Source organism: Emticicia sp. C21 (assembly GCF_003418935.1).
In the GTDB taxonomy this organism is placed as follows: Bacteria; Bacteroidota; Bacteroidia; order Cytophagales; family Spirosomataceae; genus Emticicia.
The window spans coordinates 230686-288356 of the sequence record NZ_QVMT01000003.1; the positions used below are offsets into that span (position 1 = coordinate 230686).

48 protein-coding genes (2 of these 48 only partly in view) are annotated in these 57671 nt (G+C 39.0%); 20 read left to right on the forward strand and 28 right to left on the reverse strand.

Translation table 11 applies throughout. The features are described 5' to 3' along the window. On the reverse strand, positions 1 to 258 hold the beginning of the coding sequence (locus D0T08_RS08615) for an RNA polymerase sigma factor (protein WP_116982215.1). 348 nt of this gene lie to the left of the window's left edge; the window shows 258 of its 606 coding nt (coding positions 1-258); it begins with the start codon at positions 256 to 258; its stop codon lies beyond the left edge, outside the window. Positions 259 to 873: 615 nt separating this feature from the next. Between D0T08_RS08615 and D0T08_RS08625 the strand changes: the two genes are divergently transcribed. The 3 genes from D0T08_RS08625 (at position 874) to D0T08_RS08635 (ending at position 6192) form a co-directional block, all read left to right on the forward strand. Next, complete coding sequence (locus D0T08_RS08625) at positions 874 to 2019, forward strand: hypothetical protein (RefSeq protein WP_116982217.1); 1146 nt, start codon at positions 874 to 876, stop codon at positions 2017 to 2019. 43 nt (positions 2020 to 2062) lie between these two features. Continuing rightward, a complete protein-coding gene (locus tag D0T08_RS08630; RefSeq protein WP_116982218.1) occupies positions 2063 to 4843 on the forward strand; it encodes a CHAT domain-containing tetratricopeptide repeat protein in 2781 nt (926 codons plus the stop codon). A gap of 113 nt (positions 4844 to 4956) precedes the next feature. Continuing rightward, positions 4957 to 6192 (forward strand): pitrilysin family protein, encoded by a 1236-nt coding sequence (locus tag D0T08_RS08635; RefSeq protein WP_116982219.1) that lies wholly within the window; start codon positions 4957 to 4959, stop codon positions 6190 to 6192. A 267-nt stretch (positions 6193 to 6459) separates the two neighbouring features. On the opposite strand, the gene D0T08_RS08640 is transcribed toward D0T08_RS08635, so the two are convergent. Next, complete coding sequence (locus D0T08_RS08640; RefSeq protein ID WP_116982220.1) at positions 6460 to 6786, reverse strand: iron-sulfur cluster assembly accessory protein; 327 nt, start codon at positions 6784 to 6786, stop codon at positions 6460 to 6462. 306 nt (positions 6787 to 7092) lie between these two features. Continuing rightward, on the reverse strand, positions 7093 to 8625 hold the full coding sequence (locus D0T08_RS08645; RefSeq protein ID WP_116982221.1) for a glycosyltransferase family 39 protein: 1533 nt from the start codon (positions 8623 to 8625) through the stop codon (positions 7093 to 7095). 223 nt (positions 8626 to 8848) lie between these two features. On the opposite strand from D0T08_RS08645, the gene D0T08_RS08650 reads away from it, so the two are divergent. From D0T08_RS08650 to D0T08_RS08660, 3 genes are all read left to right on the forward strand, one after another. Next, positions 8849 to 9454, forward strand: a complete 606-nt coding sequence (locus tag D0T08_RS08650; protein ID WP_116982222.1) for a carboxymuconolactone decarboxylase family protein — start codon at positions 8849 to 8851, stop codon at positions 9452 to 9454. Between the two features lie 158 nt (positions 9455 to 9612). Further along, the gene (locus D0T08_RS08655) at positions 9613 to 10068 is read left to right on the forward strand and encodes a pyridoxamine 5'-phosphate oxidase family protein (protein WP_229238927.1); all 456 of its coding nucleotides are present in this window, start codon (positions 9613 to 9615) and stop codon (positions 10066 to 10068) included. 1 nt (position 10069) lies between these two features. Continuing rightward, a complete protein-coding gene (locus tag D0T08_RS08660) occupies positions 10070 to 10945 on the forward strand; it encodes an AraC family transcriptional regulator (protein ID WP_116982223.1) in 876 nt (291 codons plus the stop codon). 252 nt (positions 10946 to 11197) lie between these two features. On the opposite strand, the gene D0T08_RS08665 is transcribed toward D0T08_RS08660, so the two are convergent. From D0T08_RS08665 to tilS, 7 genes are all read right to left on the reverse strand, one after another. Continuing rightward, complete coding sequence (locus tag D0T08_RS08665; protein ID WP_116982224.1) at positions 11198 to 12268, reverse strand: M42 family metallopeptidase; 1071 nt, start codon at positions 12266 to 12268, stop codon at positions 11198 to 11200. A gap of 197 nt (positions 12269 to 12465) precedes the next feature. Then, positions 12466 to 13266, reverse strand: coding sequence for an alpha/beta hydrolase (locus D0T08_RS08670; protein WP_158561221.1), 801 nt, complete (start codon positions 13264 to 13266; stop codon positions 12466 to 12468). Positions 13267 to 13393: 127 nt separating this feature from the next. Beyond that, positions 13394 to 14539, reverse strand: coding sequence for a hypothetical protein (locus tag D0T08_RS08675; protein ID WP_147322734.1), 1146 nt, complete (start codon positions 14537 to 14539; stop codon positions 13394 to 13396). A 24-nt stretch (positions 14540 to 14563) separates the two neighbouring features. Then, positions 14564 to 15124, reverse strand: coding sequence for a hypothetical protein (locus D0T08_RS08680; protein ID WP_116982227.1), 561 nt, complete (start codon positions 15122 to 15124; stop codon positions 14564 to 14566). Further along, on the reverse strand, positions 15114 to 15659 hold the full coding sequence (locus D0T08_RS08685; RefSeq protein WP_116982228.1) for an RNA polymerase sigma factor: 546 nt from the start codon (positions 15657 to 15659) through the stop codon (positions 15114 to 15116). Before D0T08_RS08685 ends, D0T08_RS08680 begins: the two co-directional genes overlap by 11 nt. A 362-nt stretch (positions 15660 to 16021) precedes the next feature. Then, positions 16022 to 18331 (reverse strand): carboxypeptidase regulatory-like domain-containing protein, encoded by a 2310-nt coding sequence (locus D0T08_RS08690; protein WP_116982229.1) that lies wholly within the window; start codon positions 18329 to 18331, stop codon positions 16022 to 16024. 253 nt (positions 18332 to 18584) lie between these two features. After that, positions 18585 to 19925, reverse strand: a complete 1341-nt coding sequence (tilS, locus tag D0T08_RS08695; protein WP_116982230.1) for a tRNA lysidine(34) synthetase TilS — start codon at positions 19923 to 19925, stop codon at positions 18585 to 18587. 49 nt (positions 19926 to 19974) lie between these two features. Here tilS and D0T08_RS08700 point away from each other — a divergent pair, with 49 nt between their 5' ends. The 3 genes from D0T08_RS08700 to D0T08_RS08710 all read left to right on the forward strand — a co-directional run bounded on the left by D0T08_RS08700 (position 19975) and on the right by D0T08_RS08710 (position 23531). Beyond that, positions 19975 to 21618, forward strand: coding sequence for an OstA-like protein (locus D0T08_RS08700; protein ID WP_116982231.1), 1644 nt, complete (start codon positions 19975 to 19977; stop codon positions 21616 to 21618). Between the two features lie 205 nt (positions 21619 to 21823). After that, on the forward strand, positions 21824 to 22426 hold the full coding sequence (locus D0T08_RS08705) for a T9SS type A sorting domain-containing protein (protein WP_116982232.1): 603 nt from the start codon (positions 21824 to 21826) through the stop codon (positions 22424 to 22426). A 127-nt stretch (positions 22427 to 22553) separates the two neighbouring features. Beyond that, the gene (locus D0T08_RS08710) at positions 22554 to 23531 is read left to right on the forward strand and encodes a glycosyltransferase family 2 protein (RefSeq protein ID WP_116982233.1); all 978 of its coding nucleotides are present in this window, start codon (positions 22554 to 22556) and stop codon (positions 23529 to 23531) included. 178 nt (positions 23532 to 23709) lie between these two features. On the opposite strand, the gene D0T08_RS08715 is transcribed toward D0T08_RS08710, so the two are convergent. The 6 genes from D0T08_RS08715 to D0T08_RS08740 all read right to left on the reverse strand — a co-directional run bounded on the left by D0T08_RS08715 (position 23710) and on the right by D0T08_RS08740 (position 28511). Next, the gene (locus D0T08_RS08715; protein ID WP_116982234.1) at positions 23710 to 25041 is read right to left on the reverse strand and encodes an MFS transporter; all 1332 of its coding nucleotides are present in this window, start codon (positions 25039 to 25041) and stop codon (positions 23710 to 23712) included. A 77-nt stretch (positions 25042 to 25118) separates the two neighbouring features. Further along, positions 25119 to 25715 carry a DUF4126 domain-containing protein gene (locus D0T08_RS08720; RefSeq protein WP_116982235.1) on the reverse strand — a complete coding sequence of 199 codons (597 nt, stop codon included), beginning with the start codon at positions 25713 to 25715 and terminating at the stop codon, positions 25119 to 25121. 121 nt (positions 25716 to 25836) lie between these two features. Then, positions 25837 to 27084 carry an MFS transporter gene (locus D0T08_RS08725; RefSeq protein ID WP_116982236.1) on the reverse strand — a complete coding sequence of 416 codons (1248 nt, stop codon included), beginning with the start codon at positions 27082 to 27084 and terminating at the stop codon, positions 25837 to 25839. A gap of 3 nt (positions 27085 to 27087) precedes the next feature. After that, the gene (locus tag D0T08_RS08730; RefSeq protein WP_116982237.1) at positions 27088 to 27303 is read right to left on the reverse strand and encodes a hypothetical protein; all 216 of its coding nucleotides are present in this window, start codon (positions 27301 to 27303) and stop codon (positions 27088 to 27090) included. Between the two features lie 59 nt (positions 27304 to 27362). Beyond that, positions 27363 to 27953, reverse strand: a complete 591-nt coding sequence (locus D0T08_RS08735) for a TetR/AcrR family transcriptional regulator (RefSeq protein WP_116982238.1) — start codon at positions 27951 to 27953, stop codon at positions 27363 to 27365. 51 nt (positions 27954 to 28004) lie between these two features. Then, positions 28005 to 28511: a YdeI/OmpD-associated family protein gene (locus tag D0T08_RS08740; protein WP_116982239.1), complete on the reverse strand. Its 507-nt coding sequence runs from the start codon at positions 28509 to 28511 to the stop codon at positions 28005 to 28007. Between the two features lie 65 nt (positions 28512 to 28576). Here D0T08_RS08740 and D0T08_RS08745 point away from each other — a divergent pair, with 65 nt between their 5' ends. Then, positions 28577 to 30337, forward strand: a complete 1761-nt coding sequence (locus D0T08_RS08745) for an ABC transporter ATP-binding protein (protein ID WP_116982240.1) — start codon at positions 28577 to 28579, stop codon at positions 30335 to 30337. A 170-nt stretch (positions 30338 to 30507) separates the two neighbouring features. Here the strand turns inward: D0T08_RS08745 and D0T08_RS08750 are convergent, their stop codons facing one another. Beyond that, positions 30508 to 30699: a cold-shock protein gene (locus D0T08_RS08750; RefSeq protein ID WP_116982241.1), complete on the reverse strand. Its 192-nt coding sequence runs from the start codon at positions 30697 to 30699 to the stop codon at positions 30508 to 30510. A gap of 229 nt (positions 30700 to 30928) precedes the next feature. On the opposite strand from D0T08_RS08750, the gene D0T08_RS08755 reads away from it, so the two are divergent. Beyond that, complete coding sequence (locus D0T08_RS08755; RefSeq protein WP_158561222.1) at positions 30929 to 33700, forward strand: TonB-dependent receptor domain-containing protein; 2772 nt, start codon at positions 30929 to 30931, stop codon at positions 33698 to 33700. A gap of 200 nt (positions 33701 to 33900) precedes the next feature. On the opposite strand, the gene D0T08_RS08760 is transcribed toward D0T08_RS08755, so the two are convergent. From D0T08_RS08760 to D0T08_RS08775, 4 genes are all read right to left on the reverse strand, one after another. Next, positions 33901 to 34134, reverse strand: coding sequence for a VF530 family DNA-binding protein (locus D0T08_RS08760; RefSeq protein WP_116982243.1), 234 nt, complete (start codon positions 34132 to 34134; stop codon positions 33901 to 33903). Next, entirely contained in the window at positions 34131 to 35381 is a 1251-nt protein-coding gene (locus tag D0T08_RS08765; RefSeq protein WP_116982244.1) for a DEAD/DEAH box helicase, read from the reverse strand. Before D0T08_RS08765 ends, D0T08_RS08760 begins: the two co-directional genes overlap by 4 nt. Continuing rightward, positions 35378 to 35722, reverse strand: coding sequence for an RNA-binding protein (locus D0T08_RS08770; protein ID WP_116982245.1), 345 nt, complete (start codon positions 35720 to 35722; stop codon positions 35378 to 35380). Before D0T08_RS08770 ends, D0T08_RS08765 begins: the two co-directional genes overlap by 4 nt. 226 nt (positions 35723 to 35948) lie before the next feature. Further along, positions 35949 to 36698 carry a GLPGLI family protein gene (locus tag D0T08_RS08775; protein ID WP_116982246.1) on the reverse strand — a complete coding sequence of 250 codons (750 nt, stop codon included), beginning with the start codon at positions 36696 to 36698 and terminating at the stop codon, positions 35949 to 35951. Between the two features lie 290 nt (positions 36699 to 36988). Between D0T08_RS08775 and D0T08_RS08780 the strand changes: the two genes are divergently transcribed. Both D0T08_RS08780 and D0T08_RS08785 read left to right on the forward strand, forming a co-directional pair. Further along, entirely contained in the window at positions 36989 to 38533 is a 1545-nt protein-coding gene (locus D0T08_RS08780; RefSeq protein ID WP_116982247.1) for a cell wall metabolism sensor histidine kinase WalK, read from the forward strand. Positions 38534 to 38576: 43 nt separating this feature from the next. After that, positions 38577 to 39263: a response regulator transcription factor gene (locus D0T08_RS08785; protein ID WP_116982248.1), complete on the forward strand. Its 687-nt coding sequence runs from the start codon at positions 38577 to 38579 to the stop codon at positions 39261 to 39263. A gap of 56 nt (positions 39264 to 39319) precedes the next feature. Here the strand turns inward: D0T08_RS08785 and D0T08_RS08790 are convergent, their stop codons facing one another. From D0T08_RS08790 to D0T08_RS08800, 4 genes are all read right to left on the reverse strand, one after another. Next, complete coding sequence (locus D0T08_RS08790; RefSeq protein WP_116982249.1) at positions 39320 to 40015, reverse strand: response regulator transcription factor; 696 nt, start codon at positions 40013 to 40015, stop codon at positions 39320 to 39322. Beyond that, positions 39970 to 41691: a sodium:solute symporter gene (locus tag D0T08_RS08795; protein ID WP_116982250.1), complete on the reverse strand. Its 1722-nt coding sequence runs from the start codon at positions 41689 to 41691 to the stop codon at positions 39970 to 39972. Before D0T08_RS08795 ends, D0T08_RS08790 begins: the two co-directional genes overlap by 46 nt. Then, complete coding sequence (locus D0T08_RS27775; protein WP_199538140.1) at positions 41688 to 41837, reverse strand: hypothetical protein; 150 nt, start codon at positions 41835 to 41837, stop codon at positions 41688 to 41690. Before D0T08_RS27775 ends, D0T08_RS08795 begins: the two co-directional genes overlap by 4 nt. Positions 41838 to 42100: 263 nt before the next feature. Further along, positions 42101 to 44278 (reverse strand): tetratricopeptide repeat protein, encoded by a 2178-nt coding sequence (locus tag D0T08_RS08800; protein ID WP_158561223.1) that lies wholly within the window; start codon positions 44276 to 44278, stop codon positions 42101 to 42103. 388 nt (positions 44279 to 44666) lie between these two features. On the opposite strand from D0T08_RS08800, the gene D0T08_RS08805 reads away from it, so the two are divergent. Both D0T08_RS08805 and D0T08_RS08810 read left to right on the forward strand, forming a co-directional pair. Next, complete coding sequence (locus tag D0T08_RS08805; RefSeq protein ID WP_229238928.1) at positions 44667 to 46673, forward strand: PAS domain-containing sensor histidine kinase; 2007 nt, start codon at positions 44667 to 44669, stop codon at positions 46671 to 46673. A gap of 2 nt (positions 46674 to 46675) precedes the next feature. After that, a complete protein-coding gene (locus tag D0T08_RS08810) occupies positions 46676 to 47149 on the forward strand; it encodes a response regulator (protein WP_116982253.1) in 474 nt (157 codons plus the stop codon). A gap of 233 nt (positions 47150 to 47382) precedes the next feature. Here D0T08_RS08810 and D0T08_RS08815 read toward each other — a convergent pair whose 3' ends face one another. Next, on the reverse strand, positions 47383 to 48030 hold the full coding sequence (locus D0T08_RS08815) for a DUF975 family protein (RefSeq protein ID WP_116982254.1): 648 nt from the start codon (positions 48028 to 48030) through the stop codon (positions 47383 to 47385). 150 nt (positions 48031 to 48180) lie between these two features. On the opposite strand from D0T08_RS08815, the gene D0T08_RS08820 reads away from it, so the two are divergent. Further along, entirely contained in the window at positions 48181 to 49098 is a 918-nt protein-coding gene (locus D0T08_RS08820) for a helix-turn-helix transcriptional regulator (RefSeq protein ID WP_116982255.1), read from the forward strand. A gap of 22 nt (positions 49099 to 49120) precedes the next feature. Here the strand turns inward: D0T08_RS08820 and D0T08_RS08825 are convergent, their stop codons facing one another. Beyond that, positions 49121 to 49879: a patatin-like phospholipase family protein gene (locus tag D0T08_RS08825; protein ID WP_116982256.1), complete on the reverse strand. Its 759-nt coding sequence runs from the start codon at positions 49877 to 49879 to the stop codon at positions 49121 to 49123. A 58-nt stretch (positions 49880 to 49937) separates the two neighbouring features. Further along, a complete protein-coding gene (locus tag D0T08_RS08830; protein WP_116982257.1) occupies positions 49938 to 50771 on the reverse strand; it encodes an MBL fold metallo-hydrolase in 834 nt (277 codons plus the stop codon). A gap of 79 nt (positions 50772 to 50850) precedes the next feature. Between D0T08_RS08830 and D0T08_RS08835 the strand changes: the two genes are divergently transcribed. From D0T08_RS08835 to D0T08_RS08850, 4 genes are all read left to right on the forward strand, one after another. Beyond that, the gene (locus D0T08_RS08835; RefSeq protein ID WP_116982258.1) at positions 50851 to 52227 is read left to right on the forward strand and encodes a cell wall metabolism sensor histidine kinase WalK; all 1377 of its coding nucleotides are present in this window, start codon (positions 50851 to 50853) and stop codon (positions 52225 to 52227) included. Positions 52228 to 52504: 277 nt separating this feature from the next. Further along, on the forward strand, positions 52505 to 56056 hold the full coding sequence (locus tag D0T08_RS08840; RefSeq protein ID WP_116982259.1) for a gliding motility-associated C-terminal domain-containing protein: 3552 nt from the start codon (positions 52505 to 52507) through the stop codon (positions 56054 to 56056). 217 nt (positions 56057 to 56273) lie between these two features. Beyond that, positions 56274 to 56729: a DUF4920 domain-containing protein gene (locus D0T08_RS08845; protein ID WP_116982260.1), complete on the forward strand. Its 456-nt coding sequence runs from the start codon at positions 56274 to 56276 to the stop codon at positions 56727 to 56729. An 85-nt stretch (positions 56730 to 56814) separates the two neighbouring features. Next, positions 56815 to 57671, forward strand: partial view of an amidohydrolase family protein gene (locus D0T08_RS08850; protein WP_116982261.1) — the 5' portion only. 424 nt of this gene lie beyond the right edge of the window; the window shows 857 of its 1281 coding nt (coding positions 1-857); it begins with the start codon at positions 56815 to 56817; its stop codon lies beyond the right edge, outside the window.

Here is a 57671-nt window from a genome sequence, read left to right on the forward strand (position 1 = left end):
AGTTTCTAAAGTAGCATCTTTGAGAGTAAAGGTACCCTTTTTTACGTTCACAACAAAAGCCTCAATGGCTTCCCAAATAATATCCTCCGGTTGTTTTGCATAATCCCTCCCCGTGCTTCTATGGATAATGAACCTTTCCAAAGAAACATGAAATTTCTTATACAACGCTATTAACGCCTCATGTTCTTTACGTCCACCTGCCAGAATCCCCTCTACAATCGCTTCATCTGACGGGTGTTTAGATAAACCAAGGATCATATTCTAGTTATTAATATCAATAGCCCCCTGTTATGTAACCTTATACAGGATTTTTTTTTAGAAGGACTCTTTTCAGTAAGGAAATCACTCAGAGGTAATTGAAAACTATTGTTTTTAATGGATTGGGTGTGAATAGCTTATTAAGCAAAAACTATGCAAAACAACCCACTATTATCGGTAACAAAAAAAAAATAAAAAAAATAAAAAATCGAGGTTACAAAGTTACGTCGGCTGATATTAATGTTCAAAGTTTGTTGCTAACTAAATCTACACAAAGCCTATTTTTATTTCACTGAAAAGGGCGTTGATGTCCGGATGAAAAAAAAATATAAGCTTTGTGGTTACAAATTACTACTTAGAAGATATTAATACACACAATTTAACTCTATAGCCATAAAACAAAACCCCTCACCCAAAATTTTACTAGGGTTAGGGTTAATTAGCTCAAGATTCCCCCTCATTTTTGAATAAAAAATAGGGGGATATTGACTTTGTTCAAAGTTATATGTAAAAAAATTGGCAACAAAGTTTTTCTTACAACAAAAATTGGAGATATTTGTTAGCTTACGTAAATTTTTGCCAAAGTCTATACTATATTTAATCAATGAAGTTGTAATGAAAAATATTTACTCTACTTTATTCTTACTATTTACACTTATAACCGGCGCTTTTGCGCAATCAACGACAATTACTGCTGGCCAAACTGCAAACGTTCAATTACCTGTACTTAAAAACGAAGATATCACTGCAATCCAGTCTCCGAAAGCAGGTATGATGGTGTTTGACCAGACGTTTAGTGTTGTCAGAGTTTATAACGGCTCTACCTGGACTTGTATCGGCTGTAGCGAGCAAGTATATTCTAGTGTGCAACTGGCAAGTGTCGAATCTTTCACACTTGGCAACACAAAAGTTGGTACCAACACCGTTTATACTGCTAATGGTTTAGGAACATTCAAGATTAGTGATAACGGAATTGGTAATGTGAAACCAGTTTTAAGTAACGGGAACGGTAATGCACAACCCAACGGATTTCTGATGGATAATCAGGATGTTATCGTATTCGAAAGCACGCTTCCGTGGCAATTGCAGATTCTTCCGCAATTTGATTTGTTAAATATTATTAATAAATGTCAGTGGGTTAATCCTTATACGTATACACAGCCCGTTGATGTAATTACGAGTGCAGATTCTGTTAATCTTATTTATACGGTAAGAGAAGCAGGGAGTTTTGAGCGTAGAGAAAGTAATATTTTTGGTATGAAAGCTTATCGTTTCAGAAACAAAGTATTCACAGAAAAATACGCACCCTTTAAAAGCTTTTTTGATAAGTTGATTACAGCTAATACATCGGTCGATTTGTATGCGGCCATGAATGTTAGTCCACAGGCTTATAATATTATCAGTACGTCTCCTTGGTTTGCTGTGAATGATGGTATTCTTACATTTCCCAGATCAGCTACGAAGCCACAGAGTAATTACGGGCTTATCTATTTCATAGCTAAGTCTAATAATCTGCCTAGCTTCCGCATGCGAATATTCACACATCGTCCAAGTAGAACAAGCATTGACCAGTATTTTGATGCTAATGGCAACATTCGCAACCGCTCTAGCTATCTGGAGAATTACTATTATAATACCATGAATACTGATATGCCTGCCGCGTTGAATTTCTCAACAACGTCCCCTAAGTTAAGATTAGCGGGTGATCCTCCATCTAAAAAAGAAGTACCACCACCAACTGCAGGTACTGAAGATTTATAGGGAAGGATTGAAAGGTATTTAGTCATAAAGCTAATGTTTTAATATGAGAAAAAGTCTTCTTATATCTCTTTTTGCTATACTTGTTTTGAACGCAATGGCGCAGTCGAATGACATCACATTGCAGATAAATGCCATGAGAGATGAAGCTTACCGGAAGCTGAGTAACCATCAGATTACCACTGAACAAGCATTAAAAAGTTATAAGAATTTTCAGAAAAAACTTCTTGAAAAGAAGGATTATGATAATTACTATAATCTGTTCATGTTAGCAGCTGTAGATTTGTATATTCCGAACGACGATTATGAAAACGCAGCAAAAGTAATTTCAGAGGGCCTTGATGCGTTAAAATATGTGAGTGGCGAGAAAAAAGACTTAATGTTCTTTGAGTTAAATGCAGAGATTTCGGAATATTACCGACGGATACCAAGTAAACTGAATCTGGCAGAAAAACACTTCAAAAAAGGCTACGATTTTTTCTTACAACATAAAGACCTTCAGAAAAAACTACCTGCTTTTGTTATTACTTTTCTAAGCAACTATGGCCGCTTGATAGATGACCTGGGCGATACCGAGCAAAGCTTCTATTATTTTCAGCAAGCCAGACAAATAGCCAAACAAGAGAAAATTACACTGAACCAATATGCGGTTTTGAGTAATATGGCCAAGTATTACCGTGAAAAGAAACAATACGAAAATGCGTTAAGTTTTCTGAAAGAGGCGTTGCCATTATCTGCCGACGATGATAAAATAGCTATTGTTCATTTGTCGATAGGTCGTTGTTATAATCAGATGAAACAACCTGCCGATGCTTTGAAAGCATTTGCAGAGGCAGAAAAATTCTATAGAAAGGCAGAAGAGTCTCAACCAAGACTCTGGATAAATATTCAGACCAACAGAGCCGAATCATATTTGCAGCTGGGAGATTTGGCTAAAGCCGAAGGTACTTATAAGAATGCACTGAAAGATTTTGCAAGTAGTTTCCATCATTTGCAGGGTATCCAGGTCGCTAAGATAGAGAATGGTTTAAGTGAGATTTACGAGAAAAAGGGTAATTTTAAAGAAGCACTGATACATAGCCAAAAAGCGATGATAGCAGCTGATACTTCCTATACTCAACTCAGCGTAAAATCTAATCCTACTTTTGAGGCCGTAAATGCTCCACAGGAATTATTCATTGCCCTGAACCAAAAAGCCGACTTACTCTCAAGTTCTGACCCTGCTTTATCGGCTGATACCTATATTACGGCTATTAAGTTTGCTACACATCTGCGCAAGACTTTTGATATGCCAGAGTCGAAACTGTTTTATAGCGAAAAGGTATATCCTGTCTACGAAAAAGCCTTATCGAAGATATTTGAACAATGGAAAGCCAAACAGTCGCAAGAGTGGGCAGAGAAATTTTTCTATACTTTAGAGGCCAGCAAATCGGCTACTTTGTGGGATGCTGTGAAAGAACAAAAGATACGTCCGAAAGTGTTAGATGAAGATTTGTTAATTCAGGAAGCGTCTTTACGCCAGAAGATTGTTAAGCTTCAAATCAGACTATTAGAAGCAGGCAACGAAAAAACGCTTTCTGATTTATCTGATGCTAAAATACAGTTAGGCCATCTGACCAAAAAAATCGAGCAGGAGTCAAAGAATTATTATAAACTAAAATATGATAATTACCTGATTTCACTGAAAGAAACACAACAAAAAATTGATAAAAGTTCGGCCTTTATTAGCTATTTTCTGGGTGAGAATGTATTGTATTACCTAGTGGTAGACAAAGAGTCGTATAATATTGTTAAGAAAGAGGATGCTTCTGCCATACACAATCTGGCGCTTAGCCTTTACGCCAAAATTAATACTCCTCCAAATATTGATGCTTACAAAGGACATGATCTGGCCAAGAAAACCTACGATGTTTTATTAGCACCAGTTGAGGGAATGTTGAAAAAATCTAAGAAACTGATTATTGCTCGTCATGATATTTTAGGCTTTTTGCCATTCGAGATATTAGAGAAAAAAGGCAAATCAGACTATCTTTTGTTTGATTATACGATTTCTTATGCCAATTCGGCCTCCTTACAGTTTGATTACAACATTACCAAGCCACAGAGCGATATTATTGCCTATGCGCCATTCAGCAATGGTAAGCAATCGGGTATATTCAGAGATAAGGGTTTTAAGACCTTGCCTGCCTCTATCAATGAAATGGGAGAAATTAACGGTCAGATTTTTCAGGATAATAAAGCTACCAAACTGAATTTTCAGGAAACCTACCGGAACAAAGGAATCATTCATTTTGCCACACACGCACAGGTAAACGATGCCGAACCTTTGAAGTCGTTTATCGCCTTATATCCTGAGGGAAAAGATTTTAAATTATATACGCCAGAACTCTATAACCTTTCGTTAGAAAATACCCAACTGGTAGTACTAAGTGCCTGTGAAACAGGTAAAGGACAAATCAGAAAAGGAGAGGGGATTATCAGTCTGGCAAGGGCCTTTCAGTTTGCGGGTTGCCCGTCAGTAATCACAACTTTATGGAATGCCCACGACGAAAGTATTGCCAAATTATCAGAGAAATTCTACTACTATCTGAAAAAAGGCCACCCTACCGATGAAGCCATCCGCTTATCAAAAATAGATTTGATTCAAACCGAATCAGATCATCCGTTCTATTGGTCGAACTTTGTATTGATTGGTAAATCTTCGGTAATTCCGATTGCCTCCAATAATTTTATTTATCTGTGGTTAGGACTATTTGCAGCAGTTATGGTCGGCATGTATCTGTTCAGAGCCAGAATCGCTGCTTTTTTTTCTAATCTTTCAAGATAAAATTACTTCTTACATTTTGGAACCCCATCGAAACCTTACATTTGTGATTGGTGTTATACCAGAATATGCTTAATCGTGCGTTAAGGATAGACTAAAGAACAAATCACAACCTGATGATTAGCTACGAGCATTTTACTTTGAAAAACGGCCTGGGGGTATATGTGCATGAAGACCATACTACCCCGATGGCAGCCGTGAATATATTATATAATGTAGGGTCAAGAGACGAAGACGAGAAGAAAACGGGTTTTGCCCATCTTTTTGAGCACCTGATGTTTGGTGGTTCAAAAAATATTCCGAGCTACGATGAACCTCTTCAAAAAGTTGGCGGAGAAAACAATGCCTTTACCTCGCCGGATATTACCAATTATTATATTACGCTTCCGTCTAAAAATATCGAGACGGCTTTCTGGCTGGAATCAGACCGGATGATGAGTCTTTCATTTGATGATAAGGTCTTGGAAGTGCAACGCAAAGTAGTGATTGAAGAGTTTAAACAACGCTATCTGAATCAGCCTTATGGTGATGTGTGGTTGAAACTTCGCCCATTAGTATATGAGAAACACCCGTATCGTTGGGCGACTATCGGTAAGGAAATCAGCCATATTGAAGAAGCTACAATGGATGATGTGAAAGGGTTTTTCTTCAAATATTATCTGCCTAATAATGCCATATTGGTAGTAGCAGGTGATGTTACGGTGGCACAGGTAAAATATTTGTGCGAGAAATGGTTTGAGCCGATTCCGGCGGGTGAGAAGTATATCAGAAATCTGCCGCAAGAGACTTTACAGACCGAAGCTAAATTTCTGGAAACTTCGGCAAAAGTACCTTTAAATGGTATTTACAAGGCTTACCATATGCCGGGCCGCTTTGACCCAGAATTTTATAATGCCGATTTGCTAAGTGATCTGTTAGGTAGAGGGAAATCGTCAAGATTGTATACCAAACTCGTGAAAGAAAAGCAGTTGTTCAATAATATTTCGGCTTATATCACTGCTTCACTTGACCCCGGGTTATTGATGGTTCAGGGCAATCTGAACGAGGGTGTGGCTTTAGAGGAGGCTGATGCGGCTATTGGAGAAATACTCAGCGAATTGATTGATAATAAAGTAGAAGAGTCAGAGTTACAAAAGGTAAAGAACCAGAGTGAATCCACTTTGGCCTTTGCAGAGGTTGAACTATTGAACAGAGCCATGAATCTGGCCTTTGCAGCTAATGCAGGCAATGCAGACTGGTGTAATCAGGATGCAGAGAAAATAGCTGCTGTAACACCTGAATCATTACAGGTAATGGCGAAACATATATTAAGAAAAGAGAATAGCTCAACAATGTATTATCGGGCAAACTAGGGTCTGCGTGGCACGCCTATACTCGGACTCAAAAGGGCGTGTCACGCTTATTTCCTGGGAGGTCTCGGATAATTAGAGAGTGTAAAAACAAATTAGTTTGAAAGACTATATTGCCTGATTGATAATTCACAAAGCGCCTAAGCGTGCCACCCGCGGCGGCGGCCGGGCCTTTCTCGGACGAGTATAGCCGTGCCACGCTGGTCAATGAAAACAAAATAGCCACGCTTTATTATAAAAGCGTGGCTATTCATATGTATTCTAAGAGTATCAGACTGCGAAACTTTCTCCACAACCACAAGTACGGGTTGCATTAGGATTTTTAAACTGGAATCCTTTTCCGTTCAAGCCATCTGAGAAGTCTAATTCAGTACCAATCAGATATAAAAGGCTTTTCTTGTCTACAAAAACTTTGATTCCGTTGTCTTCAAAAATATGGTCGTTTGGACGCGTCTCAAAATCAAATTTCAAATCATACATCAAGCCCGAACAACCACCGCCTTCAACTGCTACGCGCACGCCATGCTCACCTGTTAAGCCATCCTTTTCTCTTAATTCAATGATTTTATTCTTTGCTATTTCTGTTACTGTTACCATGACCTTAATTATAATTATTTGTATGCTGATATGAAAACGTCGTTCCAAGCCGAAAAGTTTCGCAAATAGTCAATTATGTAAATGGGTTGAATAGTTTTGCAGTTTTTTGAAGTAATTGAGCGGCCCGCCGCTGCGGTGAATTAGTGATTTAGTGAATGAGTGATTAGATTCAATTTTTTTTTCAACCATCGCTTTTAATTGTGCTTAGTGTATTTGTTTAGCTATATTTAGTATAAGGTATTTTACCGTTAATCACTCATTCACTAAATCACTAATTCACCGCAGCGGCGGGCCGCTCAATTCTTTCTAAAACGGACTTTCCAATCCTACCACTCTCTCAAACCAGAACTCACTAAAATTGCTTCTCGGATTCCGGCAAAGATATACTTGTGTGCCATATTCCCGAGCCAAAGGGTCAGATATTTCTCCGACTAATTGTATATCAGTAAAGAGTTTTTTAATGTCTTCTCCTAGTTCATCATTGACATATATGAAAGTATCGGTTGTAGCTGGTATTTTTCTTGGTGCCCAGTAATAGTAATTATCTGAGAAACTGACTGGTTCGGGTAAACCGTACTTTTTGCCTAAGATATTGATAGCTGAGGCTTGTCCGTAATTTTCGCAGTAGAGTAATACATTGTTTTTATCTGATACTTGCTGGTAGGCAGTATCAGTGATTTTAGCTAATTCTTCCCAGCCTATCATATCGGCATAGTCTTGTGGGAGAGAATGAATCTTGCCGTCTTCGTGTCTTAACATACCATCCATGCCATATTTTTCAGAGAAATCTTTGAAATGAATAGCTAATTTTTCGGGCTTATAGATGGGTACACCTATGGGAAGTAAGAAGAGGGATAAGCCCATTAATACATCGACTAAAACAAATCTGAAAAACCATTGTTCCACAAAATCTTCCCACCAAACGGACCCTGCTGCTAAAGCTAACGGAAAAATGCCTGCGGTATAATAACCTTTACCTTTGGCTACAAAGAGAATACCTATCACAAGTAATATGGTTATCCCTAAGACCCGATACTTACTCATTTTTTGACTAAATAATAGCGCTAGTAATCCGGCGGTAGTGAGTAGCATAAAAATGCCGGGCATCAATAATTGTTCTTTCAGAAAATTAATTCTGTTTAAGTGTGTCAACTGATGTTTATTAAGCGCGCCTAAATGCCTGACACTTGAAAGACCGTGATTGAGTTGCCAGATGATGTTCGGTAAAGCGATTATTATACAAAGCAAAATAGCAAACCAGAATGATTTTTGGGTAAGGACTTTTCTCTCTGAACTTAACAGAAATGCAATAAACAAAGAGCCTAATTGCAATACCACCAGATGCTTATTGAGTATGGCAAACCCTGCCGCGATACCCAGATAAAGCAGGTAATTATTCTGACGGGTATTCAGATAGCGGATGGCAAAATAGAATATAAGCGTCCAGAAGAAAATATCAAAGCATACGGGTTGATACAAATAAAACGGACGTACAAAGATAGGCGCTATGAAGATGCCCAAGGCTGTGAGCAATTGCGCAAACCAGTTGCCGCCCAGTTCTTCGGTAATTTTAGCTGTCAGCCAAATCATGATTCCTCCTAAAATTGCTGGTAAAATTTTGATGGCAAAAGCTGAAAAGCCGATGGTTTTCATCAATAGAAACGCCAGTATTCCAATCATGGGTGGGACTGAGGCATAACCACTGTCCGGATGAGTACCCAGTGAAAAATAAAGGAGCTCGTCGCGGTGAGGTTCGAGCATGTTATAAAAGTATAAATGAAAAGCTATTTTAAGCAGGGCCAGGAAGAGTATCAGCCATTTAAGGTGCTTAGCTTGCATAGGAGGTTTTTTGGTCTTAGCTGTGAAAATACAATATTATACATTGGGAAGGAAATGTCTACTCGATTTTATGATAAATGGTTTTTCCAGGCCTTAAATGAAGGCTTTTGAGCCATCGGGGAAAATCGTCCATCTCATTGCGGGAATCATCCATTTTAAGGCAATGAAGGCTGCTATACCTTTGTATCATCAAAACAGCATTACAATTTAAATCACAAAAGAGATGAAAACTTTCGTAGTTCCAACCAGAGAAGAAGTAACACCTGCCAATCAGGAAATTTTTGATAACCTTAAAAAATCATTGGGTTTTGTTCCTAATTTATACGCGACGATGGCTTATTCGAATAATGGTCTTGCCAGATTCTTAGCCTACTCAAATGCCAGAACCTCACTAAATAATAAAGAAAAAGAAGCCGTTAACTTAATAGTGAGTCAGTTAAATGGCTGTATTTACTGTCTGAGCGCCCATACCGCGATAGGTAAAATGAATGGATTTACAGACGAGCAGATATTAGATTTCAGAAGAGGAAAAAGTGAAAATCCGAAATTGAATGCATTAGTGCAATTGGCGGGAGATATTATCAAAAACAAAGGAAGAGCGTCGGAAGAAGTGATAAATGCTTTTTACGCACAAGGATATACTAACGAAAACCTGATAGATGTAATCTTGTTAATATCTGATAAAACAGCTATGAACTATATTCATAATCTGACACAGGTTCCGGTAGATTTTCCTGTTGCCCCAGCTTTATCAGAAGAACCAGTTATTATGCCGGATGAATGTGGAGATACCCTTTGGGATGCAGTGTTGGCACAACATAATAATTAAACAGAAAAGACCATGAGTTACTACGGGGAAATTGCTTTTGGCGAAGCTGCCAAAGCCTTGCAGGAAGAAGCAGGAAGCAGACCAATCTATGTGAGAATAGAAAGGATGGCTTAAGCACCTATGAAGCATCGTTCATTGCGCAGAGGGATAGCTTTTATATGGCCAGTATTACCGAAAGCGGTTTTCCTTATATTCAGCACCGGGGAGGGCCAAAAGGTTTTCTGAAAGTGTTAGATGCTAAACGAATAGGATTTATTGATTTCGCAGGAAACAAACAATATGTTTCGGTGGGTAATTTTGAAACTAATCGGAATGTTTCTCTATTTTTGATGGATTATGTGCACAAAATCAGATTAAAGATTTTTGCCAGGGTAGAGGTGGTGGAATTAGAGGAAGATAGTGAATTATATAAAAAACTGGACATAAAAGATTATAAATTCAGACCAGAGAGAATGATGGTTTTTCATGTAGAGTCTTTTGACTGGAATTGTCCGCAACACATTACACCCAGATATACAGTCGAAGAAATTGAACTAATGATGAAACCGCAACGAGAGTATATTGCGCAATTAGAAGCCGAAATAGAACGACTTAAAGCAACTACAAATACCTAATATGCTTAATCAGGATACTTTTACACTGGTTGACCCACTCAACGGGAATCTCGCTTTTAAACTTTTTTCTTTTACGGGAAACAGCCATTTTGACCATGTACAACGCCTGAATTATTTCTCGGTCATCTGGATACAACAAGGAAGTGGCAAAGCAAAAGTTGATTTTTCGGAGTATGAATTTGAGAAAGACGATATGTTTTTCTTTACGCCTTATCAACCATTTATGATACAAGGAATTAAAGAATTAGAAGGAATAGTGTTAGATTTTCACCCGAATTTCTTTTGTATTCATAGACACCATCAGGAAATAGCGTGTAACGGTGTGTTGTTTAATAATATTTACAATCCGCCTTTTGTAAAGGTAGATGAAATAGCCAGACAGACCTTTGAAGTGGTATTGACCCAGATGAAGCTGGAATTGCAGGCGCCTGCTTTGGCTCAGTACGAACAATTAGTCGCCTACCTGAAAATTTTCCTGATAACGGCATCCAGATTAAAAGTGGCTCAACAACCACAAGCCCAACAAGACTATGCTGATAAGAAAGAGCCTTTTATCTTGCAGAATCTGAAAGACTTTATCGAAATCCATTTTAAAACAAAACATTCAGCCAGCGACTATGCTGATATGCTTAATATCTCACCCAAGACATTAGCTAAAATCGCTAAAACGCATTTCAATAAAACGGTAACTGATTTAATTTCGGAGAGAATTGTCATTGAGGCGAAGCGGGAGTTATATCTCACCAATAAATCAGTAAAAGAAATTGCACACGACCTGGGGTATGACGATGAATATTATTTCAGCAGGTTTTTTAAGAATAATGCCGATGTCTCGCCACAGATGTATCGGGAGACCGTGGGTTTTGCCAGGGGGTAGGTATAGATATTTGGTATTAAGTGATTGGATAAAAAACAAAGGCCACTCTTATCAGAAGAGCGGCCTTTAGCTTATTTCATATCAATAAGGCAAAATAAAACAATTGATAACAATTTACCACGGAGCAACACAGAGCGACCGACGCCCAGGTTAGCATTGAGTTTCACAGAGTAAATTTGTCGAATTGGCGATGGCCATTAACTTACAATAATTCTAATCACTCAATCGCTCATTCACTAAATCACTAAATAATCACTTTATATACCTGAAATCCTGTCCGGCTTCTAGTTTTAGCAAAATTTCGTAATACAAATCAATACAAGACTGAATGTCTTCTTTGTGGCACGTTTCTACTGTGGTGTGCATATACTTCTGCGGTAATGAGATTAATGCAGATGCTACACCCTCTGCCGAATAAGCAAAAGAATCGGTATCTGTGCCCGTTGAGCGGCTTGCGGCTGCTCTTTGGAAAGGGATAGATTTTTCTGCCGCCACCTCAATCATAAAGTTGAGCAGGTTGTTTTGCACCGCCGGACCGTAGGTCAATACAGGGCCTCTACCACAGGCTATATCTCCATCCAGTTTTTTATTATACATCGGCGATTGTGTATCGTGAGTCACATCACAACAGATAGCCACATCCGGTTTCAATCTTCTTGAAATCATTTCGGCCCCACGTAGTCCTATTTCTTCCTGCACCGAGTTTACCACATACAATGTATAAGGCAATTGGATATTGTTTTCTTTCAGTTTACGCGCCACTTCTGCAATGATATATCCACCGATGCGGTTGTCTAGCGCACGTCCTACATAGAATTTATTATTCAATTCCATCAGGGTATCTTCAAAAGTAATCACACAGCCTACATGGATTCCCATTTCTTCTACCTCAGCTTTTTTCGCTGCACCCACATCAATGAAGATATTTTTAAGTGTTGGTCTTTCTTCTGTAGCAGATTCACGCACGTGAATGGCGGGCCAGCCAAAAATACCTTTAACAATACCTTTACGTGTGTGGATATTGACTCTTTTGGATGGTGCAATCTGATGGTCAGAACCACCGTTACGGCGCACATAAATATACCCATCTTCTGTAATATAGTTCACAAACCACGAAATCTCGTCAGAGTGACCCTCAATTACCACTTTATAAGGTTGGCCGGGATTAATAACCCCAACGGCTGTTCCATAAACATCAATCAGTTGCGTGTCTATGTATGGCTTTATGTAATCGAGCCATATTTGTTGTCCTGATGCTTCAAAACCAGTAGGAGAAGCATTGTTTAAATACTTGTAAAGAAATTCAATATTTGGTTCTGCCATAATTCTCTTACCCTTTGGTGAAAAATTTGTGCAAAGGTAGAGAAATTATGGAATAATTGAGTGATTTAGTGATTGAGTGATTGAGTGAATAATTTATTAATAAATTTTGAAATCTAGACCTGATTTCTCCACGTATTTCATGTCCTTTAGTATGATGCTCTAATTTTAATCACTCATTCACTAAATCACACAATCACTCAATTCTTCTTATAAAACTCCTGTAAAGCCCGACTAAAGGTTATCATCGCCACATCCATATGGTCTAAATCGGTGTAGATAGCTTGATGCACATTCAGGTTTGAGACATGAGCATTAGTAATATCAGTACTTAGTTTTTTAAGCGGATTGATATTCCAGGTTGGGTCTTCTAATCCTCCGGCAGTCAGATAAATATTTAATGAGTCTGGTGTTTTTTTGCTTTGGAGTTTGGCAGTTAGTTGATTGAGGTAATAATTATTGTACCACAAAGATGGGCTTGCTGAGGCAATATTTTTGAAAGTTGTCTGATTGCTTTCAATCTGATTTAATAGGGCATAGAGGCTAAAATAACCACCAAATGAATGTCCCATGAGTGAGCGATTGCTTGTCTCAGTTCTGAATTCTTTGTCAATATATGGAATCAGTTGATTCACTATAAAACTATTAAAGTTTTTACCACCACCTACAGCTTTCATTTCGTCGGAAGGTATAGAGGCAGGGTAAAGATAATCACGTTCACGTAGAGAATCCATAGCCGCAAAAGATTTATAGCCTATCCCAACTAAAATTACAGGAGGCAAAAGTCCTGCTATTTCGTGTTGTTTTACCGTTTCTGCCAACATTGGAAAATAAAAATTGGCATCTACGATATAGACTGTCGGGTACTTTAGGTCTGGTTTTTCATAATACTTTTTAGGTAATTGAACAGATAGATAAAATGAATCTTTGATAGCTTCTGAATAGAGATTGATTTTTTTATCAAGGGTTTGAATCGGCTCAGTGCTCTTAGTACTTGACATTGTGCAAGAATAGGCAAAAAGGACGCTTAGGACTAGGAAAAATTGCTTTTTCATATGATTGTTGGGTGAAATATATTAACTGGTTATTCTTAAATATACTAATATGGATTACAATAGTAGATACTCATCAAAGACCTATAGCTACGCGTAAACCAACGGGTGATTGTTTGCTGAAAAGGTTGATTTCCGGTTGAATTCTGAGAAAAGGTGTAGCCTGATACCAGCCAAATAATTTGATTGACTTTTCGGCATAGCCGGCAAATATGCCCGCTTTTAAATCTATATCATTGCTCTTTTCTTTCTTCTTAAAAAATGTCATCCCGACAAAGGGCATATATTTAGTGCTGAATTGAAAAGTATTGTCAGCTTTGCGTTCATGTGGGAAATAGGCTTGCGCGCCAATTACAAATCCTCTTTTTAAATACCTGCCTGATACCAGACTTATGCCTAAACTAGCCGAGGGAATAATCTTATCCTGATAAGTACCTACGCCAATATCACCATGAAATTCGAGGAAGTCTAATAGGGCTGCTCCGACTGTTTGAGACTTGATTTTCTGATTTACCACATCGTTTTCAACTTTTACCATTTTCCAGGGATAGGTACTTTTTCTTTCGTTTTTCAATCGTTCTACTGCTTCAATTATAGTTTGATTGATGTTGAGTTCGAGAATATCGCTGATATCGTCCAGACTATTCAACACAAACGTAAATTGCTGGTGCGGATAAGTTTTGAAAACGTGGTTATGGGATTTTAGTAATTCTGATTGTGCTACATTCTGATAATTAACCAAAACCAATGTGTCTTGTAGCAATTGCACTAATTGAACCTCGCGATCTTTAGTAATTTGTAAAACTTCTTTTTGCGGATGATAGATAATATCAATCAGGGGATTACCATTAACGTAGCGATTTCTGCCAAAGTAGGTAATTTTCTTAGTGGCATCTTTTTTAAAGCTGCCTTTTACCAATTGGTAATCTTGCCAGAAGTTTCTCAGTAATGAATCTGCATTGATTGTTAAATCGTATGATGAACCTTGAAAGTCTATCAAAAGTCTGTTTTTATTGCCGAAATCAATCGTTATTTTATTGCTGTTTTTAGTTACTTCTTCAACTAAAAATACATCTGAACGTTTACCGAAAGTATTGAGTAGGATAGGGGGACGAATACTTTCCAGTACATTCATGGTATCGTATTTGGCTCGGGTCTGGCATATAGTTCCCCCGGCAATGCCCGTCAGGAGCATTGATAAAACAATGATGGTTCGTAACATTATATTATGTTTTAGATATATGAGTTAATTCTGACTCCTTGCGGCAAATCTGATTTTGAATTTTGGTTGTGGTATAGGTGGTTTCTCAGAGGTCGAAATCTCGTTGACATGAATAGTCTTGAACTGTGGTTTGGCTTCTGCCACTATAAGCGGTTTAAAATAAATTGAATCCTGTTTAATAGCGGGAGTCTGCATGGGTGAAGTATTTACCTTTACGGCTAACTGCTCGACCTCAATCTCTAATTCTTTTTTAGGCTCAATGATTGCCTTTTTCTTTAGCTTGGGCTTTGTTGGCTTAATTTTTTGAGGAACTATCGCTAATACAGGAATTGGCTCAGATCTAAGTTCATGGATAATTAAAGGAGTTTTAGGTGTTTTCTTTGAAATAGAAACTACCCACAATACCAATCCCCCTAAACAAGCGGCCACGGCCACCCATCTCCACCAGCCTTTGCGTTGGGGTCTATCAAGATTCTTCTGTAGTGAGTTCCAGAATAACTCCTCATCGAAAGCGGAATTTTCTGATAGACTATCTTCTACATCATCGATCTTTCTACGAAAAAAGTTATCCAGTTTATGTTCCATAGTTATATCCTAATTTCGTCAGTTCTGCTTGTAATAGTAATCGGGCTTTGTACAGTTGGGTTTTAGAAGTATTTTCACTAATGCGTAATTGAGCAGCTATTTCTTTATGACTAAAGCCTTCAATTGCATAAAGGTTGAAAACCGTTCGGTAGCCATCAGTCAACTTCAAAACCAATTGATAGATTTCTTCTTCCTCAAGATGTTCATAGGCTGAAAAATCGCTTATGGGTTCATCATCGGCTATTTCTTCCATCAGCACCCAGGTTACTTTTCTTTGCCTGATAAACATCAGACACTCGTTTATCATCAGTTTTTTCAGATAAGGCTCCAGGGTGTTTTCACCGCGATACTCGATTTTGCTGACTGAGTTAAAAAATTTCAAAAAGCCATTCATTAACATTTCCTGTGCATCTGCTTCAATCTTTACATAACGGAGACATAGCCTGAACATTCGTTTCACGAAACGGTCGTAGACTCGTTTCTGTACAAACGGATTCTGTTTCTGTAGCTCCTGAATGAGTTGAAGTTCCTGCATTAATAACAATGATTGTGGCTTTCAATAGTATATATGCTAAATGTAAAGAAGAAGTTGTCTGAAGTGAGATTTTTTTTTTAGAATTTATTTGTGATTTAATCATTATTATAGTTTTGGCTATGCCTTGGTAACAGCGACTGAAGTCGCCGCCTAAGACAACAAAGGTTATTTTAGTATACAACGCCCGACTTAAGTCGGGCTTACATAAGAAATAAATCCTTTGTTTATATAGGCGGCGACTTCAGTCGCTGTCATGAAGGGTTATGCTAATACACAAAAAAGCATTGCTAAAAACTAGCAATGCTTTCCGGAATAATAAACCCTAAACTATGAAAAAAAACTACTCTTTGATTGCTTGTTAATTATCGGCTACTGACTGCCACCGATAAGATTTTAAACTCTGTTCTGCGATTAGCCTGATGCTGTGCTTCTGAACAAGCTGCGCCGTTATCGCAATTATTTAATAATTCACTCTCGCCATATCCCTTTGCTTCTATTCTTGCAATTTCTATGCCACGTGTTAATAAATAATCAACTACTGCTCTTGCCCTGTTTTCAGACAGTTTTGCGTTGAATGCATCACTCGAACGGCTATCTGTATGTGACCGGATTTCGATACGCATTTCAGGATATTTTTTTAATAAAGGCACCAGTTTCGTTTCTAATTCTTTGGCGGCGTCCGGCCGGATAAAGAATTGTCCGTAGTTGTAGTAGATATTCTCTAATCTGAAAATATCACCTTCGCCCACCAGACCTAAATTCTGTTCTAAAGATTTTGGTCCTTTTTTGGTTGGTTTTACTTTGCCAAGATTTTCGGTGTTTACTGCATATTTATCTTTAATAGCTGTTACGCTATAGTCCCCTTCTTTTTTAGGTTGAAACTCGTATTTGCCATCTACACCCGTTACTACAGTTTCTATCGAGCCATCTTTTTCGTTTTCAAGGGTAACAGTAGCACCCTCAATAGGCACCTGATTTACTTCGGCTACGATCGTTCCTTTAATGATTGGTGGCGGTGTTTTAGACTTCTGCAGATACATCGTGATAGTTGTTCTGTTTTTCAATGAAGTAGCAAACGTACCATAGGTAATACTATTCGGCTCATAGCCCTCTTTCATAGCTTTGAATTCGAAATCAGTGCCTGCCTCCAGACAAATTGAAACCTTGCCATCCGGGCCTGTTACAATCAGCTCTTTATTTAAACCATCTTTCAGTATACGTACATCAACACTTTCAATAGGTTTCTTGGTATCATTATCATAAACCAATACATTCAACTGACGGCAACCATGAATGAAAGAATATAGATTATCATCATTGTACCCACGTTTGCGGTTTGAACTGAAATAGCCTCTGCTTCGACTTGCATCGGTAATAAGCCCGAAATCGTCTTTAGATGAGTTAATAGGGGCTCCTAAGTTTTTAACTTCACTCATCGGGATACCCTCTCTCAATTCTACATGAAATATATCCAGTCCGCCTAGGCCCTCATGTCCATCAGAAGCGAAATACATATCACCATTCTCATCAATAAACGGAAACATTTCGTTGCCCTCAGTATTGATTTCTCTGCCCAGATTTACCGGTGAACTCCATTGTCCGTCGCGGTATTCTGTCACATAAATATCTGTTCCGCCAAATCCACCGGGCATATCTGATACAAAATAGAGTTTGGTATCGTCTGGCGATAACGCCGGATGTCCGCACGAATATTCGTTGCTATTAAATGGTAAGTCGACTATATTGCCCCAGCCTTTGTTGGATTCGGAGGCCATATATAATTTGAGCTTGGTAATGCCATCTGAAGCTACCCGGTTTTTGCCCTTGCTGCGGTTATTACTTGTAAAAATTATTCTCTTATAATCTTTGAAGAACGTGGCCGGCCCTTCATGGTATTTTGAATTAAGGGTCTTGCTGAATTGCTCTACTTTCGTCAAAGGTTTTTCTTCTTTCTCCTCCTCTGCTTTTTCCAGATTGCCTAAAGATGAAGTAGAAATAGCCCCTGCACCTGCTTTCTTCATCGCTATATTGTCTTTTCTTAACTGGGTTGTATCAGGAAAGACAAAGAGGTCAAGAAAAGGCGTCTGGTTTTGCATAAAAACCCGTTTGATAATACCGCCTTCCTCGCGTGCCGATACAAAAACCAATGAGTTTTTATAAAACATCGGACTAAAATCAGATTGACGGGAATTAAGCGCGTAGAGGTAATCTATTTTATAGGTTGACGAATCTTCAAAAAAACGGCTATTGTCCATATAGGCCACAGTAAACTTACGACCACGCATGTCGGCGGTTTGTTCCTGTCCGTATTTGCTGTACATTTTTTGTGATTCTTTATACTTGCCGTTGTTGGCCAATGCCTGTGCATAATAGAGGTACACTTCGCTTTCTACTTCATTGCCATAGGCACTGATTAAGTCGGCATAGGTAAGCTCGGCATTGCGTGAATCCTGAACTTTACGGTAGCAGTAAGCCAGTTTGGTTAAGGCTTCTTTTACTTCGGGCGTTCCTTTTTTGACTGAGCGTAAATAGTCTTCATAATTACGGATAGCCTCAATGTAACTGATATTCTCGAAGTTGCGGTTCGCTAATTTTAGTTTATTGTTTTGAGCAAAAGTATGTAGGACTATTAGGAAAGCAAATGCCGACAGCCCAATTCTGGTTTTAATCATGGGACTTGACTTTTATTAAACGGGTTAAATAATATAACTTTTTGGGTTACATTTTAAGCCTGTCAAAAGCCGTGCCAAAAAGGGGATGGAGGGTGGAGAATTGTTTTTTCGTAGAGACGCAATGCATTGCGTCTTCGTTGGCCTATCCTATTTAATGAATTAGATTATGTGAGAATATTTAAATGAAATTAAGATTCAAAGGATTTTATAGACCTCTGAAGACGCAATGCATTGCGTCTCTACAAAATAACTATTATACAGATAATACCTCCACTCGTACCACCTCCATCGTCCCATCCGTAATCTTAAACCGCTCATCCGTCCGTTGCCCAATTACCCAAACAATATCATCACTGGAACATAACAGGAAGGTACTCTTTTTCAGGTGCAAAGGCACTTTTTTATCTACCAGAAAATCACTAATTTTCTTTTTACCTTTCATGCCCAGAGGAATAAACCAGTCTCCTTCCTGCCAGGGACGGATGCTGAGGGGATATTTGAGTTTGGAAGCATCAACCCAGAGAAGGTTGTGTTTTCTTTCGGTATTCAGATAGGCTTGCCAATCCTCTTTTGTAGCAGGACTCATATGTAAGAATAAGTCATAATATTCAATATTTTGAATGCCCTTTTCAATGAATACTTCTTCAAAACTCTTTTCTTGTTTAGGGGTAATAATCAGATACTCCCGGTCTTTGATGAGAGTATGCGTAGCAGAATAAAAAGTTTTACCCGATGTCTTTTTGAGTGATTGATGGATTTCTTTCGATTGGAAATAGTTGAATCCAAACTCTTTCAATGTTTCTTCCAATAGATAAGAAGATGATTTCCAGTCTTGAATTATATTGATTTTTAAACAAAGCGCACCATTCTCTTCTTTGCAAACAGATTCCTTAAAGGTGTCCAGATTATTCTGAAAATTGCTTTCAATGGCTTGTAATCTTTCAATATTCCGGGCAAAAGTATGTTCTAAACCTGGATTAATTTTTTTGAGTAAGGGCACTACTTCATTTCGCAATAAATTGCGTTGGTAATCATTTGACGCATTACTACTGTCTTCTCTCCATTGTAATTGCTTCTCTCCTACATAGTTTTCAATGTCTGTTCTTGCGGCAAAAAGCAATGGACGTATGATAGAATCTTTCTTTGGCAGAATCCCTCTCAATCCTGCAATACCTGTGCCTTTGGTCAGGTTCAGCAGAATCGTTTCTATGCTGTCATTCAGATGGTGGGCTGTGGCTATGTATTGGTAATCCAGTTCCTGTCTCAACTGCTCAAACCATTCGTAGCGTAGTTGTCGGGCAGCCATTTCTATAGAGAGTTTGTAGGTTTTGGCGAAGTCTTTTGTCTGGAAGCTGGTTGTACGGAATGGTATTCCGTGGCTCGCGCACAGCTCCTTCACAAACTCGGCATCCTGGTCTGATTCTTCACCCCTTAACTGAAAGTTACAATGTGCTACTGTAAAATTAAACTTCGCCTCTCTGAACAGGTCTAATAATACAATAGAGTCTCTGCCGCCACTTACCGCTAATACAATTTTATCAGTAAGCTGAAAAAGACTTTGTTCGTTAATATATGTTAAGAAAGACTGAAGCATAAACGCAATTACGTACTTTTGCAAACAAAATTAGAATATTGCACAGAAGATGTTGACAATTGGCCTGAAAAATATAAGCATACGCAATTTTATTCACTCCAACAGACTTTCGCTGGTGGTGTTGATAAGCTTGCTATGCTCTTTTATAACTTACGCCCAGAAACCCCTCAATCCACCTGTACCAACTACTCCTAAAACCCGAATCAACCTATTACATGCAGATAGTATCCTGATTACCAACGGGGCATCAGAGATACGTGAGTTTATAGGCAATGTATCTTTTCAGCATAAAGGTGCAGTTTTGTACTGTAATACGGCTACTCAATACGAAATGAGCAATACCATAGAAGCCTTTGGGAATATCCGTATTGTGCAGGGTGATACCCTGACTGTAACAGGGGATACGCTTTATTATGACGGAAATACAAGATATGCCCGTGTATTAGGAAAAAAGGTAGTATTGACTGATTCAAAAGTGACTTTGACTACGAGAATAGTGGAGTATGATATGCAAAGAAACAGAGCTTACTATCCGGTTCGTGGGGTAATTGTGCAGGATTCGAGTACACTAAAGAGTGAGAAAGGCTATTATAATACCCGCTCAAAGATTTTTAATTATAAGGAAAACGTAGAAATCATTAATCCTAAATATACGATTACCACAGATAGTTTACAGTATAATGCCCGTACTAAAATGGCTTTATTTAAAGCCCCTACGCTAATCAAGAGCAAAGATGGTGATATAATAGCGAATGCCGGAAGTACCTATAATACTGAAACTCAACTGGCTAATTTCAAGGGGCGCTCTAAGGTAGTCAATGAGAATTATACTTTGGTAGGAGATACCTTGAATTTTGACCAGAAAACGGAGTCTGGTGTAGCCAGAGGAAATGTAGAGATAGTTTCAAAGAAAGATAAGGTGATACTGACCGGAAACCGGGCCATCCGCAACGGACAAACAGGTTTCACCAAAATAATGGGCAATGCCATTATGCGCAATGGGTCAGAAAAAGATACGCTTTATATGCGGGCTGATACACTTTATGCCTACGAAATGATGGATGACACCACCACCAGAACCAAAAAAGATACGGTGAAGCGTGAGCGGAAAATGGAAAAGATGATTGCGCAGGGCAATGTACAGATTTACAGAATTGATATGCAGAGTAAAAGTGATTCACTCCTATATGACCTGAAAGATTCAGTAATACACTTTTTTACAAAACCTATACTCTGGAATCCGCAAAACCAATCTGAAGCCGATACAATTCACGTATATATGAAAAACGGTAAGGTAAACCGGATGTTTCTGATCAATCAGGGATTCGTGATTGCGAAAGATACCTCATCTAACTATAATCAGGTAAAAGGACGGAAAATATCTGCCTTATTTAATGAACAGACCCGACTTGATCAGGTGATTGTAGAGGGCAATGGACAAAGTATTTATTATGCTTTAGACGACCAGAATAAACTAATTGGCGTAAATCATGTCGAATGTAGTAAAATGAATATTCGGTTTCGTGAGAATCAGGTGAAGCGTATAGCTTTTATCGGTAAACCTGACTCGAAGCTCGTTCCACCTAAAGAGTTAACTAATAGTGCAAACCGTTTAGATGGCTTTAGTTGGCGCGAAAAAGAAAAACCTACAAAAGAACAAATTCTTGGTGTGAAATTTGCTGTAAAACAGTAGGCTGGCACACTTTTTTAAGCGTAAAAAGTACTAAAGTTTGTTAAAAAAGGTTGACAACGATAAAATTTATAACTTATTGCAACCATTTAATCATTATTAGCGTCCTTATATAAAAAATTAATTTGGTTTTTTCAGTTTGTTGTTTACATTTGTATAATCCCTACAAATCACATAACGAATCTAATAAAAGTTTTTGAGTTAAAATATGGTAAAAAATTTACGAAAATATATATTGGTTTTGATTGGAATGGCTCTACTATCAAACGTGGCTCTTGCGCAAGTCGAGAAAGGCAAGTCACGCCTGGATATTGGTAAAAAGCCGACCACAAAAGTGCAGAAGCTAAGCTATGTAGGCAAACCAATGCCTAAAGAGGTGAAGCTTGACAAACCTGCTATGGTCAATCAATACTTTAGAAATGCACTCTTGAATGGTTCTCCAAAACCAGCGGTTGTGAAAGCAGCTAATACAGAAACATTATCGGCCAGCACTGACAGAAATATTGGTAATAGCAATAGCAGCGAGCCTGATAAGTTGTTTTCGAACGATAAAATTACGGTTTCAAATATTTATCCGAATCCGGCCAACGATTTTGCGATGGTCGATTATTCGATTACAGGTAACGTAAATGACGCAAGCATGTCTTTTTACAATTTGTTGGGCAACGAGGTAGGTAATTTTGAATTAGACAAAAACGACCGCAAATTGAAAGTACAGACTACCAACTGGGATTCAGGTGTGTATTTGTATCAATTGGTGGTAGATGGCAAGAAAGTGGTAACCAAAAAGCTATTGGTAAGACATAACTAAGCCTTTGAGCAAGATATACTATCAGGGAAGTGAGCAATCGCTTCCCTATTTTTTTTGGAAAAACACATAAAATATGGCTTTTTTGCAGAAAAAATCACAAGCCTAATATTACCGCTAAAATTACCTCATGTTAAAATATTCAGTTATCACACCTGTATATAACCGTCCTGATGAAGTCAGAGAATTGCTCGAAAGCCTGACCAGACAGACTTATCAGAACTTTGAGGTGATTATTGTAGAAGATGGTTCAACATTGAAATGTGAGGAGGTTTGCCGGAGTTTTGAAAAACGGTTGGATATTAAATATTTCTACAAATCCAATTCAGGGCAGGGCTTTTCTCGCAATTATGGCTTTGAGCGTGCCATTGGTGATTATTTTGTGCAATTAGATTCTGATGCCATTATCCCGGAGCGATATTTTGAGATTGTTGATAATCATCTCTCAACAAATTGGCTGGATGCTTACGGAGGTCCAGATGCTGCGCATGAAAGCTTTACAGATACGCAGAAAGCCATTAACTATGCCATGACATCAGTATTTACTACCGGAGGCATCAGAGGCAAGAAAAACAATGCAGGCGGGCAGTTTCACCCACGTAGTTTCAATTTTGGCATTTCCAGAAAAGTCTGGGAGGAAACGCAGGGCTATACCATGACCCGCATGGCCGAAGACATTGAATTCAGCATTCGTATTATTAACAAGGGATTCAAGGTAGGTTTAATAGAAGAAGCTTTCATCTATCATAAAAGGCGCACTGATTTTGGGCAGTTTTACAAGCAATTACATTTCTTTGGTCGCGGCCGTATCAATCTATCCAGAATGTTTCCTTCCGAACTAAAATTGGTACACTTTTTCCCGATGGTCTTTACGCTAGGCGTTTTATCAATCCCTGTTCAATTGCTACTGAGTTTTATAAGCCCATTTTTCTGCTATACCTTTTTATTTTCCATAGGAGTAATGGCGCTATATAAATTAATGATATTCATAGATTCTACTGTAAAAAACAAAAGCCTTAAAGTAGGTTTTCTAAGCATTGTTGCCTGTTTCATCCAACTATTTGCCTATGGCATTGGCTTTATGCAGGAGAAATTAAAAGGGGTTTGAATGAATTAATTCGAAGTATTACGTTTAGTAAAGTAAAATTCTGAAAATTGCCTCATTTGGTAGAGACAGGGCAATGCGGGGACGCCTAGTCCCTGTCTCTACGTCTAGACAAAGGATACGCTAATGTCTAGTGCCAGAACATCATGTTAAACCTGTGTTAAAAGTCCCCCTTTAGGGGCTAGGGGTGTGTTATCATCATTAAATGTTTCTTCAAATAATCCACACTCTTCACAAACGGCTTCAAACCCACAAATAACAATCCTGCCGAAATGATACAGCCTACAAATTGCGTAATAAAAATGGAATATTGAATTTTAAGAGGGTCGTGAAAAACAATATCATTCAACAAACCTACCGACAATGGGCCTAAACCCAGGCCTATGATATTTACCACGAAGAGGAAAAATGCCGAGAAAATAGCCCGCATATTATTAGGTGCCACTTCCTGAATGGCGGCAGTTGCCGAACCATAAGGGAAGGCCGCAAAAAAGCAGAAAAGGGAAATAAATATCAATCCGATATTCGGGTCAGACATTAACAAACCAATTGTGCACAATACCGATATTGACATCCCGATGAAACCTGCTTTCATTTTGGCATTTACCACGCCTTTTTTAGATAGATGATCGGCATATCTACCGCCTGTAAGCACACCTAGAGTAGCAAAAACGGTAATTATCAATCCAAAAACTACTCCGGCTTTTTGCGCTTCCCAACCGTGTATCCGGTTGAGATAAGTCGGTACCCAATAAATACCCGCATAGGAGGCTAGTGACATAAAAGAAATACCAAAACTCAGGCTCAGGAAAGTGGTTTTATTTGCTTTGAAATAGGCTACTATTTCAGCGATACTAGCTTTACTGGTCGATTCTTTATCACTATCCAGTTCTTTGCGCTTAGGTTCTTTGATAGTTTGCAACAGGAGTACAATTAGTAATCCCGGGAAGCCAATATAAAAGAAAATCACCTGCCATGAGTAGATTTCTCCAACAAATGGTATCTGAATATTTTCTTTCCCAATCATGGAACTGATAGCCGCGCCAATCAGTATAGAGAGGCCTGAACCTAAATAAACTCCCAGATTATAAATACTCATGGCTGTAGCCAGCTTTCTTTTCGGGAAATAGTCGGAAATCACAGAATAAGCAGCAGGGGAGAGCGCGGCTTCACCGATACCCACACCTACACGTGCAAAAAACAATGCCCAGAAACTACCTGCCAATCCACAAAGCACCGTCATTAAACTCCAGATAGCAATACCCCAGCCGATGATTTTCTTACGGCTCATTCTATCCGCCATCAATCCGATAGGGATACCTAAAAGCGTGTAGAATAACGCAAAGCTAAGCCCCATCAATAAGCCCATCTGAGTATCCGAAATACCGAATGATGCTTTAATAGGTTTAACCAGGAGCGCTAAAATTTGTCTGTCGATAAACGAAGAGATATAAGCTAGTAGAAGTATGCCCAATACATACCAGGCATAACGGAGCGAGGACTGTTCTTTCATAGAAATTGCACCCGATAATTAATCGGATTTGCTTAGGTGTAAGGTCTTAGATTGAGCAGTAAGTTAGTATTTTTTATTCAAAGATTGGGATTATTCTCATAAGAAATTTTACTTTTTTTATTCTGAAAACGTTTAATGATTTTACGGATTAAAAAGAAAAATAGTATTATACAGAGAATAGCAATAAAAACCGGAATCCAGAGCGTGAGAGCGGAGAGGATGATGGAAATGAAGTTTTCGATGGTAGCCAGAATAGAATTGCCGAAGCCCCCTGTAAACTTGGTAGAGGCTAGTCGGAGCAGACTGGTTCCGGCTTGGATAGTCCCGGCCATGCCACCCCCAGCTACAATGCCAAGTGTCCATTTCAATTCGGGAGAATCAATTTTGAGGAAAGAAGTAGTGAGAATAGTGCCAGCCACAAACGAAGCAGGCATCGCAATTGTATCTAATAGATTATCAACAACAGGTATATAATAAGCCAGAATTTCGGCTAAAGTGGCAGCACCTAAAATATAAGTAGCTGCAGGACTGGCCAACCACTCAAAGCCTTGTGATAAATCAAGCACTCCGAAGCGGGTAGCCAGATTACCTATCAGCATAGGTACAAAAATACGGAAGCCTGAACAGGCACTTAAGGCAATACCAACACAAAGGCTGATTAGAAATTCTTGCATGAACGGAACAGATATGATTGTTCAATTTATGCAAAAAAATAAAATATGTATCACGATTTTTCAAATCGTTGTCTAATAAACGATTTGAACTGTCCGTCGCTACGGAAATCGTGATACAAAATTACGCAGTCTCAGAAACTGATTTCTTTGGCCCTAATTTCTGTTTTACAATGAGACTTACCCGATATACCAGCCAGATACACAACAGAATAACCACGATAGATATAATCCCTAGTGTCGGATAATGTTCCAGGGGACTGTTTTTATCTTTCTGCACGATAATCAATCCGGCCACAATTGAGGCTATACCACCTGCAATTTGCTGTAGCGATGAGTTAATGCTCATAAAGGCACCTCTATCCTGCATCTGCGGAATGCCCGTCATTAAGGATGTAGCCGGAACCATTCTCGACATGATGCCTGCAAATAGCAACACATTCAGAATCATGATAATCCAGAGGGGCATTGGGGTAAGATTGGTATAAACAGCCGTCATGATTACTGCCCATATGGAGCCAAAGGCAAATACCTTAAACTTGTCAAACTTATCACTCAACCGGCCCACAATAGGCATAATAACCAAGGCTGAAATACCTGTTACCATAAATACTATCGGCAGTTGCTCTTGTGTAATCTTCAAGTTATTAATGGCAAAGGCACTACCAAAAGGCATCATCAGGAATCCACCGACTGATAGGAGGGCGGTTCCGGCAAAAGCTATCTGATAATTGGTTGTAGCCAGCACATGGCGGAAATGCTCAAATACATTTCTATCCGTTTTCTGTTCCAGGTGTTTGGTTACAGGTTTTAATCCCTGCATAACCGCCAGAGCAATCAGGATACTCAAGCCTACAATCATCAGGAATGGCGCATGCCATCCCCATATATTGGCCAGATATAAGCCTATCGGGATACCCAAAACCTGACTGGCGGCGAAACCCATCTGCACAGTACCCATTACTCGTCCTCTTTGTTCAATCGGGAAAATATCAGTGATAATAGCCATACCAATTGAGCCGATAACTCCCCCAAACAAACCTGTAAAGACACGCGCGGCAACCAATAACTCATAAGTAGGAGCCAGACCGCAGAACAAAGTTCCTAAAATGAAACCCACATAAAAGAATAGCAGGAGTTTTTTACGGTCGTATTTATCGGCGAATCCTGCCGCTAATAAACCTGAAATACCTGCACTAAAGGCATAGCTTGATACAGCCACACCGAATTGTTTAGGGTTTATGTCTAATGATTTCATCAGAATATCACCTAAGGGAGACATCACCATAAAGTCTAAAACCACTGTAAATTGAGTAATTGCCAGTAGTGCAATCACTAATTTCTCATACCCGGTAAATGCTTTTTTTTCCATATATTAATTGTTTAATTCTTCACATTCAAATCCTGATTCTTTAATCAACTGAATCAGTTCGTGCATACAAATTCCGTCTGCCGATGCCCGCAGTACTCCATCACAATCCTGATAATCGACCGACCATTTGATAATTTGTGGAACCTGATTGAGTTGCAGGGCAAGCTCCTCTTTCATAGCGAGGCTAAGCACATTGGTTTTCAGAATAAATAGCTCCATAAATAATAGCTTTTTCGCAAAAATTATAGGTCTTCAAAATAATCGTGTGTCGGTATAAACTATGCTTTCAGAGCTTTCATGACTAATGCAAATGTTTGCCACATAATTTCTTCTGAAAACTGGAATGGTTCGCCTGCCAGACTGATACCCTCGGTATGAAAGCGAATCAGGTTATATAAAGGGGCATAAGCTACCGACCAGAATGCCTCTTTGGTAAGGGGTTTAATTTCTTTATTATCAATCGCATTATGCAGAAATCTACCCATTGATGCCACAAACTCTGTATCTAGTGCCTCAAAGACACGTGTTCGGAGCGGAGAGTGCCGCAATTGTTCAAGAAAAGATGCCCTTACCGGATTCTCCAGCCAATAATCTGCCCTATTACGCCATTGTACCCGCATGCCCTCTTCAAACTTCATGTTGGGGTCAAAGTTTTTCAGAATCGTGGTTGTTAATCTGGTGGCTTCTTCGTACCCTAGCTGAATTAATAAATCTTCTTTATCTTTATAATAGATATATAATGTAGCAGGCGAGACACCGGCTTCTTTAGCCAATTTCTGCATGCTAAAACCATCAAGCCCCTCTCTCACAATCATTTCGATTGCTCTCTCTTTTACAAGCAGTTCTTTATGTTCGTCTCTGTATCTCATATGTTGATACAAATATAAATGAATGTTCGTTCATTTATTATTAAAAAATGATTAAACTTTATTTTTGAAGTGCCTGATAATAGCACCGAAGTCCATGCCTTTAGACAACCCCCATACAGCTTGTGAGATGCGTTTGCTCTTGATTTCTATAGATTTTACCCCTTCAATCCAGTTGGAGAAGTACCGCTGATGTCCCGGCGCCAGAGAATTAAAGAACTCTAAAGCCTTTGGCTCGTCTTCCAGGCATATCAATAAATCTGGGGATATTTTATGTTCGTTGGTGTCTAATTCCAAAGCGACTTCAATCGTTGCTCCTTCACTTTTTTTGATGCCTTTGCGCATACCACCATTAATAGCCATCATAAAATCACCTTCGCCTGCGGGCAATAGCGCTATCTGTTCAATCGGGAATGCATCTAATTTGCCTCTTACTCTATAAGTAGTCTTTGTGTCAGGTTTGATTTGGTTGGCAAGGATAGCAGGAATAATGATATAGGTCCAACCGGTTTTATCTCCGTTTTTCTCGAATTTCTGTAGGGTAGTCTTAAAAGTAACCATTGTTTCTGAACGATTATGTATCTTTAGGAGTTTAAAATTAGGAAATCTTTGCAAAAACAAATTGAATGAGCGAACAAAATCCTTCCGGTAACATTTTCGATTGGGCAGTACTGAAGAGGTTGTTTCAGTTTATACGTCCGTATCAATTTCGTTTTTATTCTTTAGTGTTCGTGATTCTGGTGGGGGCAGCTTTGGCACCGGCCATTCCGCTTTTAATAAAACAGACCATTGACGGTCCTGTAACCTCAGGCGATTATACTGGTTTGGCCCGAATGATGCTTATCATGGTGGGAGTATTGGTACTCCAATCGCTGATTCAGTTTGTGAATACCTATCTGGCTGGTTGGTTGGGACAGAATATCATCCGTGATATCCGTATCCAATTGTATCAGAAGATAATTCATTTACGCTTAAAATTCTTTGACGATACACCCATTGGCCGATTGGTAACCCGTACGATTTCAGACATAGAAACATTAGCTGATGTATTTAGTGAGGGCATAGCTGCCATTGCCGGGGATATTCTGCAATTGGTTCTGATTATCACGGTGATGTTTTATACCGACTGGAAACTCTCATTAATAAGCCTGAGCACTGTTCCATTGATGTTGGTTAGTACCTATATTTTCAAAGAAAAAGTAAAGAAGTCGTTTAATACTGTGCGTAATGCTGTTGCGAATCTCAATTCGTTTGTGCAGGAGCATATCACGGGTATGAGCATCGTACAGATTTTCAACTCTGAGCAAATTGAGTACAAAAAATTTGTGGCAATAAATAAAGAGCATCGCGATGCCAATATCAAGTCTATTATGTATTACTCGGTTTACTATCCGGTAGCAGAGGTAATTGCGGCTTTGGGTACGGGTCTGGTAGTATGGTTTGGCGCAAAACAGATGTTGAATAGCGAGGTAAGCTACGGTACCGTTACGGCCTTTATCATGTTTATTAATATCTTCTTCCGACCGATACGAATGCTGGCCGATAGAATGAATACCCTACAGATGGGTATTGTGAGCACTGACCGTATCATCAAATTGCTGGATAGTGACGAATACACGGCCAATGATGGCAAATATACCACTCATCTGAAAGGAGAAGTAGAGTTTAAAGATGTCTGGTTTGCCTATAATGATGAAAACTATGTATTGAAAGATATATCTTTTAAAGTCAATCAGGGAGAAACGGTGGCTTTTGTAGGGGCAACAGGCGCAGGGAAATCATCAATCATCAATCTACTATCCAGATTTTACGAGATAAATAAGGGTGAAATATGGATTGATGGCATTGATATTAAGAAATATGATTTAAAACACCTGCGCGAGCAGATAGGGGTGGTATTGCAGGATGTATTCCTGTTTTCAGATACGATTGAGAACAATATTACCTTGGGGGATACTTCGATTTCAAGAGAAAATATCATTGAGGCTGCCAAACTGGTAGGGGTACATGATTTTATCATGCAGTTACCGAATGGCTATGATTATAATGTGCAGGAACGGGGCGCCACGCTTTCAGTAGGGCAACGTCAGTTGATTTCGTTTGTACGGGCTATGGTACAAGACCCTAAGATTATTGTTTTGGATGAAGCTACTTCATCGGTTGATACTGAGACAGAGGAGCTGATTCAGAATGCTATAAGTCAGTTAATGAAAGGTCGCACAGCCATTGTGATTGCTCACCGATTAAGCACCATCCAGAAAGCGCATAAGATTATTGTCTTAGACAAAGGACAGATAATGGAAGAAGGCAACCATGAAGAACTATTGGAGAAAGATGGATTCTATGCCAACCTATATCGGATGCAGTACAAGGAGGCGTTGGTGTAGGAGAAATTGTGTATCACGATTTTTCAAATCGTGGTTTGTAACAAATAATAAAATATAATGGGCTTTAGAATTTACCCACACGATTTAAAAAATCGTGATACATTATAAAAATCAAAAAAGCTCTCAATCTACTTGAGAGCTTTTTTTGATAATTATATATATCGATATAATTATGCCAATTTCACGTTCACGGCGTTTAGACCTCTTTTACCTTCCTGGATTTCGAAAGTTACTTCGTCATCCTGACGGATTTGGTCCTTTAATTCTGATACATGGACGAAAACCTCTTGGTTAGTTCCATTAACTTTAACAAAACCATAACCTTTGGTTTCGTTGAAAAACTTAACAATTCCTGTAGACATTTGAAAAAATTTGTATTTTGTACTTAAAGTACAAAGGTGAGATTATTAATTGACAAAACCTAGCGTATAGCCTAATTATTCTTAAAAATAGATAATTCTACCTATTTTTTGTACTATATTTTTACTCATTATCGAACCATTAACCTTAATTAACATTATTTCAATCTCTCTTAACCTATGTTGAGAAATGTGGTTTCTACTTTTGTTTCGACAAAAAATCAAACCACTTATGAAAAAGCTTTTTATTCTTCTTTTGTTTTCAATACCCACTTTTGCCCAAAAGATTACTATCAAAGGTACGGTGGCCGATTCTGCAGCCGCTCCTTTGCAATATGCTACAGTGCTATTGCTGAGCCCTAAGGATTCGTCTTTGGTAAACTTTGGCCGTACCAACGATAAAGGGGTTTTTGAGTTAAAAAACCTGAATCCAACCAACTATCTGTTTAAAATCACTTATGTGGGGCATCAGCCTTTTTATAAACTGATTGTTCCTGATGGTGCTACCGGAATAGATTTAGGCATTATCAAGCTACAAGCCATTAGCAAAGAATTGGCCGAGATAACTGTGAAAGGCGAAAAAGCCCCTGTGAGTATCAAAGGCGATACAGTAGAATTTAATGCGGGTTCATTCAGAGTAAAACCTAATAGCGTGGTAGAAGACCTGCTGAAGAAATTGCCAGGAGTGGAAGTAGAAAAGGATGGAACTGTAAAGGCACAGGGAGAAACGGTAAGAAGAATTACTGTTGATGGCAAAGAGTTTTTTGGAAGAGACCCAAAAATGGCTACTAAAAACCTGCCTGCTGATGCCATAGAGAAAGTACAGGTGTATGACAAACGCTCTGACCAGGCCGATTTTACCGGTATTGACGATGGCCAGCGCGAGAAGAACATCAATCTGAAACTGAAAGAAGACCGCAAGAAAGGGGCTTTTGGAAATATTACCGCAGGCGCTGGTCTGGACGAACGATATGCAGGCCGATTGAATATTAACAGATTCAATAAAGATAAGCAATTATCTGTATTGGCGATGGGGAATAATGTGAATCAACAGGGTTTCTCGATTGAAGATTACATGAATTTTTCGGGTGGTTTGCAGCGTATGATGGGTGGCGGCGGTCAGTTTCGCGTACAATTCAGCGCTGATAATGACGGAGGCTTGCCTTTAAACTTTGGTAACCGTCAGAATGGCTTTGTGAGAAACTGGGCCGGAGGGCTTAACTTCAATAATCCTATCAGCAAAAAGACAGAAATAAACGGAAGCTATATGTTTAATAATATCAACCAGATTATTGGCAAAGATGTGAACCGTCAGAATTTCCTACCTAATGGTGATAGCTATACTACCTTGCAGAAAACATCGCAGAATACTATGAACGATAACCATCGTCTCAATTTCACGCTTGATCAGAAGCTTGATTCGATGAATTCGTTGAAATGGTCGTCTTATATTAATTATAATCATACCAGAGCCAATACTGTCAGTAATAGCCAGTCGCTGAGTAGTAAAAATTTACTGGAGAATGAAGGTGGACGTAACTACGGAGGTAGTAGCGAAGGATTAAGCCTGAGCAGTAATTTATTGTGGCGTCATAAATTCCATAAGAAAGGGAGAACGCTTTCGACCAACCTGAGTTTTCAGGTAAATAATACAGATAGCAATGGCGATTTGGCGGCCTTGAACAAATATTATATAGATGGCGCATTGGCACGCACAGAGAGTATTAATCAGAAAAGTACCCAGAAATCAGACCGGATGAATTATGGTTTAACGGCTTCTTATACCGAGCCATTGGGCAAACGCAAGTTTCTGGAAGTAAACTATGCCATACAGAAAAACGACTATATATCTGATGCTTTGGTGAATGATATTAAAGATGGTGTGCCGGTTTATAACAGTCAGTTGAGTAATAAATTTGAAAGTAGTTTTCTCTATAATCGTCTGGGGGCTAATTTCAGATTGGTGCAGAAGAAATATAATTTCTCTACCGGTGTGAGTTTCCAGCATGCCAATCTGAGAGGGAAACTATTGCTGTTGGATACGGATATTTCAAGAACATTCCAGAATGTATTACCAAATATGCACTTCAACTATGATTTTCAACAAAGTCAGCATTTAAGAGTGGATTATGAAACGAATTTCCAGGAGCCGAGTATCACCCAATTGGCACCTATCACAGATAACCGCGACCCATTGAATATTTATGTAGGTAATCCGAATCTGAAACCGGAGTATTCGCATAGATTGGGCTTGAACTATAATTCTTTCAATCAGCTAAGTTTTACTAACTTCTTTGCCTCTGCTAACTTAACCTATACGACTAATAAGATTAATAATGCGCAGGAAATCAGTCCGACATTTGTACAGACATCGCAGCCCATTAACGTAAAAGATGATTATTTGTTAAGTGGAAATCTGAATTATGGTTTCAGAATCAGACCGATTAAGTTGCGGGTAGAATTAGGCGAACGTGTAGCAGCGAACAGAGGTATTAACTTTATTAATAAACAGGAAAATCGTACGAAGGGCTTTCAGGCTTCTACCAGCTTAAGATTGAGCTATCAACAAGATAATTTTGATGCATCAGTTCAAGGGCGTGTCATTTATAACCAGACACACTATTCTGTAAACAAACAGATGAATCAGGAATATTTTAATAAGGTCTTGACAACAGATTTGAATTGGACTATCGCCAAAAACCTGGTCTTTGGGACTGATTTTGATTACAATATGTATTCAGGTCTTACCGGAGGATTCAATCAGAATATACCTTTGTGGGCCATGTCGGTATCAACTTTCTTCCTGAAAAACAGACGTGGAGAGTTGAAACTATCAGTGAACGACTTATTGAATCGTAATACGGGTATCAGCCGCACGGCTCAATTAAACTTTGTGCAAGACGAACGCATTACCAGTTTAGGCAGATATTTCTTATTGAGTTTCACTTATTCGCTGAAAGGTATCTCTCCACAGCCAAGAGGAATGATTCGGATTGGGGGGTAGTGAGAGAATTGAGTGATTGTGTGAATGAGTGATTGAGTGAATAATTTTTAATAGTGAATTATGAATAATATTAAATAATCACCGCAGCGGCGGCCGCTCAATCACTCACTCACTCACTCACTAAATAAATCTTTGTTTGGTATATAATTTAGTTTAGTTTGTTGGAGATTAAGCAGTCATTTTATGGCTGCTTAACTTTTTTATTCCCCTTTCAAATCATTGAGCATTCTGATATACAAATCTTCTACTTTCTTTCTGGCCCAGGGCGTTTTGCGTAGAAACGTAAGGCTTGATTTGATGCTGGGATTATTGGCAAAACAATTAATACGCACATGGTATTCCATCTGTTCCCAGCCATGATAGGCCACCAGTTCGTTCAGAATCATTTCAAGGGTTTTGCCATGAAGCGGATTATTGGGTTGTTCCTGACTCATTTTTTGCCTTTGGTTTTACTTTTCTTGCGTTTCATTTCTTCAAACTGCTCGGCTTCTTTCAGTAAAGCTTTTAAATCAGAGCTGGTTGTATCCTTCGAGAAGTCGATGGTAGCGGCATAATCCAGTTTATCCAATCCTATTACCTGAACAGGTTTATTCAGATATGCTTCTATCTCGGTCAGCATAGGTTTTTCTTCGGTGCTGCAAAATGAAATGGCATTGCCTTTTTGTGTACCTCTGCCCGTACGACCAACCCTGTGCACATAATTTTCGGGTACATCAGGCAAATCATAATTGACTACATAATCTACATTGGCAATGTCAATACCTCTGGCGCTCACATCGGTAGCAATCAATAACTTAGTCTCACCTGTTCTGAATTTATTCAATACTACCAATCGGTCTTGTTGTTCTTTATCCCCATGCAGCGTTTCGGCGGCTATGTTTACACGCTCCATCGCTGCTTTTACTCTTTCGGCACGAACCTTAGTACGTACAAAAACGAGAATTTTGTTTTCCGGATGCTCGTTTACCAGACGTTCCAGAAAGAAACGTTTATCGTCCATCTCTACGTGCATGACTGCATGGTTGATGTTCTTTGCCACTTTATCATTGGGTGAAATCTGTATTCTGATAGCGTTATGCACCAAAGAGTAAGCTAATTTTTTGATTTCTTCGTTGATAGTGGCCGAGAAAAACAAAGTCTGGTGTTTGCGTGGCAAAAACCGTAATACATCCTGAATATCTTTAATAAAGCCTAAATCCAACATATGGTCGGCTTCGTCTAATATCAGAATTTCTGTATGATTCAATTTCAGATGTCCCTGACTTACCAGGTCAAACATACGTCCGGGAGTAGCTACCAATACATCAATGCCTTTTTCCAGTTTCAGAATCTGTGGGTCTTGTTCAACCCCACCAAAGAGTGAAAAAGTCTTTACTTTTGTTCCCTGACCCAATTTTTGAAAAACCTCTGTAATCTGAATCGCTAGCTCACGTGTCGGCACCATCACTACGCAACGAATGGCATCAGACCTGGAACTCTTTTTCGCATCATTAATTAAATGAAGCACCGGAATAGCAAAGGCAGCCGTTTTGCCCGTACCCGTCTGCGCAATAGCCAATACATCTTCCCCACGCAGAATGGGCGTGATGGATTTATATTGAATATCTGTCGGACGTTTAAAGCCCAGTTTTTCCAGATTCTGCTTGATTTCCGGCGCTATGCGGTAGTCGTCAAATTTCATTTTTTGTTGCGTTTATCATAGCCTTTGCCAATGCCTCTGAAATGTCCGGTAGCTTTTCCCTGCTGATTAACCTTGAAGTTTGTTTTAGGTTTAGGTGCTTCTTTCTTCTCCGAAATACCTACCTCTAAGGTTCGACCCATTAATTCTGTCCCATTCAGTTCATGAATCGCATTTCTTACGGCATCTTCATCTGGCATATCCACAAAGCCGAAGCCTTTGTTCTGGCGTGTTACTTTATCTTTTACGATTTTTACAGAAGTTACTTCGCCATATTTTTCAAATAAAGCTCTTAAATCTTTTTCTTTTAGTTTGAAAGGAATACTCCCCACAAAAATGTCCATTGCCTTGGTATCTATGATTGAGATGCAAAATTACGAATTTTATATGATATGTTGGGGTTGGAGAGAAATACTAAAAGATTAGATAAGCAGATGGCTTTATTTCGTATCTGAAAATGAAAAACCATAGAGGAGAAATACAGAAAAACTCCCTCTTTTGATTGGAGGGAGCTTAAGAACAAGAGGGCTATAAAGAGCGAAATCTTATGTAAATAATGAATCTAATGAGTTATTCACCACCATTTCTAATCATAATTCTTGGGCCGGCACCGCCGCCTTGTATACCCATTTCTTTCATATGGTCGTCGCGAATCTTCTTGAATTCTTTATTGCTCACTTTTTTCCCACCTGTAGGTGCTTTTATTTCATTGGTCAACTTTTTCAACTCAATTTTAGAAGCCGTAATAACAGTAGTGCCGTCGTTGAGGTCGGCCTGAAGAATTAAGCCGGGTAATCCCCAGAAACCTTGTGGTCCGGCTGGGCTAATCAATGCTTCGGTATACCAGGCTACTACTTCCTGCTTGGCTTCTTCGTTATAAAAAGTAGCTTTCTTGCAATCGTAACCTGCTATCTTTTTGGTTTCATCCACAAATTTCCACGGATTTGTTTTCAGGGAATCTTCGATACGGAATTTCTTGCCTGCAAAATCGGTAACGGTAATAAATTTAGAGGCTTCGAAATTGCGATATAAATCCATTTGTGGACGAGTGAAACGCATCTGTACATTTCCGCCTCCTACGTTTGTATTCACATCTTCCGGGTCTTCATCAATATTAGTATAGAAAGATTCGGTAGGAGAAAAATAGAGTCGGTTTTTACTGGTTCTGAACTCCGGAACCATGCTTTTCAGGTGTTCCTGTTCTTTGCCCAATCCTTTGTGCATATTTACTTTGAACTCATAATCAATAATGCCTTCCTGGATTTGCGCTACGGCTAACTGGCTGATAATTAAAGCAATAAATAAAAATAACTTTTTCATGAGATGCTGGTTTGAAATGTTTTCAGCAAAAGTAGAGTTCAGGCATCAGTCAGGAGGTTAATCATTATGGAAATAATGTTAATTAAGGTTAAAAAATAGATATGAAACCAAAAATGTCTTTTAATTTTGGTTCATAGAGTAAACCACAGGTGATGATATTTTGTGGTAATAAGTTTATTTAATAGAATACATTGACGACCGGAATAAAAAATAAGACACATTTTCTATTAATATGCGTAAGCCTATTGGTGCTGACGCTGTTTAATGCTTTCTGGCTTCGGCAAAACTATATGGAGCAGAAAAAGAATCTGCAGAAAGATATTTTCAACAGCTTTGAGAAAACGGTATCTACCATGCAGGATTCACTCATTAAACGTCGGGTCGATTCTTCTATAAAAATGGGTAAGGTGGTAGTAACAGCCAGAAAGAGAAGACCCGGGAAGAGGGCTGATACTAATGCGAATGTATCTGCAAATAGAGGTGTATTTATTACCAGAAGATTTTCCGGTTTACCTATTCCTCCCGATAGTTTGAAAGGAAGGACTATGACGGTTTATTCAAGTAAATTTGACTTTATTGATTCAACAGGAAAAGATCTGTTAGCAAAAATGATACAATCAATAAGAGTAGATTCTAACCGAAATCATATCAGGATTCAGTTAAAAGAAGATAGTAATACACATGTAGAGGGGCAGCCCAAGCGACCCCGGCAAATCATGTTAGTTTCAGATATGCGCATGGGTGAAGTTGCAAAGGAAGATAGAAAAGAATTTAATCATTTGTATATAAGGCCCGGAAGAAAGCGTAAAGATACCCTGCAGAATATTGTTATTAATCTGGTAGCTGACACACTTAAACCGAAAGAACTCAAGCAGAAATACGCCGCCAGATTATTGAAACAACAGATTACTATTCCGTTTGAGGTAGCAGTAAAAAAAGGCCGGCAGAAAGATACGTCTGATGCACCTGCCAGGCTAAAGGCACACGTACAGTTCGATGGCATTGCGTATCAGGCTAAATTTCAGGAGCCTGATTGGTTCCTGATCAGAAGAATTTTTCCTCAGATACTTTTTTCGCTCTTTCTGATTACAATCACGAGTCTTTCATTCTGGCTGATTTACAGGAATCTGCAACAACAAAGGAGGCTTACAGCCTTGAAGAATGATTTTGTAAGCAATATTACGCATGAATTGAAAACACCAATATCAACGGTAAGTGTGGCTATTGAAGCATTAAGTAGTTTCAATGTATTGCAGAACCCTACACAAACGAAAGAGTATCTGGAAATCTCAAAAAATGAATTGAACCGACTCTCAATATTGGTCGATAAGGTTTTGAAAATGAGTGTTTTTGAGCAAAAGGAATTGGTGTTGAATAATGATAGTATCAATTTCAGGAGTCTGGTTGAAAGTGTATTGGCAACCATGAAGCTACAATTTGAAAAATGCCAGGCCAATGTCAACTTCGATTTATTCGGCAAAACCTTTACCATCATAGGAGACTCTATTCATTTGACGAATGTTGTGTATAACCTTCTTGAGAATGCATTGAAATACAGCAAGGAACCCAATATCAATGTGGTGTTGCAGGAGAATGAAGAGAATCTGCAATTAAGCATTGAAGATAACGGTATGGGCATTGAAGAGGAATTTCTACCAAAAATCTTTGATAAGTTTTTCAGAGTACCTACCGGAAATGTGCATAATATTAAGGGTTATGGTTTGGGACTCAGCTATGTAAAAAATGTAATTGAATGCCACAAAGGCACGATAGAAGTAAATAGCAAGGTAGGAGAGGGTAGTACATTTATTATGCGATTGCCTTTGATGGGGTAAGGCGCTATTCGTAGGGACGATTTAGAAAATTGTGATACATAAAATGACAAAGATATTATACGTAGAAGACGAGCCTTTTTTGGGTAAAATAGTGAAAGAAAGCCTTGAAACCAGAAATTTTGAGGTAAGAATGGTAGCAGATGGCAATCTGGTACTGAAAGCTTATGAGCAATTCAAACCGGATATTTGTGTGCTGGATGTGATGCTACCCAATAAAGACGGCTATACTTTAGGCAATGAAATCAGGCAATTGAGACCTTATCTGCCTATTATCTTCCTGACAGCTAAAACCCAGACTGACGATGTACTGAAAGGCTTCCAATCAGGTGGGAATGATTATATCCGTAAGCCTTTTAGTATGGAAGAGTTGATTGTGAGAATCAATAATTTGTTATTGCTTTCCAATAGCAAAGGTATGACTCCAACAGGTAGTATTCAATTGGGTAAATATGAATTCCTACCTCAGAAATATGAGTTGAGATTGAATGATAATTGCCGGAAACTCTCGCACCGTGAAACCGAATTATTGAAGATTTTTACTGAAAACAGAAACTTTACTGTGAACCGTAAAGAGATATTGATGAAAATATGGGGAGATGATTCTTTTTTTAATTCACGTAATCTGGATGTATACATTACCAAATTACGTGATTATCTGAAAGAGGATGAAACTCTGGAGTTGATGACGATTAAGGGGGTTGGCTATCATTTTACAACGCCAACGGCTTAGTACTAAAATTCCCCTTTAGGGACGGTCCGCCGCGCGGCAAGGGGTGCATTTATACCTCAATCATCTTTCAATACATATCCCATACCTGTTTTGGTATGAATCAGCTTTGGCTCGAAGTCTTTGTCTATTTTCTTGCGTAAGAAATTGATATATACCTCAATCACGTTCAGGCTGTTTTCGGCATTATTGCCTTCCCATATCTTCTCGGCAATTTCAGCTTTTGAAACAACCTTTCCTTTATTTCTAATCAGATATTCTAATAAAGAAAATTCTTTAGGAGTCAGTTCTATTTTAGTGCCCTGACGCGTAGCTATCTTGCTTTCGAGATTGATTTCCAAATCGGCAATTCTTAAGAAACTAGAAGCATTAGGCTCGTTTTCGGCATAGGCTCTTTTCAGAAACACATTCACACGTGCCAGTAACTCCCGGTATTCAAAAGGTTTTACAATATAATCGTCTGCCCCTTTTTCGAAGCCCAGAATCTTATCGTCAGTTTCCCCTAGAGCAGTCAGCATGATAATGGGTATCTGATTATCTTTCTCACGGATTTTGGCACATACCTCATAGCCATTCATGACAGGCAAATTGACATCCAGAATGATAAGGTCATACTTACCACTCGACGCAAGGCGAAGCCCTATTTGTCCATCAAATGCCACTGAGGTATCAAAATCTTTCTCGGCCAGGCCTTTGCTGATATTTTCAGCTAGACGTTGGTCGTCTTCGACGATGAGAATTCGCTTTTTTTCCATAAGTTTTGAATCATCCACGCTATACTAATGACTAACGCGCAGCCAATGGGGTTAAACCAAAGATAGGCAATCCATTCTTTTTTTAGCATTAACTGCGGAATCCCGATTCCTAAGATAATACCCTGGCTGATAACCGCTGCCCAGAAGGTAGCAGTACCGCCAATGTTTTTGAAATAGAATGCTACCAGAAATACACCTAAAATAATACCATAGAATAAGGAACCTAATACGTTGACAACCTCAATCATATTGCCTAATTCGCTGGCATATTGTGCAACAAATATACAAAAAATACCCCACACAACCGTCGAAACTTTTGAAGCATTCAATTCTGCCTTTTCGGTCGGTGGTGTCTTAGCATACTTCCGGTATACATCTACAACGGTGGTAGCAGCCAAAGAATTGTAAGCAGAGGCAATAGACCCCATCGATGCCGCAAAAATAACGGCTATTAAAAGACCGATTAAACCATGTGGCAGATAATCTAAAACAAAGCGCAGGAAGACAAAATCTCTATCGTTGGTAGTAGCACCCGGATTGTTTTGCTTGATTAAACTAACCACCTGTGCTTTTACATTTTTGCTCAATGAATCAGACTCTTTCAATGAAGCTTTATAAACCATCAGTTTTTCGTTTTCTGCATCGCCAATATCGCTTAGCAATTGTTGTTTCTTCTTCGATATAACTTCATGTTCTTTTTCAAGCGCCTGCAATTGTGGCGCATATTGACTGGTTCTTAGTTTATCTACTTCTACTTTGTTGAAGAAAACAGGAGAGGTATTGTATTGATAAAATACAAATACCAGAACCCCCACCAACAAAATACCAAACTGCATGGGCACTTTCAGCAAGCCATTCATGACCAAACCTAAACGGCTCTGGTTGGTAGATTCTCCGGTAAGGTAACGCCCTACCTGTGATTGGTCAGTACCGAAATAAGATAATTGCAAAAAGAACCCGCCGATTAGCCCAGACCAGAGATTATAACGGTCTTTGGGATTGAATTCAAAAGAAACCAGATTCATGTGGCCCGATTTACCTGCTATTTTCAAGGCTTTTACCAGACCAATTTCTGCAGGGAGCATCTGAAGGACAATTACGCCTGCCAGAAACATGGCTACCGTTATTACCAGCATCTGTTGCACATGGGTATAAGAAATGGCTTTTGTACCACCTATTACTGTATAGGTAAGCACTAATCCACCCATAATGATATTGGTCCAGACGATATCCCAGCCGAAGATGGTGGAAAGAATAATGGCAGGGGCATAAATAGAAATACCTGTAGACAGGCTGCGTTGCACCAGAAATAAAAAGGCCGTAAAAATGCGCACTTTGCCATCGAAACGCTTTTCCAAATATTCGTAAGCAGTATATACTTTCAATCGATGAAAAATGGGTATGAACGTAATACAGAGTACTATCATGGCTAAAGGTAAACCAAAATAGAACTGTACAAAGCGCATACCATCATCAAAACCTTGTCCTGTTGTAGAAAGAAAGGTGATGGCGCTGGCTTGGGTAGCCATTACCGAAAGGCCTACATGATACCAGGGCAATGATTGGTTGCCTAGTAGGTAGCCGTCAATGTCTTTATCGCGGTGGCTTTTATAGACACCGTATATGATGATGAACAGGAGCGTAACAGTAAGTAAAATCCAGTCGAGGTTGGTCATGCAAAATAGAGGGTGAAAAGGTAGAAAAGGATGATAGTAACAAGCAAAGCTCCGGCAACGAGTATATATACGTTTCGCCAGGTACTTAGAATAGGAGCGTGCTCGCTATACTCTTCTATAGGGGCATCGGTTTTAGGCTTAGTCATAATTATAGGTTATATAGATAATTTAGTGAATGAGTGAATTAGTGATTGAGCGGCCGCCGCTGCGGTGAATATTTTCATTGTAAGGAATTTACTCTTTCACTGATTATCATTTTGTATACCTTTTCAAGGGGCATATCTCTTTCAATATTCTCTATTTTAAAAGGATATTATTTGTGTCTATAGACGAATCTTTTATTTTAGTAGACTCTAAGAGAAATCAAGCATGTTATCTTTTCAGGCAACTCTGAGTCTTCAATGATTTCCTACTTCTTATCCAACACGGCTATCAACTCTTTGGCTCTTGGCATGAGGTTACTTGATGGGTAACCTTGTATAAACTCATTGAGTGCTTGTTGATAAACTTCTCTTTGTCCGGTTTTAGCTAATAGCATAATGCGCAACATGGCAAATTTATCTTCAATACTAGTACCTGTATAGGTAATCAGGCCATCTTCTGCCATTTTCAGGGCCGACTGGTAGCTCTCATTACTAAACAAATTGAATGCCTGAGAATATACGACATGCGCTTTTGATTCTGTATCGCTGGTGATGCTCACATTTCCTCTCAATAATTGTCGGGCATAAGTCGATGCCGGGTATTTGCTGAGTAAGGTGGCACGGTAAGGGCTTGTTTCCTGATTATCGGAGGTAAGTGCCAATAAATATAATACCTCGGCCTCGTGCACTGTCTTTGGGAACTTTGACAAGAGGGTTTTAAAAGTAGCTATAGCATTTTCAGGCTCATTGAACTGGAACTTGTATATTTTGCCCAACTGGTAATAAGCTTCTTCCTGCTTACGTTGGGAGGCCACCAGTTTCTCAGGAGTTGATGGAATCTTAGCGTATATTTCCTTTTTCTTGGCTTCTAGTGCTTTGGCTGCAGCATCTTCTTTTTGTTGTTCAACTTCCTGGCGCGTAGCACCGTTTGCCGAGGTAGGTTCATTGCCTGCTACCCCACGCTCTACTTTGAAACTTACCGAACCTGCTTGTTTGTCTTTTCTGCGCCAGTCATCTTCCAGAGGTCTGTTGCCCCACAGCTGTTGGAAATCGCTCTTATTTCTGGCTATTACTACCGGGTCGTAGAGATCCCAACGTTTAAAGGTTTCATCTTTATCAGATAATCGCTGTACGGCTACATTATTGTTTTTCCTGGCTAGCTCCTCGGCTAATTGCTGTGCCTTTTTCGCTTCTTCCTCTTTTTCCAGAATAGCTTTCTCCAGGGCTTTATCTAAAGCGGCCGGATTCATCGCTGCCAGATGTTGTAAACTGTCTTCTAATGTCAAGACTCGTTGGTATTTGACAAAATCGCCCAAAGATAATGCTCTTCTTGAAATACGGTCATAATCCGGTGAGGTCTTTGGCAAGGCCGTAAGCGTACTATCATAATATAAACTTGCCAGATCATATTTCTGGAGTTCGTTATAATTTAATTCGGCTAGCTCCAGGTAAGTGTAAGCATTCTGTGCGCTATTGCCTGTCGAATTTCGTAGAGATGAATTATAATATTCAATGGCTTTCGGAAAGTTTCCTCTTTTGGCTTCCAGATTACCCATTGTGTAGTAAATCTTATCTTTCAGGTCAGTATTTTTGCGGTCGAGCAACATCTTCTTGAAATTCTCCTGTACGCCCGCAGTGCTTCCTCTGCGCACAACCGCTTCATCAAGCAGGGCATTCATTTTAGAGTAGAATTCCATATCATAATTCGGACGATTCTTCGAAACAGCCAGATAATGTGGCAATGCCTTTGCCGATTGGTCGATAATATCGTACATCTGTGCTGTGGCATAATGCACGCGAGCTTTCTGCTCACTTTTCGACATTAGTTTAAGTGCTTCTTCTGCAATGGCTGCCGAGGTAGCAAATTCGCCTCTTCTTTGGTGCAGATAAGCTTTAGTCAGATAAAAATCACGGGTATTAAATTTGTTCAGGTCAAGTGTTCTGATTACTTCTGATACTTTGAGTGCCGTTTCGTAGTCTTTTTGCTCGGTGTAGGAGCGCATCAGCCAGATTAAGGCCATGTGTCGGCCGGTTTCGTCTTTGGTAGTGGTATTTACGTATTTGAATACCTCAATGGCATTCAATAAATCGCCTTTCATCAGACGGGCTTTGCCTAAGAGAATATAGGCTTCGGCTAAATATTTTGAGTTGGAATGTCTTTCGGCGATAAGTGATGTTTTCTCGATAATCTCTTTCAGATTAGCAGCTACTGCCTGGGCTTTGGTAGAATCCATCGGCAGAAGGATAGGCATGAGGGCACTATAATTTTCTTCACGGGTTTTAAATAACTCCTTTTCTGCCTCTTTCATGTTTTCACGAGAGATAATCAAAGAGTTAAAAAGGGCATTCGTGTTATGCCAAGCCTTACTCGTTGGCGAATTACTAAACTGCGAACACCCGGCCGTAATAACTAAAAACCCTATAATGATGGATAGTTTCTGCACTTCTGAATAGGTTTTGGGGTAATACATTTAAATCGACATGAGTCAATATCCCACCTTTAAACGTTTATACGCCTGAAAAATTATCTAATTTAATGCCAAAAATAGCAAATGATTTGATGTGATGGTGTTTATTTTATTATTTGGTGAAGGAAATGTTGTTTTCGTGAATTGTAATTATTAAGAAGAAAAAGGTTGAATACAATAATATACCAGCCTGATTAACCAAAGGTATTCTAAGCATGTGTAATCTGTTCTCTTAACAAATTCTAATAATTTTAGTTAGGTATATATTATATTTACCTCATGGATTTTTTTTCTAAGATGGAGATACTATCGTTTACTAAGCGTTTTCAGATAAAACAGCTCTTCAGCAATGTGCAGCCTTTGTATGCAGAGCATCCATGGTTTTCAGCCATATAAATACACGATGGAGCTAATAGAAAATAAAGACCTGCTACAAACTGTTTTTGACTCTGCCCCTAACGGCATTGCCGTTATGCGATCTGTTTACAATGAAAAAGGTAGGGTAGAAGACTTCTCTATTCTGCTTTTCAATGCCTATACCTTTAACTGGATTGGTGAGACAGATTATAAAGGAAAGCGATATGGCGATGTTTTTCCGATGGTAAAAGAAACCGGTATTCTGGAGAAATTTATCGAAGTTGCTGAAACAGGAGTAAGTGCCAATTTTGAACGCTGGTATACCGGAGAAGGAATGAATCACTGGTTTCGTTTTACAGCTGTTAAACATGCTGAATTACTGGTCGTAACCACAGAGGACATAACCGAACGTAAACAAGCAGAAATAGCTTTGCAAAAAGCACTTGACGCTGCAGAAAAACAAAAACGACTCTACGATTCTATCATTAATACCACACCTGATCTGGTGTATGTATTTGACCCGACTTATCGGTTCACTTATGCCAATAAAGCGTTGCTTAATATGTGGGGTAAAACAGCCGAAGAAGCTATTGGCAAAGGCTTGCGCGACAATGGTTATGAGGAGTGGCATGCACTCATGCACGAGCGCGAAATTGATGAGGTATTAGCTTCCAATAAAACCATCAGAGGAACTGTATCTTTCCCTCATGCCGAATTAGGTAGCCGCGTTTATGATTACATTTTTGGCCCGGTATTTAATGAAAAAGGTGAAGTGGAAGTGATTGCAGGAACTACCCGCGATATTACCGAATTAAAGCACGCCGAAGAAAATCTGAAGCAAAGTGAGGCCCGCTTCCGCAATATGATTGAACAGGCGCCTGTGGCTATTTTACTTTCAAGAGGAGAAGAACTAATGAGTGAAAGTGTAAATGAGCCTATGGTAAAGTTTATGAATAAGAGCTCAGCAGACGAAATAATTGGTAAAACATTGGTTGAGGCTTTGCCAGAACTGAAAGACCAACCTGTGCTTCAGATAGTTTTAGACGTACAAAAAACGGGCATTCCCTTTCGGGGCGACGAACAACCTGTGGACTTTCTGATTGATGGTAAATTAGAAAGACGCTATTTTAATCTTTCTTATGATGTTATTAAAGAACCGGGTAAAAGTAACGCAGTAATGCATATAGCTGCCGATGTGACAGAACAGGTATTAGCGAGAAAAAAAATAGAAGAAAGCGAAAATCGCTATAAAACCTTGTCTGAAACCTTAGAGCAGCAAGTCAATGACCGCACTAAAGAATTGCAACGCTCTAACGAAGACCTTCAGCAGTTTGCTCATGTGGCCTCTCACGATTTAAAAGAGCCTGTAAGAAAAATAAAAACATTTACCAACAGATTAGAAGACCACCTTAAAGACCCATTGGACGAGACCGCCGCACGGTTTATTGAGAGAATTCATGTGGCTGCAGACCGCATGAAAACTATGATTGATGGGGTACTTACGTATTCGACGATCAATGAAAACATGCAAAAATCTGAATGGGTTAATCTGAATGAAGTAATAAAGAACATTGAAACTGATCTGGAGGTTGCTTTGCAAAAAACAGGGGGAGCAATTTTTTATCATACTCTCCCGACGGTAGAAGGAGCTTCGGTACTACTTTACCAACTTTTCTATAATCTTATCAATAATTCCATCAAATTTGCCAGAGAGGGTATACTACCAAAAATCACTATTTCATCAGAACTTATGATTGAGGATAATAGAAATTTTGCCCGTATAATGTTGAGGGACAACGGTATAGGTTTTGAGCCTGATCAGGCGGGGCAGATATTTGAAACGTTTACCCGTCTTAATTCAAAAGATAAATATGAGGGTACTGGTTTGGGTTTGTCTCTTTGTAAAAAAATAGTGGAACGGCACGATGGGAGTATCATTGCAAACGGCACACCGGGCGAAGGAGCTACTTTTATAATTAAACTTCCTTTCCAACAAAAAGAGACACGCACATAACGATGAATTATAAAGTTATTTTACTGGCTGATGATGACAGTGATGATACTGAAATGTTTTGTGAGGCTCTGGAAATTATAGATACCAGTATCGTTTTTCATTGTGCTGTTAACGGTAGTGAAGCACTAAAGAAACTTGATGGATTGGAAGACAAGCCACAACTTATTTTTCTGGATTTGAACATGCCTGTCATGAATGGCTGGCAATGCCTGAAACTATTGAAAGAGAACGAACACTATAAGAACATACCTGTTATTATGATTTCCACCTCTTCGCACCAAAAGGAAATGGATATGGCAGCTAAAATGGGAGCCTTTTGTTATTTTGTTAAACCGAGTGATTTCAATGAATTAACTCAGTTGTTGCGGGTAGTTGTGTCAAATCCTGAAACAGGATTGCAGGAGGCAGTTCAGAATTTACAAACAGGGGGTTCTCAATATATTTATTTTTGTAGTGATAACGACTCAAAGCTATAAGTGGTTGGGTTAATGATAAAAAGCAATTGATGATGTCTATCTTTATTTTATTATCTGACAGAAGATATATATTTAGAACGATTTTGTAACTAGTTCAATCGAAAAATAAGCAATGCAACAGAATTCAGTAATCTGCTAAGTGTCTATAAAAAGAAATATTTAAGCGTAGTTGTGTATTAAAGAAAACTGCTAAATGAAAATCAGATAAGGCAACATTATAAATGTTACTTTTATTAATATTCTTCTTTTTCACTCATAACAGCTTTATACAACGAAGCAAATGAAGCTTTTATCCAGATGACAGCCGGGAATACCCCTACAATAAGCGCTAAAAGTCCTAAGAAAAATATAAAAATAGACGTAATAACCAAGAGGAAGATTTCCCAGCCATACCCTTTTGTTAGTTTCCAACTTGTTTCTATGGCAGCAATAGGGTCTAATTTTTTGTCCATAACCAGATACGAAACAAATGCAAGCCTGCATGCAATGATGATGCCTGGTATAATCAAGGCTATCATACCGATTCCTATTAAAGAAACAACCAATAAATTGACTAATACGATATTGAGGTAGTTATTAAAACCTATAAAAATATCTTTCAATTCAATTTTTCTGTCATAAACTGCCTGAACAAACAAATAGTTAGCACCATACTTGATAATCGGCACAAAAAGAAATAAGTAAGCCAGACCTAAAATCTCTAAAAATACTTTTTCTGAAGTATGCATATCTGTGCTTGTCTTCAGAATTTTTAATGGTGGGTCAAAAATTGAGGCTATTATTACGACAAATAATAATGGCAGAAAATATTGTTTCATTTTAGCCCAACCATTTGAAAGAGAGGTACCTGCACCTGGCAGAATCGATGGATTGTTTTCCATATGTATTATATTTAAATCAATGCCCAAATGTAGAGCAGGAATTAAATCTATAATAGCTACCAAAGTAGGAATTTGAAAAAACACTACTTTAGTATTGATAAGATATTTTAGATACCTAATACTTTTATCAGAATTATCAGCTATTGGTTTATGGAAATCAGAATGATTTTTGTCTGGGTGTGTTTTATCTTCTGCTTAGGATTAACTACAGGAGGGATTCTTGTTTTATTTAGAGATATTAAATCGGGGAAACTCCCTTCATTCAGATATTTACAATATTATTTAATACTGATTTATACCTTTGGATTTTATGCTCTTTGGAGTAAAGTATTCTTTCTGATTTTCTTTAGTTCAACTACTACACCCGAAGAAAACAAAATAGTAACTAACTTTCTGATAGTCCTCGGGATACCTTTTCTGGTGACAGGAAAATTAATGCTTGTCTGGTGGAGCATGACTCTTTTGAAAAAAGCACCTGATATTGTATTTAAGGCTGCTGCTTTTATGATTATTTTTCTGATAATATTGCTTTATATAAGCATTAACCGTTTTGCTGTTTTATCAAATATGGGGCAGATATATGGAGTTTTTGTGATGACTATAAGTGTCTTTATTATCAGTATCTTACTATTTTCTGAAGTAAACTATTTAGCAAAAAAGCAGAAACAGATTTTCATTCTTTTAGTCTTATGGGCTGGACTTATTTATGTCCTCGTATTTCTTGAGAACCATAATCAGGCGATTATAGAGCTGATTTTTATCTTTTTATTCTTTCTGACCAATACTGCCCTTGCTATTTATTTTACGTATGCTGTAAAATTGGTTTCTGAGGTCGAAGAAACTCCTGTAACTATGTCATTCGATACATTTATAGAAAAGTATACTATTACCCCTCGAGAAGCAGAAATAGTACAATTCATTTATCAAGGTAAAACTAACCAGGAGATTGCAGATAAATTATTTGTAACGGTACAAACTATCAAAGACCATACACATCGTATTTATCAAAAAACAGAGGTAAAATCAAGAGCACAACTAACCTCGCTGTTGCAAAAGTTTTATAAATGACGACTTTAAAAATAATTTCTTCTCACATCACCTGCGAAAGCTTTTCTTCCCATTCTCTTAGGGTACATTCATAACCCAAATCAAACATTTCTTTGGCTTTTGACATATTCAGGCCATCGTAGCGATAAATTTCTGCTGGTTCAATAGCCAAATGGCAGCGTCTTAGCTTTTCACCTGAATTATTTCTGATAGAAAGAAAAAGGCTTTTCATCAACACATCCTTAAAAGAGTTGATAGCCATATTGTTATTAACAGGCATGATATTGACACCAATGATAAAATCACAGCATTCTTCTAATGGTCCTATGGGTAGATTATCAACTATTCCTCCATCAATCAAAGTTCTTCCCTGAAAACGGATAGGCTCGAAGATACCCGGCAGGCAGCAAGAAGCTAAAATGGGTTTGATTAACTCACCCTCTTTAAAATAAACAGCCTCACCTCGTTCAAGGTCGGTAGCACAGATAGTCAGAGGCATTCTGAGCTGTTCAAAAGAATTATGCGGAATGTATTTCAGAAATAGATTTTCTAATTTTTCGAGTTTGAATAAGCCAAACCGATTGAATGCAAATTTTATATGGCTGAAAATGCCTGCCGAGGCAATGGCTTCGAAGATGTAGTCAGGAGTATAACCGGCAGCTATCATGGCACCTACTATCGAGCCTGCGCTAGTGCCCGTAATCATATCCGGTTTTAAACCAACTTCTTCTAATGCCTTGATGACACCTAAGTGAGCAAACCCTCTGCTACCTCCCCCTGAAAGTGCTAATCCTATTTTCATGCAGTTTCTGAATTTATAAAAATAAAATACGCTTACACCTTTTCTACCTGTAAAACATTTACAGATTGAACAAATCTGCTACCCGATACCCTTTTTCTGTCAGATGGATATGTGCTGCATCATACACCGGGTCATGGTCGAAAATGATGGTCCAGTTGTTATCGACAACCTGTTTTAATAAAGCCTCTTTTTCACTCATGGTCTGCAAGGGGCGTATATCATAGCCCATCACATAAGGCACAGGTACATGTGCGTGAGACGGAATAGTGTCAGCAATAAATAAATACGTTTTTTCTCCTTGTTTTATTTTAGGCATAATCATCTTTTCTGTATGCCCGTTAGCATATAATAACTCAATTGAGTCTCCAAAAGTTTTGGCTTCTTTATCTACAAAATGCAAAGCCCCGGTTTCCTGCATAGGCAAAATGTTTTCTTTCAGAAAAGTAGCCTTTTCCCGTGGGTTCGGATGTATGGCCGATTCCCAATGCGCAGAGTGTGCCCAGTATCTGGCATTCGGGAAGGTCAACTCCAGGCGGTCTTTGGCTGTATTCCATTTCACGCTCCCACCGCAATGGTCGAAATGCAGGTGTGTGCAGAGCACATCTGTCACTTCATTGGGTGAGTATCCGGCTTTTTTTATTGACTGAATCAGGTCGCCGTCTCCATGTCTGAAATAATAGCCCATCCATTTGGCATCCTGTTTATCGCCCATGCCGCTGTCAATCAATATCAGTTGCGAGCCTGTATTTACCAGTAGGCAACGCATTTTCCAGCTACACAAATTATTTTCATCAGCAGGTATTTGCTTTTGCCAGATGGTCTTGGGCACTACACCAAACATGGCTCCGCCATCTAATCTGAAATGTCCTGCGTCAATAACATGAATTTGCATATTCTTTATTAAATTTGAGATGAAATCTTCGTTGTAAGAATATCAGGCACGTGATAAAGGCCCAAATATCAACCCAAATATGCGAATACGTACCAAGATAGCCATACAATTTACGATAATAATCGCTTGTATTCTGATTATATTCTCGCTGGCCGTCTATTATACTTCCGAAAACTTCAGAAAACAGGAGTTCTACAACCGGCTCCACGATAGAGGAATCCTGACTGCGCAGCTACTGAAAGAGTTAAAAATCACAGAAAGAGACAAGAAAAAACTACGTGATGCCAATAAGACTATTCTGGGAAAACTGAATGTAGAAAGAGTGTTGATGTTTAATGACAAAGACGAGTTGGTTTATGCCAGTTATGAGGCTGAATCTTTCTTATACAGTCCGGCTTTTTTGAAGCGGGTAAGACAACAAAAATATATTGAAACCAGTGATTGGGACAATCAGGTTACTGGGTCTTTGTATACTGATGAAAACGGTAAATCTTATGTAGTGGTGGCTGAAGCAACCGATATTTATGGAAAAGAAAAACTCCAGAACGTCAGGGATACGCTGATTATCAGCTTTGTGATTGGTATTATGCTTACGGTTATTCTAGGAGTTATTTTTGCCGGACAATCGCTCAAACCCATTGCCGAAATCAATGAGGAGATTACTAATATAACGGCCTATAACCTGAAACAAAAGCTGAATGTAGGTAATAATAAAGACGAAATAGCCCAACTGGCTAATAACTTTAATAATATGCTGGAGCGGCTTGAAACCTCGTTTGAACTACAGAAAAGTTTCGTTTCTAATGCTTCTCATGAATTGCGTACGCCACTGGCTGCCCTGAAATCGGAGATTCAGATTGCTTTGGAGAACGAACGGACGACGGATGAATATAAAAGCACACTGAAATCATTATTGACTGATACCCAACGCCTGATACAGCTGACCAACGGTTTGTTGCAACTGGCTAAATCAGAGAATCAGGAAAACAATATGACCTTGAAACCTACGCGTATTGATGAGATACTGTTTAAAGCACAGGAGGAAATATTAGGACTGAATGCTGATTTTAAGATTGACGTAGATTTTGACGATATACCCGATGATGACGAATGGGTAACAGTCAATGGTAACGAGGCATTGTTGCTCACAGTCTTTACCAATTTACTGGATAATGCCTGTAAATACTCGGCAGAACACCAGGCGGAGGTAAAAATACGTTTTAATGAAAAACAATGTGTGGTTGCTGTAAAAGATCATGGAATCGGGATTCCGGAAAGCGAGCAAAGCAAGATTTTTGAGCCGTTTTATCGGACTCAGAATGCCTCGCCTTATCGTGGACATGGAATTGGCTTGTCGGTGTGCCGCAGAATAATTGATATTCATCAGGGCAAAATTGAAGTACAGAGCGAAGTAGGAAAAGGAAGCGTGTTTACGGTAACATTGCCACACTTATAGGCGATGTTTTTGGAAATGTGTGGAGGGTATAAAATCTAGGCTGAAATAGTTTGCGACCCTCAGAATTAATTATAAAACTTGGTTAAAAGCATTCATGGATTAAAGTATATACGTTGCTATTTTCTACAAACACATTTTAAATTTTAACGATAATTATATGGTTATCTCTGATTTATCACGTAATTTAGCTGAAAATGATGCTGCGATTTAAAAGCCCACTGCTTCCTGTGAAAAATTTTAACCGAATTGAAACCTACTCTATCAAAATAGGATTGGAATGAGATATTTTTACTTTTTTTGTTTCTTCATTATTGCAGTTTTTGAATCAAGCGCCGCCCCTGAAAAATCAGTTAAGTTTATTCGCAATGAAGGGCAATGGGAGGCATCGATACTTTTCAAAGCCGAAATTCCGGGTGGATACTTGTTAGTGAGGCGCACTGGCGTGCAATACGTTTTTTTTGATACCAAGGCCCTTGCTGCACTGCATGCAGGTGGATTAAAGGACGATAAAGGTGCCAGAGTAGCCCCGGGCCCAATTAAGGGCCACGCCTTTGAAATGACTTTTCAGGAGGCAAATGCCTCACCAAAAATTGAAACCGCAGGTAAAAGTCCGACCATCTACAATTATTTTATTGGTAATGACCAAAGCAAGTGGAGAGGGAATGTATCCGCCTATGATGAAGTCTATCTGCAAGATATTTATCCTGATATTGATTTTAAACTCTATAGTTTCGACCAGTCGCTCAAATACGAATACATTGCCAGACCCAAGGCTGATGTATCGAAAATCAGAATGAAATATGTTGGGCTCGATGATTTGAGTATTGTTAATAAAAAACTAAGTTACAAGACCTCTGTTAATACGGTTACCGAATTTGAACCTTATTCTTTTCAGGTAATAGGTGGCAAAACAGTAGATATAAAATCAGGATTCAGATTGAAAAATAATGAAGTGCAGTTTGAATTTCCTGAAAAATATGATGCTTCACAATCGCTTATCATTGACCCTGAATTAGTTTTTTCAACTTATTCTGGTTCAAAATCAGATAACTGGGCACAAACCGCTACTTACGATGCTGAAGGGAATCTGTTTGCGGGAGGCTCGGTTTTCGGTGGCGAATTTCCGGTTACCAATGGGTCATTTCAGGTAAAAGCCGACCCCGGCAGTATGCCCAACAGCATGGAAAATCCGAAAGGCTATGGAATTACGGACGTGGTAATTATGAAATTAGGCGGCAATGGCTCCCAGTTAATTTATGCTACTTATTTAGGCGGCGATGCCTCTGATGTTCCGCATAGTCTGATGGCCAATTCGAAAGGTGAGCTGGTTATTTTTGGTACAACGGCTTCAAGCAATTTTCCGACTACGAGTGCTTCTTATCAGAAAAAACATGCCGGCGGTAGCCTGTTTGGTGTTTTTGGCTCTTTTTCAACGGCAGATGAAGACCCTAATTTTACAGGGATAGGTTTTGAAAGGGGTAGCGATATCTTTGTGACAGTATTGAGCAAAGATGGTAGAAACTTAGTCGGTAGTACCTATATAGGGGGTAAAGCTAACGATGGTTTCAATGATACCCGTGCCTTGATTATTAAAAACTATGGAGACGAGTTTCGTGGTGAAGTGGTAGTTGACAAAGACGATAATATTTACTTTGCCTCCATTACTGCCTCAACCGATTTCCCTTTGGCCAATGCTAGCCAGACTACCAAAAGCGCAGGCTATGATGCAGTAGTTTGCAAACTAAACCCAACCTGCTCACAATTGATATGGAGCACCTATTTAGGAGGCAATAATTTTGATGGGGCATACGGGATAAAAGTGGATAATGCCGGAAAAGTATATGTATGTGGGCAGACATTCAGTTCAAATTTACCAATCACAGGCGAGGTGCATGGAAAAGTCTATTCGGGTAGTGGTGATGGTTTTATTGCCAAATTCAGTGCAACAGGGGCTATCGAGCAAATGACCTATATGGGTACAGACGAAGCCGATGCTAATTTCTTCCTTGAGATTGATAATGAAGATAATGTATATGTCTTCGGCCTTACACAAGGCGATTACCCCGTATCGGCAGGGGTGTATCGCAATGCCAATAGCGGGCAGTTTGTACATTGCTTAGATAAAAATCTGTCTAAAACTATCTTCTCTACTGTAGTAGGCACGAGTAGAGGCAGAGGGCGTATTGATATTGTACCGACGGCCTTTCTGGTAAACGATTGTGGCAATATCTATCTGGCCGGCTGGGGAGGTAAGGTAAACTCTTCTACCTCTAAAAACCTCAATCGTTTTAGTACTACTACAGGCTTGCCAGTCACCCAGGATGCCTATCAGGCTACTACTACGGGTAGCAATTTCTATCTGATGATTCTGGAAAAAAATGCTAAATCATTGTTGTATGCTACCTTCTTCGGCTCGGCTGCTCCAAAAGACCCTACAGGTGAAGTAGGTGACCATGTGGATGGAGGTACCTGTCGATTCGATAAGCATGGCTATATCTACCATAGTGCCTGTGCCTGCTTATCAAGGGGTGAAGACCATATTGCTACTTTCCCGATAAAGAATGCCTATCAGCCACAACACCAGAGCACCAATTGTAATATGGCAGCTTTTAAGTTTGAAATTGATGCCCTGAGAGCCGATTTTGAGATCAAGAACGAGGCTAACCGGGCTGTAACAGAAGTGTGTGCTCCTGCCAAAATCAATTTTTACGACCTGAGCAAAGGTGCCAAGACCTACGAATGGGTGGTAAACGGCAATGTAATTACCCGTACAAAGGATATGTTATTATATAATTTTACAACGCCGGGTACATATACAATTAAACTCAGAATTTTTAACAAAATCACCTGCCGGACAACCGATTCTACCGTAAAGACCTTTTTGGTGAAAGGCTTCGTAGCCAAAGCCAGTGGTGATACGTTGGTATGCCCGAACTCGCCAGTGCAATTGCTGGCAGACGGTGGAGTAAAATATACCTGGTCGCCGTCTACGGGTTTAGATAACGCATCAATTGCCAACCCCATTGCTAAACCTGCCAGTACAACCAAATATACGGTAGCTATTGAAAAAGATGGGTGTACAGTGAATAAAGATGTAACGATTAAAGTGGAAGACAATAAACCGGATTTTCTGGTAAATGGGGGTAAAGAGATATGCAAAGGCCAGAGTGTAGAATTGAAAGCGACCGGATACGGCACTAAATTTACCTGGACTAGCCCCGGTATGCAGGATGCCCAGGGTACGACCATTTCAGTAACTCCGACGAAAACTACTACTTATACAGTTTCCTGCGAATATCCTGACGGTTGTAAACCTACACGGTCAGTAACAGTAAAAATTGATGAATCTTTTCAGCCGGATTTTGATTTCAAAATCACACAGGATTGTGAGAAACCTTATGAATTGACTTTCACTAACAAAACGCAGAATGCTGCGGAATTTAAATGGAGTATGGGTAATGCCGATACGCTCAATAGTATGATTCCGCAGAGTTATCGTTATAACAAGGGCGGTACTTTTCTGGTGACACTCAAAGCCTATAATAAAATAGGTTGCGAATTATCTGTCAGCAAAAGTATTAATGTACCCGAGAATGAGGGGAAAGTGCCGAATGTGATTACACCAAACAACGACGGGAAGAACGATAATTTTGTAACGGGATTCAAAGATGTAGCGATGGAAATTTATAACCGCTATGGAAAACTAATTTACGAATCGAAAGCATACCAGAACGATTGGGGCAAAGATATACCCTCGGGTACCTACTATTATATCTTTAGCACGCCGTCAGGCTCAACATGCAAAGGTTGGGTAACGGTGATTGATTAAATTAAGATTCAAGAAGTATAGAGTATTTAATTGAATTACTAATCTTAACTTTGTATCCCGTAGGGATATAATTTAATCAATTTTTTACTTAAATTTGTAATAAATATTTCTATTTGCTGTTTTTAAAAGTATCCGATTGATAAAATCTTACGATTGACAGTTGTTTATTCTATAAAAGTTTAATCAATTTTATCATCATTTTTTAACATTCTCAACAATGAAAAAACTTATTTCAATTTTTGTAATCTTACTTGTTGCCAACATTTCGTTTGGTCAGAAATTTGAAACCTTTGGCGAAAAAATCAATGCTGATGGCGCTGTGGCTGCTACCGAACTAAGCAAAAAAGCGAAAGAAACTCCTGCTTTCGATAGTAAAGTATCGGGCGTAGTTGAGTCTGTATGCCAGGTAAAAGGCTGCTGGATGAAAGTGAAACTGGAAGACGGCCAGACCATGCGTGTTACTTTTAAAGACTATGGTTTCTTTGTACCGAAAGATATAGCAGGTAAAACAGTGGTATTTGAAGGCAATGCCAAAACCAAAACTACTTCAGTAGACGAGCTTCGCCACTATGCTGAAGACGGAGGTAAAAGCAAAGAAGAAATTGCCAAAATTACAGAGCCTAAAACAGAACTTACCTTTGTAGCCAACGGTGTGTTGGTGCCGAAGAACTAAGGAACTTGATAAAAAATCTGGCCTCTCTGCACAACAGAGAGGCTTTTTTATTTATATTTACACCATACCTAAACTTAACTCATCAATGAAGAAAAGCTACTTGTTAGCCCTCTTACTGGGGGTATCTTCCACCGCATTTGCACAACGCACCCTTATACATTGCGGCACGCTGATAGATGGCATCACCAATACACCTAAATCGCAAATGACGATTGTGGTAGAAAAAAATCGCATCACTGATGTACAGAATGGCTATACTGCCGCTCAGGCTAACGATAAAGTGGTTGATATGAAAACCCGTACCGTAATGCCGGGCTGGATTGATATGCACGTGCATATTGAAAGTGAAACCAGCAAAGACCAATACCTGAAACGCATGAGTGCCAACATGGCTGATGTGGCTTTTGAATCACAAAAATATGCGGCTACTACACTGATGGCTGGTTTTACCACTGTAAGAGATTTAGGCGGTAGTGGGGTAAATATTTCTATCCGCAATGCGATTAATAAAGGGTTGGTGATTGGGCCGAGAATCTTCACGGCTGGCCGTACAATTGCTACTACTGGTGGACACGGTGACCCAACTAATGGTATCAGCAATACTTATACTGTACCTAATTACGTAACCAATGGGGTAGTAGATAGTCCGGAGGAGGGTCGTCAGGCGGTGCGTCAGCGTTATAAAGATGGGTCAGACTGTATCAAGATTACAGCTACCGGCGGAGTATTGAGTATTGCCAAAAATGGTAAAGGTCCGCAGTTTACAGAAGATGAAATCTCGGCGATTGTGTCAACAGCTAAAGATTATGGTTTTCATGTGGCTGCCCACGCACATGGTGCTGAAGGGATGAAGCGTGCCATTAAAGCAGGAGTAACAACGATTGAGCATGCTACTTTTATGGACGACGAGGCCATTGCCCTTTTCAAAAAGCATGGTGCGTA

Excerpts from the sequence above, each read along its gene's own strand:
- D0T08_RS08680 (WP_116982227.1), bottom strand. The coding sequence starts at position 15,124 with ATGGAACATAAACTGGATAACTTTTTTCGTAGAAAGATCGATGATGTA.
- D0T08_RS08640 (WP_116982220.1), bottom strand. The coding sequence starts at position 6,786 with ATGGTAACAGTAACAGAAATAGCAAAGAATAAAATCATTGAATTAAGA.
- D0T08_RS08775 (WP_116982246.1), bottom strand. The coding sequence starts at position 36,698 with ATGAAAAAGTTATTTTTATTTATTGCTTTAATTATCAGCCAGTTAGCC.
- D0T08_RS08675 (WP_147322734.1), bottom strand. The coding sequence starts at position 14,539 with ATGTTACGAACCATCATTGTTTTATCAATGCTCCTGACGGGCATTGCC.
- D0T08_RS08630 (WP_116982218.1), top strand. The coding sequence starts at position 2,063 with ATGAGAAAAAGTCTTCTTATATCTCTTTTTGCTATACTTGTTTTGAAC.
- D0T08_RS08720 (WP_116982235.1), bottom strand. The coding sequence starts at position 25,715 with ATGCAAGAATTTCTAATCAGCCTTTGTGTTGGTATTGCCTTAAGTGCC.
- D0T08_RS08845 (WP_116982260.1), top strand. The coding sequence starts at position 56,274 with ATGAAAAAACTTATTTCAATTTTTGTAATCTTACTTGTTGCCAACATT.
- D0T08_RS08830 (WP_116982257.1), bottom strand. The coding sequence starts at position 50,771 with ATGCAAATTCATGTTATTGACGCAGGACATTTCAGATTAGATGGCGGA.
- D0T08_RS08705 (WP_116982232.1), top strand. The coding sequence starts at position 21,824 with ATGGTAAAAAATTTACGAAAATATATATTGGTTTTGATTGGAATGGCT.
- D0T08_RS08760 (WP_116982243.1), bottom strand. The coding sequence starts at position 34,134 with ATGAGTCAGGAACAACCCAATAATCCGCTTCATGGCAAAACCCTTGAA.
- D0T08_RS08655 (WP_229238927.1), top strand. The coding sequence starts at position 9,613 with ATGGCCAGTATTACCGAAAGCGGTTTTCCTTATATTCAGCACCGGGGA.
- D0T08_RS08780 (WP_116982247.1), top strand. The coding sequence starts at position 36,989 with ATGGAGCAGAAAAAGAATCTGCAGAAAGATATTTTCAACAGCTTTGAG.
- tilS (WP_116982230.1), bottom strand. The coding sequence starts at position 19,925 with ATGCTTCAGTCTTTCTTAACATATATTAACGAACAAAGTCTTTTTCAG.
- D0T08_RS08735 (WP_116982238.1), bottom strand. The coding sequence starts at position 27,953 with ATGAGATACAGAGACGAACATAAAGAACTGCTTGTAAAAGAGAGAGCA.
- D0T08_RS08750 (WP_116982241.1), bottom strand. The coding sequence starts at position 30,699 with ATGTCTACAGGAATTGTTAAGTTTTTCAACGAAACCAAAGGTTATGGT.
- D0T08_RS08820 (WP_116982255.1), top strand. The coding sequence starts at position 48,181 with ATGGAAATCAGAATGATTTTTGTCTGGGTGTGTTTTATCTTCTGCTTA.
- D0T08_RS08765 (WP_116982244.1), bottom strand. The coding sequence starts at position 35,381 with ATGAAATTTGACGACTACCGCATAGCGCCGGAAATCAAGCAGAATCTG.
- D0T08_RS08770 (WP_116982245.1), bottom strand. The coding sequence starts at position 35,722 with ATGGACATTTTTGTGGGGAGTATTCCTTTCAAACTAAAAGAAAAAGAT.
- D0T08_RS08665 (WP_116982224.1), bottom strand. The coding sequence starts at position 12,268 with ATGGCAGAACCAAATATTGAATTTCTTTACAAGTATTTAAACAATGCT.
- D0T08_RS08660 (WP_116982223.1), top strand. The coding sequence starts at position 10,070 with ATGCTTAATCAGGATACTTTTACACTGGTTGACCCACTCAACGGGAAT.
- D0T08_RS08785 (WP_116982248.1), top strand. The coding sequence starts at position 38,577 with ATGACAAAGATATTATACGTAGAAGACGAGCCTTTTTTGGGTAAAATA.
- D0T08_RS08725 (WP_116982236.1), bottom strand. The coding sequence starts at position 27,084 with ATGGAAAAAAAAGCATTTACCGGGTATGAGAAATTAGTGATTGCACTA.
- D0T08_RS08745 (WP_116982240.1), top strand. The coding sequence starts at position 28,577 with ATGAGCGAACAAAATCCTTCCGGTAACATTTTCGATTGGGCAGTACTG.
- D0T08_RS08840 (WP_116982259.1), top strand. The coding sequence starts at position 52,505 with ATGAGATATTTTTACTTTTTTTGTTTCTTCATTATTGCAGTTTTTGAA.
- D0T08_RS08715 (WP_116982234.1), bottom strand. The coding sequence starts at position 25,041 with ATGAAAGAACAGTCCTCGCTCCGTTATGCCTGGTATGTATTGGGCATA.
- D0T08_RS08755 (WP_158561222.1), top strand. The coding sequence starts at position 30,929 with ATGAAAAAGCTTTTTATTCTTCTTTTGTTTTCAATACCCACTTTTGCC.
- D0T08_RS08710 (WP_116982233.1), top strand. The coding sequence starts at position 22,554 with ATGTTAAAATATTCAGTTATCACACCTGTATATAACCGTCCTGATGAA.
- D0T08_RS08795 (WP_116982250.1), bottom strand. The coding sequence starts at position 41,691 with ATGACCAACCTCGACTGGATTTTACTTACTGTTACGCTCCTGTTCATC.
- D0T08_RS08690 (WP_116982229.1), bottom strand. The coding sequence starts at position 18,331 with ATGATTAAAACCAGAATTGGGCTGTCGGCATTTGCTTTCCTAATAGTC.
- D0T08_RS08730 (WP_116982237.1), bottom strand. The coding sequence starts at position 27,303 with ATGGAGCTATTTATTCTGAAAACCAATGTGCTTAGCCTCGCTATGAAA.
- D0T08_RS08835 (WP_116982258.1), top strand. The coding sequence starts at position 50,851 with ATGCGAATACGTACCAAGATAGCCATACAATTTACGATAATAATCGCT.
- D0T08_RS08700 (WP_116982231.1), top strand. The coding sequence starts at position 19,975 with ATGTTGACAATTGGCCTGAAAAATATAAGCATACGCAATTTTATTCAC.
- D0T08_RS08805 (WP_229238928.1), top strand. The coding sequence starts at position 44,667 with ATGCAGAGCATCCATGGTTTTCAGCCATATAAATACACGATGGAGCTA.
- D0T08_RS08810 (WP_116982253.1), top strand. The coding sequence starts at position 46,676 with ATGAATTATAAAGTTATTTTACTGGCTGATGATGACAGTGATGATACT.
- D0T08_RS08645 (WP_116982221.1), bottom strand. The coding sequence starts at position 8,625 with ATGCAAGCTAAGCACCTTAAATGGCTGATACTCTTCCTGGCCCTGCTT.
- D0T08_RS08815 (WP_116982254.1), bottom strand. The coding sequence starts at position 48,030 with ATGGAAAACAATCCATCGATTCTGCCAGGTGCAGGTACCTCTCTTTCA.
- D0T08_RS08670 (WP_158561221.1), bottom strand. The coding sequence starts at position 13,266 with ATGTCAAGTACTAAGAGCACTGAGCCGATTCAAACCCTTGATAAAAAA.
- D0T08_RS08740 (WP_116982239.1), bottom strand. The coding sequence starts at position 28,511 with ATGGTTACTTTTAAGACTACCCTACAGAAATTCGAGAAAAACGGAGAT.
- D0T08_RS08825 (WP_116982256.1), bottom strand. The coding sequence starts at position 49,879 with ATGAAAATAGGATTAGCACTTTCAGGGGGAGGTAGCAGAGGGTTTGCT.
- D0T08_RS08685 (WP_116982228.1), bottom strand. The coding sequence starts at position 15,659 with ATGCAGGAACTTCAACTCATTCAGGAGCTACAGAAACAGAATCCGTTT.
- D0T08_RS08625 (WP_116982217.1), top strand. The coding sequence starts at position 874 with ATGAAAAATATTTACTCTACTTTATTCTTACTATTTACACTTATAACC.
- D0T08_RS08650 (WP_116982222.1), top strand. The coding sequence starts at position 8,849 with ATGAAAACTTTCGTAGTTCCAACCAGAGAAGAAGTAACACCTGCCAAT.
- D0T08_RS08790 (WP_116982249.1), bottom strand. The coding sequence starts at position 40,015 with ATGGAAAAAAAGCGAATTCTCATCGTCGAAGACGACCAACGTCTAGCT.
- D0T08_RS27775 (WP_199538140.1), bottom strand. The coding sequence starts at position 41,837 with ATGACTAAGCCTAAAACCGATGCCCCTATAGAAGAGTATAGCGAGCAC.
- D0T08_RS08635 (WP_116982219.1), top strand. The coding sequence starts at position 4,957 with ATGATTAGCTACGAGCATTTTACTTTGAAAAACGGCCTGGGGGTATAT.